The following is a 50,991-nucleotide window of genomic DNA, read 5'->3' on the forward strand; positions in this document are numbered from 1 at the left end:
GTACGGGGACATTGAGCAACAAGTCATACGTGTTACTGTTATATAAATCCAGCCCCAAAGTCAAACGGTTACTGAACAGCGACGCATCGAAACCTACATTCACCTGCGCTGTCTTTTCCCAATGCAGTTCGGGATTGGGCATGCTCTTGGGGGCCGCACCCTTTATTACTTCGGCATTGCTTCCGCCCAACACATAACTATAATAGGCAACTTCGCCTTGTGCACCATAGTTGGGAATACGGAAGTTACCCGTCAGACCGTAGCTGGCGCGAAGTTTCAAGTCGTCGATGAAAGTCAGCGACTTCATAAATTGCTCTTCCGTCAGACGCCATCCGGCAGATACCGACGGAAACCATCCCCAACGGTTCTGTTTGCCAAAACGGGAAGCACCGTCGGCACGGATTGCTCCTGTAAGCATGTACTTGCCTTTATAGTTATACTGAATTCTGGCAAGTCCTGAAAGCAAGGCCCATTCGGAAGCATGCGAATTGCCGCGGGTAACGGTACCTGCATTGAGAGTGGGCACGCTGTTCGTAATGAATCCGTTGGCAAAAGCATAAGTACTTTCGTCTCGTTGGTATTGCATGGTCCAGCCTACCAGTGCAGAAAGAGAATGCCCGTGGATTTCCTTATTATAGCTCATCGTTTGCTCAAACAGCCAGTTGTACATCTTGGCAGTCTTCGCCGTTGCTTCGGGCACCGACTCCGGATTTCCCTCCGTATTGGAAATGGGGATAGTGGACGGACGGAACGTATCTTGCGAGCTACTGTAAATATCCACACCGAAATTGGCCCGATACTTCAATTCGGGCATAAAAGCCACTTCTCCGTAAATATTGCCAAAAACACGGGATGCCTTCGTTTCGTCCTTCTGCAACATGGCTAATGCTACGGGATTCCATACTTGCGTCTGGCTGTTACCTTTCTTTATGGAACCGTTTTCGAGTACTGTCTGTGTATTGGGACTCCAGGCATTCTGAGAGAAGCAAAATGAACCGTCGGGATTATAAACCGGAAATATAGGAGCACTGTGCAGCGCCGAAGCAATGATACCGCCACCGCCCGAATTGTAAGCGCCGTCAGAATTAACCGCATTCTCTATCGTTACAGACGGATTGAGCGAAAGGCCGAACTTGAAAATACCTTCGGTTACATCGAGGTTGAAGCGCGAGCTGTAGCGCGTAAAGTCACTGTTGATAATGACACCTTCTTGTGACAAATAATCTACAGACGCATAATATCTTATCTTCGGGCTGCCGCCTGAGACAGAAACCGAATGGCTCTGCATGCCTGCCGTACGGAAGATTTCGTCCTGCCAGTCCGTGTCTACCAGTCCTTTTTCACCTCTCAGGTATGGCAAGATTTCAACGGGAACAATTGTATTATAATCATTGCTTGTATTTTGCAGACGGATGGCATTGCTGTCCGAGATGTCAAAAGACAAAGGATTCTTATTCTGCGCTATGAGCTTACGGTTGATGGACTCCATCTTGTCGGTATACGTATTGTTGCGTGCATCGTTCACCAAATCGGCATACTCGTAGGCATTCAGCATGTCTATCTTCTTTGAAACCGTCTGCCAGCCATAGTATCCGTTATAGGAAACTGTAGCACGCCCTTCCTGCCCTCTCTTGGTAGTAATCAGTACCACACCGTTCGAACCACGCGAACCGTAGATGGCAGCCGAAGAAGCATCTTTCAGCACCTCGATGGACTCTACATCGTTCATATTGAACGTATTCAGCTGCTCCTGGGCAAGAGGCACACCGTCCACAACATAGAGCGGAGAGGTTCCTGCCGTAATAGTGCCCGTTCCGCGTACCTTAATCTGCAAGGAAGAGCCCGGAGCACCCGTCGACTGAGACACCTGCACACCCGGCATCTTGCCCACCATCGCCTCGGCCATGGAAGTAACCGGTTGGCCTTTCATATCACTGGCACGAAGGCTGGCAATGGCAGTAGTCACGTCGCGCTTCTTCTGCACACCATATCCCACAACCACTACTTCGTCCAGCAACTCGTTGTCTTCCATCAAGACGATTCTGTCCAGGCCTTTGCTGCCCGCTTTTATCTCTACCGTCTGATAGCCGATATATGAAAAGGCGAGCATCGCATTCCCGGGTACATCGGCCAGGCTATAATTTCCGTCAAGATCGGTAATCACTCCATTGGCAGTGCCCTTTACCAATACACTGGCACCGATAATCGGCTCCCCGTTTGGGTCTACCACTTTTCCGTTGATTGTCTTTGTCCTCACTTTCTCAATAAGCTCTCCACTTTTCTGATTGCCTACGGATATTGTATTGTTGTCCCTATTGAAATATAATTTTGCTTGCGAGGTAATCTGCTCCAAGACCTCTTGCAAAGAAGCGTTGGAAACATGGATGGAGATGCGTGGAGCTGCATTGACTATTTCTTGGTCATAGAAGAATTTCAAACCAGTCTGCACGCCCAGTTGGTTGAACACATTCTCTACCGTTTCATTCTGAACATTCAGTGTAATGCTTCTTGTCTCTTGTGCCCGCACGTATGGGGCTGTAAACAACAAGCATACGAACAGTAAAAAAGCTAAAAATGAATCTACATTTCTACATTTCCTTTCAGTATTAGGAAGATTATTCATAAATTTGTGCGTTTTAGTAATTGAAATAAATTATTAAAAACAAAGATGTGTAATGCGCGATACGTTATTCACACGGGTCGAAACGAATGAATATCCGTCCGGATTACCGGAATAGGGGCTTCTCTTAGAGACAGCTCCTATTTTTTTGTGTAGCTCAAGTTGGTGGTTTCATACTTAATTTTATTAATGATAAAGGTTAACACTCTGGCGATTCGCTTATATATAGTACACAGTCGCCCGAAGAAGCAGGGGTCTCATTAAGATATTTTCACTATTTATGCGAAGCAGTGATTGAATTATATTCATATTTGATAAGAAAGGAACCTAAGTGATTAGCAGTACTATCTCAATTGAGGGTGTGTCGAAATAGAGACTTAGAACACAAATTACGCAAATTATACAAATCATGCTTTTTAATGACTACTGATAATCAGGGATTATCCGAGTCGCTTATTTGCGTAATTTGTGTAATTCGTGTTCCCTTATCACTTCTGACACACCTTCTACCCGTAGGGGGAGGTGGTAGGTAAAACAATAAACACCTATGAATCATAAGAATAAGGTTTTCTTTCCTCACCTACCACCCCGCCCTTTGGGCACCCCTCCTTCTTGAAGGAGGGGAATTGAGATAGTACTTTTAACTCATAAGCGTTTCTGAAACAGTTCATAACTGATAAGAAAGAAATAATCCGTGCTTGAGTAACAAGAGTTTCTTCAACTTGCCCTCACCACCCTCACCGTTTTCCTGAACCTCCCTGTTCATCGGTGTTTCGGAGGTGAGTGAGAGCAATTTCCATGGGTGAGGGCAAGTTTTGCCCTCACCCATGGAAATTGCTCTCACTCACCTTGCCGAGTATCTTTCTGCCCCGTCATTTGTAGGGAAAGCATCGGTGTTTCTTACGAAAAATGCAGTGAATTGATAGTGTGTTCACTATAGTGGTCTGTCTTCTTCACGATAGTGAACAATTCGGGCCATCTTAGTGAACATACTTGTTCACTTAAGTGGAGCGTCAACAAACTCAAAGACTTTTCAGGAGAAACGTATGTGCGAAACACAATGAATGCCTGCACAGTACACTACAAACGCCTTTCAAATACCCTTCAAACGGACAGCACCAAGCCCTTTTTTCTATATTGGCCTGAGTTCGATATAAGGCTTTGCTTATAACTGTATAATAGCGAGTCAAATTCAACTCCTGATTCACACTATTTATAGAGCAATACCTTGTTCCCATCTTTCTTATAATGAATGCCGCTGGTATATTCGATAGACTGCAACACAGCTTCCAGGCTCTTGTTGTCGTGCTCGCCCGAAATCAGATTCTTGAACACCTGCCCTTCGGCAAAAGAGATGGAGCAATTATAAACGCGTTCCAACTCTTTTGCAACATCGTTTATCGGAGTACTGCTGAATCGCAATCCGCCTTTCCGCCATACTGCCACAGTGCGTTTTTCATGCTGCTTGTTGTATTCGCCGGAAATGGTATTGATGTACACCCGCTCCTGGGCGCTTAAGCGCATCATGGCTTCTGGCAAGTCCACTTGCACCTTGCCACTCTCCACATCGACAGAAACAACCTCATCGGACAAATAAGCTTTGATATCAAAGCACGTGCCCAATACACGAACGTCGAAATGATGGGTATTGACAATGAACGGCTGCTTCTCGTTGCGATGAACCCGAAAGTAGCCCTCACCTTCGAGCTCCACCCTGCGTTCGTTGCCCGCAAAGCGGTCGGGATAGCGAATGCGGGAGCAGGAGTTCAAGACCAGTTGCGTGCCGTCAGGAAGCAACACCTGCTTGCATTCGCCATAAGAGGTCGAGGCTTCCAGATAAGAAATCTGCTGTTCGTTGATGTAATCCAGATATCCGACGCCACCCAGCACCAAACAAAGAACCGCAGCCGCAGCTGCAGCGACAGTTGCCATGCGGCGAAACCAGGTCCGTTTTTTGTGCTCGATGCGCTTCAACAATTGGCGCGCCTCTTTCTTCGACTTCTCGCGTTCGAGGTCAGTCAGCGGTTGTTGCGACGCTGATTCGTCCCAAACATCGGCAGCCAGTTCCTCAAGGATGCCTTCCGGTTCCGGCACAGCCAAGTGGTCTGCCAACTTGCTGACATCTTCAACCGTGTACAAGTCATCCAAGTAACGGCGAAGCAAAGTCTTATCTTTCTCGTTATGTTTCATAATCGTTTTTTTGCGGGGAGCTACAAAGATGTTCTTAAACTATCCCTTTTAAAAGAATAGTACACGCAAAAGCGAAGCATCTAGGGTGTATTTAACGTTTTTTATCTCATACGGAAGAAAGATGGGCTTCATTACAAATTCATACAAACAAGAAGCAGCACGAGGTCGGCAGCCGCTACCGAGTTCTTCTGCAAATATCCGCGCAGCGATTTCAATGACAAGGATATAGACTCCTGCACCGTATTGACCGATATACCCAGCGTTTCAGCAATCTCCTTGTGAGACATCTGCTGTTCACGGCTCATTTCAAAGATTTCACGCTGGCGGGGCGTCAATTGCTGCAATGCACGCAAGATTAGTTGCCGCAAGTCATTAGCTAGAATTTCATTCTTCGTTTCATCGGTATAATCCACAGCCTGCGCAAGGACATGCTCCTTGAGTTTGTTCTGGTTATCGAGGTCGCGCAGCTGATTCAGCACACGGTTGCGAACAATTGTATAAAGGTAGGAAGAGAAGGAAGCATCGGGATTGATGAAACGTCGGCTCTGCCAAATCACGGTGAAAGCGTCCTGAAAAACATCCTCGGCATGCTCGCGCGACTTCAGAAAACGCATGGCAAAGTATATCAGGCGGCCCTTATAGGCAGCGTACAGTTCACAAAAAGCATCCTCATCTCCATCTATCAGGCGGAGAACAAGTGCCTTTTCATCAATTAGAGTTTCTGCTGCATACATAGGGCTATCTTTACATTCAAGTACAAAGGTATCGCTAAGATGTTGCAAACGTATGTAAAATTCGGGAAAGAAAAAAGAAAAATGAAAAATAAAGCCGGTTCATCCCTCAAGCAATGACCGGCTTTAACACGCTTCTATCGTCTATAGGCTTTCAGTTTATTCCTATAATAAGCCTCCACATCCTTCCAATGGTAATAAGGAGCCAGTTCGCTTTCTACCGGAAGTTTCATCTCATGCTCGTTGAGCAGCACCTTTACAAGAATGTCATCACTGCCTTTCTTGCGGAAGAAAACGAATTGAACGTTGCCTGCCATCGGGAAAATCTTGTAGTTTCGCCAAGTTTCATCGAGTCTGCTTAAATCGGTAGTCTGATAAGCACAATCACCCAATTCCAGCAGGCATACCAAAGGAAGCAGGCAAGATTCATGGCCGAAACGTAAAGTTGCGCTGTTCTCTTTCTTCACGATGCAAGTGTCGGCCGTATTCAGTATATTTTCCAGCAGATTGGATTCCATATAAGGTATTTCGCTTTTGGTGAGCGGAGACGGGCCATAGGATATATACCAATTCTTGTTGCTGATTTGCCACAAATCATAGCATTCGTCTTTGGTGAAGAGAGAGTAAAGTTCCAGATTCGTGTCGAGACTCTGCATGTTGCTTGCCACATCAAACAACCGGGTCATCAATCTGCCGGCATCCACTTTCCAGTTTACATAATCCTCGTTGTTGAACAAAGCCTTCATCAAGCGTTCCGGATGTACATGCTCCTTCCGGATGGCAGCCTTCGCCTCGACCACTTCATCCGCCTTGCACAATGTCTTGACATAGGGGTCATCGTTATTCATATAGTACATGTCGGCATAGCTGGCATCGTTCTTGAACTGCAACTTCGGATTGAGAGATTGCAGCTTCAAACATTCTGCCGCCATAGAAAGAATGCAGCGGATAACCACCGTGGAGCATGCATCCACCTCGGCTTCTCCTTTAAAGACTTCCGGGAAATTCTTGTACATTCGCTCTGCAATGCCTTTGTGCTGGCGTGCACCCAGCGGAGTCAGTTCACCATATCTGCTCTTAGCCATGCGCGAGACGCTATCCAAAACACAAAGTGTCTTCTTTCCCAACTCAGTGAGCACACCATTCTCATCAGCCTCACGCATCACTGCCAACGGCTTCTCGTAATCATCCGGATTTATAAGGAACCGTGAACCATGACGGGCATAGTGGCTCAGATAAAAGGGTTTATAACCTGCAGGAGGAGCTGTCTGCTCCACAGTCGGTTCGGGATAGGCATAGTAATTGGCTGCCGAACGATGAACATCTGCAAAGATTTCTTCTTTGGCTGTCTGGGCTCTCATTCCAAGCACCAGGCAACAAAGAACGGTTAGAAAAACGAAACGCTTCATAGATACTACTCTTTTATGATTTATTCATGTGAAATCTCTTTCAGGTATTCTTCTATCTTTCCGAAGAAGGATGCCAAGTGCGAACCATCAACAAAAGAATGATCCACATAGATGGAAAGTGGAAATACCAGACGCCCTTCACGGGTCACCGTTTTTCCGGCAGTCATCAAAGGGTGGCTGCAAGCATTCCCGGCTTCGGCAAGCGTATAAGTGGTAGAGGTGAAATACATCTTAGGGACAGCGCTCAAATGCACTACATCGTAATCGCCTTGCTGCGCGAGATGCTTCTCGGCTCCATAAGGATCGCCATCTTCGGGAATATTGGTAATCAAAGCATAGGCTTCGGCATAAAAGCGGTTGAAATCTTCGTGATAAGGTATGCGTATTGTATAGAAAGTCTTACCGGGAACGGCTATCGGAGAAATGATATCCACCCGATCGTGAAAGACGACCTGTCCATTCTTGTCTTTACGGAAACGAAGTTCATCCACCTCGTTTGCCGAACGGAGCACGGCATAAAGATAGTAAAGGAAAAAAGAGCGTCCCGCTGCTCTGGCAGCCAGACTTGCCTCTGTACAATCAATCTCTGTAGTAATGGAATACCAGGAGCTAACAAAGTTGCGGAAAAAGTTGTAGTTATCCCGGCGTTCCCAAGTTTCAATGTCTATAATCTGTTTCATATACAAAAAAGGGGGTTAGAAAAAAGGATGCCACTTTACGGGCATCCTTTCTATATTCAGTTTATTTTTCTTTCTTATAATTCTCCAATCCAGTCTGCAAGAACTCGATATATTTGGGAATATCTTCGTCGTAGGAGTAAGACTTATTGAGCGGTTTGCCTTCGTTGTCAATCAACACATAGAAGGGCTGCGCATTGGCACCAAACTTGACGCGCTGCAGATAACTCCACTTGTCGCCTACGGTACGTAGCGTACGTTCCGTGCCGTTCTCCACAACCTTCACGGGAGAAGGAAGCGGTGTCTTGTTGTCGACGTAAAGCGTGATAAGTACATAGTCGTTGTTGATAATGTCACTCACCTTCGGGTTTGTCCATACGGCAAGCTCCATCTTACGGCAGTTCACGCAGCCGTAGCCGGTGAAGTCGAGCATCACGGGCTTGCCATGCTGGCGGGCATACTCCATACCGAGGTCGTAATCGTCGAACCTGGCATGCACCTCATTATTGTAAAGGTTGAAATCCTGCGTCTGCATGGGCGGCGCAAAGGCACTGACCGCCTTCAACGGCGCTCCCCACAAACCGGGAACCATATACACCGCAAACGCCAGCGAGGCCAACGCCATGAAGAAACGGGGCACGCTGACCTTCGTATCGTCATCATCGTGCGGGAACTTGATTTTGCCCAGCAGGTAGAAGCCCAGCAGCACAAAAAGCACAATCCACAAGGCGAGGAACGTCTCACGGTCGAGGATGCGCCAGCCGTAAGCCAAATCGGCCACCGAAAGGAATTTCAGGGCAAAGGCCAGCTCCAGGAAGCCGAGCGTCACCTTGATGATGTTCATCCATCCACCGGACTTGGGCATGGACTTCAGCCAGGACGGGAACAGGGCAAACAGCGTGAAAGGCAATGCCAAAGCTATGGCAAAGCCCAGCATGCCGATGGCGGGAGCCACCACGCTGCCCGTCGTGGAAACCTGCACCAGCAGGAATCCGATAATGGGTCCCGTGCAGGAGAAAGATACCAGCGACAAGGTAAATGCCATCAGGAAGATGCTGAGCAAACCGCTTGTCGCCTCGGCCTTGCTGTCTACAGCCGTACTCCACTTGGAGGGCAACGTTATCTCGAACGCTCCGAAGAAGGAAGCCGCAAACACCACCAGCATCAGGCAGAAAAGGATATTGAATACTGCATTCGTAGAGAGTGCGTTCAGTGCGCTGGCTCCGAAAACAAGCGTGATTGCCAGTCCGAGCGTCACATAAATCACCACGATGGAAGCGCCATACGTCCACGCATCGCGGATGCCCTTCTTCTTGTCCTTGCTGCGTTTCAGGAAGAAGCTGACCGTCATCGGGATGATGGGCCATACACAGGGGGTGAAGAGCGCCAGCAGTCCGCCGGCAAATCCCGTAATGAAAATATAAACCCAGGACATGTCTTCCTGCGAAGTGGTTTCGCCCAAAGAATTCAGTTCACTGATGACTGGCTTCCATAGGTCCACCTTGTCCGCCACCTTGATTTCCGTCGGCCCGTCCGCACCGCCGATGGCAGCCACGGGAGCCGTGCCGGAGACAGTCTCCTGCTTTGCGGGCTGTTCTTCGGCTTTCGTTTCAGCGGCAGCGGCGGCAGCTTCTTTGGCAGCCCCTTCTGCCTTGCCGGAGAACTTGAAAGGAACTTGTGTGGGCGGCAGGCAGTTTTCATCGTTGCAAGCGCCATATTCCAGATAGCCTTCTATCTGATAAGCGCCACCCGTCAACTTCAGCTTCTGCACAAATTGCGCCGTATTCTCAAAATAGCGCACCTTCATTTCGAACAACTTATCGAAAGTAGAGATTTCCTTGCCTACGGGCTTCAGTTTACCCACCACTTCCGCTCCGGAGATTTTCTCCACATTGAAAGTCGCCGAGATAGGCCCTCCATCGCCCAAGTCGGTGGAATAGACATGCCAGCCCTTGTCAATAGCAGCCGTAAAAACGACCTCCGCTTCATCAGCAGCCACAGTCTTCAGTTCGGACTTGAACTTGACGGGATCTTGTATCTGTGCCCGCATCGCCACCGTGAAAAGCAACAGAAATAGAGGGAACAATAATTTCTTCATGTTCTCTGATTTAATTTTTAATTTTTAATTTTCAATTATCTCGTAGTCCACGCAGGCACGGCTCTCTTTCACCGCAGCGATAAGCTTGCCGGCAGCCACATGGTCGGGATGGGCAGCATAGTATTTCACGTCATCCAACGTATCGAACTCACTGTAAAGAGCGATGCTCCAAGCCTCGGCAGGATTGATGTTCAATCCGACTTCAATCTTGCGGATAACGGATATTTTAGCCGGAAGCGCTTCGATAGCTGCCTTGAAACTGTTCATCGCAGCCAACTTTTCGTCAGCCGGTGCCTCATCTTTTAACTTAAATAATACAATGTGCTTTACCATAACTTTGCCATTTAAATGATTTATCACTATATTTGTCAGCCTAAGCGGCTGTTTTAACAACTGCAAAAATACTGGTTTTGTTTCAAATATACACTTAAACGGATGTTAATAATAGGAATTGCAGGCGGAACCGGCTCGGGAAAGACCACCGTCGTACGTAAAATTATCGAAAGCCTACCGGCTGGTGAAGTGGTATTATTGCCACAAGACTCTTACTACAAGGACAGCAGCCATGTGCCCGTGGAAGAACGGCAGAACATCAACTTCGACCATCCCGACGCTTTCGAGTGGAGCCTTCTTTCCAGGCATGTCGCCATGCTGCGCGAAGGAAGAAGCATAGAACAGCCCACCTACTCATACCTGACGTGTACCCGGCAGCCCGAAACCATCCATATCGAGCCCCGGGAAGTCATCATCATAGAAGGTATCCTTGCCTTGTGCGACAAGAAACTGCGAAGCATGATGGACCTCAAGATATTTGTAGACGCTGACCCCGACGAACGCCTAATTCGTGTAATCCAGCGCGATGTAGTGGAACGCGGACGTACGGCCGAAGCCGTTATGGAACGCTATACACGTATACTGAAACCCATGCACCAGCAATTCATAGAGCCCTGCAAACGATACGCCGACCTCATTGTGCCGGAAGGCGGAAACAACCAGGTGGCCATTGATATATTGACCATGTACATCAAGAAGCACTTGGGGAGTTAATTTGTAATGGAGAATTGATAATGGAGGATTAAGAACGCACTAAACCCTATGAGATATGAACAGCCTGTTTTCTTTCGCCAGACATAAATCATCCATTATCAATTCTCCCGTCCCAATTATCTTGCTGTTGTTGTTGTGCTGCATCGCAGGATGCCGTGGAGGACATCCTGCCGAAAAAGAAGAAGCGGATGACCTGCAACAGATAAAGGACAGCGGAGAACTGGTCGTATTGACACTGTACAGCTCCACTTCCTACTTCATCTACCGTGGCCAGGACATGGGATTCCAGTATGAGCTGAGCGAACAGTTTGCCAAGAGCCTGGGAGTGAAGCTGAGAATAGAGGTAGCCCGGAATGTGCACGAACTCATAGAGAAGTTGCAGGCAGGCAAGGGAGACCTCATTGCCTACAACCTTCCCATCACCAAGGAATGGAAAGACAGCCTGCTTTATTGCGGCGAAGAGGTCATCACGCACCAAGTCGTCGTGCAACGTAACGGCGGACGCACCAAACCACTGAAAGACGTAACGGAACTCATCGGGAAAGATGTATATGTAAAGCCGGGAAAATATTATGAACGGCTGGTCAATCTGGACGAAGAGCTCGGAGGAGGTATCCACATCCATAAAGTGACCAACGACAGTATCAGTGCAGAAGACCTCATCACCCAAGTGGCACAAGGGAAAATCCCCTATACCGTAGCAGACAATGATGTGGCACAGCTTAATACGACCTATTACCCCAACCTGAATATCGGACTCTCCATCAGCTTTGACCAGCGTGCATCGTGGGCAGTCCGGAAAGACTGTCCGCAACTGGCAGCCGCCGCCAACAAATGGCACGAGGAGAATATGACTTCACCTGCCTATACGGCAAGTATGAAACGATATTTTGAAATCGGCAAGGCCATTCCCCACTCTCCTATCCTCTCCCTGCGCGAAGGAAAAATTTCCCATTACGATGATTTGTTCAAGAAATATGCTCCCAAGATAGACTGGGACTGGCGCCTGCTGGCGTCTCTGGCATATACTGAGTCCAACTTCGACTCCACCGCCGTATCCTGGGCCGGTGCCAGGGGGCTGATGCAACTGATGCCTGCCACAGCCAGGGCTATGGGGCTACCCGAAGGAAAGGAACAGAACCCTGAAGAGAGTATAAAGGCTGCCGTGAAATACATAGGCGCCACAGCCAAAAGTTTTTCCAAGATACCCCAGGAAGAACGCATCAACTTTGTGCTGGCATCTTATAATTCCGGTATCGGCCATGTGCTGGATGCCATGGCACTGGCCGAAAAATACGGCAAAAACAAATATGTCTGGCGTGATAATGTAGAAAACTTCATTCTGCTAAAAAGCAATGAGGAATACTTCACCGACCCCGTCTGCAAAAACGGCTATTTCCGTGGCATTGAAACTTATAACTTCGTAAGGGATATTACGTCACGCTTCGAGCAATACAAGAAGAAGATAAAAAAATAGGGATTAAGGATTAATCCCTAATCCTTATTTTCCTTCCTATTTAAAACAGATTCAGTTTGTTCTTTCTCGCTTCTTCCAGGGAAACGGTTGTCACTTGTTTCTCCCGGTTCTTTTCGCACAACTGCCGATACTTCTCATGCAGTTCTTCTTCCAGCTCCTCCTTTGTCTTAGGATTCATCAGCTTGGCTGCTACTGTAGCATTCTGTGAAGCGTCCTTCAGATGGATTACGGGAGCATGATAGACCGGAGCAATTTTCAGAGCTGTGTGAAGCGGTGAAGTCGTGGCACCACCTATCAGCAGAGGAACGTCCAGACCTGCCTTTTCCAGCTCAATGGCTACATGCACCATTTCATCCAGCGAAGGGGTTATCAAGCCACTCAATCCTATCATGTCTACCTTTTCCTCTATGGCATGCTGTACAATGGTTTCGGCAGGCACCATGACGCCAAGGTCCACTATATCGTACCCGTTGCAGGCCATTACTACCGAGACTATATTTTTGCCAATGTCGTGCACATCACCTTTCACCGTAGCCAGTAGTACCTTCCCGGCAGCAGTCGCACCTTCTTCTTTCTCCGACTCGATTACGGGCTGGAGGATGGCAACCGCCCTCTTCATGGTGCGCGCCGTCTTCACTACTTGCGGCAGGAACATCTTGCCTGCCCCAAACAAGTCGCCGACATGATTCATGCCTGCCATCAACGGACCTTCAATGATGGAAACAGCCTTGGGATACAGCTTCAGCGCTTCGGCAAGGTCTTCTTCCAGATAATCGCCGATACCCTTTGTCAAGGCGTACTTCAACCGTTCTTCCACAGGAGTCCCCTCTCTCCAGGCAAGTTGGGAATGGGCGGCAGCCTGCCGCTCTCCTCCAGAAGTTTTTGCCGCCTCTGCTTCCGCTTTCAAGCGTTCGGCAGTTTCTATCAGGCGCTCGGCAGCATCGGGACGACGGTTCAAGACCACATCCTCTATGCGCTCCAATATATCAGCGGGAATATCGGTGTAAAGAACGGAGGCAGCCGGATTGACGATACCCATATCCATGCCCTCGCGGATGGCATAGTAAAGGAATACGGCATGCATCGCCTCGCGGATGTAATTATTGCCGCGGAAAGAGAAGGAAAGGTTACTCACTCCTCCACTGACATGCGCACCGGGCAGATTCTTGCGTATCCATCCGGTGGCACGGATAAAGTCTACAGCATAATTGTTGTGCTCGTCCATACCGGTTGCCACGGCAAGTACATTCGGGTCGAAAATTATATCATGGGGATTGAAACCTATCTTGTCCACCAAAAGACGGTATGCCCGTTCGCAGACCTCAATCTTACGTTCGTACGTGTCTGCCTGCCCTTTTTCATCAAAAGCCATCACCACGGTCGCCGCACCATATTGCTTTATGGTACGCGCATGCTCCAGGAATTTATCTTCCCCCTCCTTCAAGGAGATGGAGTTGACGATGGACTTGCCTTGCAAGCATTTCAATCCGGCCACAATCACTTCCCACTTAGAGGAGTCTATCATGACGGGAACACGGGCAATCTCCGGTTCCGAAGCTATCAGATGGAGGAAAGTCGTCATCTCCACTTGAGCATCCAGCAGCCCGTCGTCCATATTTATATCGATGACCTGCGCACCGTCTTCCACCTGCTGGCGGGCAATGCTGAGCGCCTCGTCATATTTCTTTTCATTAATCAGACGCAAGAATTTGCGCGAACCCGCAACATTACAGCGTTCACCCACATTCACGAAGTTATTTTCCGGCTTCACTTCCAGAAGTTCAAGCCCGGAGAGCCAAAGATTTTCCGGTCTGGGAACCGGCTGATGGGGCGTTGCACCGGCAATCAGCGAGGAGTACTCGGCAATGTAGGCATCTGTCGTTCCGCAACAACCACCGATAATATTCACCAATCCCTCATGGATATACTCTTTTACTTCATGTGCCATATCGGCAGGAGTCTGGTCGTATGTGCCCAAACTGTTGGGCAGTCCGGCGTTGGGATAAGCACTGATATAATAAGGTGCACGGGCAGCAAGCTGCTCCAGGAAAGGTTTCAGCTGGCGGGCGCCAAAGGAGCAGTTCAGCCCAACTGAAAAAATATCGGCATGTTGCACGGAGGCGAGAAAAGCATCCAAAGTTTGTCCCGACAGCGTACGCCCTCCAATATCAGAAACAGTCACAGAGAGCATCAAGGGTACATGAACTCCTACAGTTTCCATCGCCTGCCCGGCGGCAAAAATAGCAGCCTTGGCATTCAGCGTATCAAAAATGGTTTCTATCAGCAAAGCATCCACACCACCTTCGAGCAATGCTTCCATCTGCTCACGGTAGGCATCGGCCAGTTCATCGTAGCTCAAGGCACGAAAGGCCGGATTGTTCACATCGGGACTCATAGAGCAGGTCTTGTTCGTCGGTCCTACGGAGCCTGCCACAAAACGGGGTTTGTCGGGAGTAAGAGAAGTAAACTCATCTGCCACTTTGCGTGCCAGGCGCACTGCGGCAAGATTCATCTCACGCACATAGTCCTGCACATGATAATCGGCCATACTGACGCGGGTGGAACTGAATGTATTTGTTTCGATAATATCTGCACCTGCCGCCAGATACTTGCGGTGAATGTCTTGTATCACATCGGGGCGTGTCAGACAAAGCAGGTCATTGTTACCTTTCATCTGTCCGGGAATCTGCGAGAAGCGTTCACCCCGAAAATCTTCCTCTGTCAAGTTGTATTGCTGTATCATGGTGCCCATTGCACCATCCAGAATAAGGATGCGCTCACGCACCAAACTACCAAGTTTACTCATATTATCTTTTAAACATACGCGCCATATCGCGTTTGTCATCTTTTTCCTTCAGTGATTCGCGCTTATCATATTGCTTCTTACCTTTGGCAAGTGCCACCACAAGTTTGGCCAGCCCTTTTTCATTGATAAACAAGCGCACGGGAACAATGGTGAAACCCGGATCTTTCGTGCCGCGCATCAGTTTTTCAAGTTCCTTCTTATTCAACAAAAGCTTGCGCTCCCTGCGTGCATTGTGATTGTTGTACGAACCATAGAAGTATTCGGCCACATGCATGTTCTTCACCCACAATTCGCCGTTGGCAAAGTAACAGAACGTATCGACTAAGCTTGCTTTCCCCAACCGGATGGACTTGATTTCTGTGCCCGTAAGCACAATGCCGGCCGTATAGGTGTCCGTCAGTTCGTAATCAAACGTAGCACGCTTATTCTTTATATTTACAGGAGCTTGTTTCATGACATTTATCAGTTTAGCACTACCGTCAGCTTATTGAATATCCATTCAATGGCCACCGGACAAGCTATTAACAAAATAGAAGAAAGAATGGTGAAACGCAAACGGTCTTTTTCCGCTATCTGCATCACCTTTTTGCTTCCTTCCCACACAACATACACGATATAGAATTGGAGCAACAGAGCCATAATGCCGAAATCAGGCAATATGCCGATAACAATCCTCAGCATGAACACCACTACCAGTGCATAACCTGCAAACTGTTGCGCCAAAGGAATATCACTGTCCAGCATAAACATGCGGACACGCAACCCATTGATGAGATAGGCTGCCAAAAAATATCCTCCAAACAAGGATACAGCCACCGCACAGCATTGTGTCATGGCATATTGAAAGCTTTGCGGCCCGTCCCATCCCATCTTCATCAAAGAGCCGATGAAAACGGACAACCCGCATAAACCAATCATGGGATAGACAAAAGTAGTAAATACTTTTCGTCTATCCTCTAAACTAATTTCCTCCCAGGCACGAGCCGGAGAGGAAATCAGTAGTATTGCTATATGAAATAAATCTTTGTAATTCAAATCTTAGTCAGTCGTTGTTTCTACAATAGACTTACGCTCTACTACAACTGTCTTGGTTTCTGCTTTTTCCAAATCCAAGCCATTAGGATTTACAACATACTCCACCACTATTGAAGATGGATATTCAGAACTTCCCACAGCCATTGCATATCGGGTGAAGACATCACGCAAATCATATGCATAATAAAAAATGGAAGGAATGTCCGAATTTTGCAAAGAAGTAGATGAAGTGGCTTTATCATCTGCGTTATAATGACGAAGATACAACTTCAAAGTCTTATTCGTACTATTGTTTTCTGACGGGTAATAAACTAAGGTAAATTTATGTACGCCTGCTTTATAGAGATAATAATTTATTGGCAATACCAAAGTTGTTTTATCATAAAAGAACCAAGGTTTGAATAATTCTTTATTATAACTAACTTTCTCAGAATTATCAATATCTATAATCGGAGCCTTATTGACAGAATCATTAGATGCTCCACGTTCAGTAATTAAAACCTTATCATCCAAACTAACGGCATATGTCAAAGAAACCGACTTATATTCTTTTTTGTTTATCGGGTCCGGATTCAAAGTTTCATCATAAGTTCCTATTACATAAGCAATATTAGTGTTTGAATATTTAAATCCCATATTACTCTCTGCCTGTGTCAAAGATGCTGGCGTCGGACTAATTGTTGTTGCACCATCAAGCATTGTAAATGTAGTACCAAACACACCACCGCCGACCTTTACAAAGCCTCCTACGGTAGGAGCATAATCATTATCTGAATTCAGACACGAAGTAAACGAAATGCCCATCAACAATGTCAAGGCAACCATCAAGAATTTTAATTGTTTCATCTTTCCTATAAATATTAGAGTTTGCAAATTTAGACAAAAGAATTGAGTAATATAGTACTCTCCTCGTTTTTTCATTGTTTTTAAGATTAAATGAAAGATTAATCTAAATACTGCATGTCACAGTGATATTTAACATTTATATCAGTTAATCCACACTACACAATCTTGGCAAACAGCTCCAAATGCTCATCCACATAGCCGGCAACCAAAGCTGTATATTCCTCCTCCTTTTCCAAAAATTCATCTTCCAGTTCATCGAAAGCCTCATATTGCTCGTACATTGCCATAAACTCCTCGTCTGTGCGTTCACGTTCCAAGTCGCCACGATGGCTATCGTATATTTTCTTGGCAGCATAAACCAACTTACTCAAATCGCCCACTCCCCACAAACGCATCACTTTGGCAAACGGATTGTCGAAAATATAACCGCCATAACCATTTTGAATCAGTTGGCAGAAGCCCCCTTCCATCACTTCATCACGGAATATCTGATAGGCCAACAATGAATGCTGTTCACCGGTAAGCAAAGACATCGTCCCGGCAGTCATTTCTCCGCCTATTTCTTTCTTATAAGCACCGGTGAATACGCCGACGAATGCATCCATCCCTTCGCCGGCAGCCTGGCGCAATGCCACATCTGTAACTTCTATCATAGTTTGTATTTTATTTAATGTGCCACAAAGGTAAGACTTTGCAGCCATAGTCAAACACGGACTCCCCTTTATTTTCTTCGCCTTGCCAACCAGTTGGCAGGATTTTGCCTTACCATTGGCAAGACTTTGCCACCGCGTTGGCAAAACTTTGCCATAGGCATGGCAAAAGTTTGCCAAGACGCAAGCAAGGGGTTGGCAAAATTACTTCCTGATTGACAAGCACATACCTTATTGATTCACAAACCCTATCAGAGACGAGAAAAAACAGTCAACTGCAAACTCCACTTTACATTCCGCAGAAATTCAGCTTCTTATTACTTCTTTTTTTAAAAAAAGTCAAATTGAACAGTTGGCAGAAACGGGGAAAACAACTAACTTTGCACCCGACTAATAAAAGTGGACTACGTTTTTTTTAATTATATCACTTAAAAAAAGAGCTAATTATGACTTATTCACACGAAGTGGAACACATGTGTGTTGTGAAGAAAGGTCCTAATCACGGACCGGCTCCTATTCCCGAAGAAGGTAAATGGGTAAAAGCTAAAGAAATTGTTGACATCTCTGGTCTGACACACGGTATTGGCTGGTGTGCTCCTCAGCAAGGTGCATGTAAATTAACCCTCAATGTAAAGGAAGGCGTTATCCAGGAAGCTTTGGTTGAGACTATCGGTTGCTCCGGTATGACTCATTCTGCTGCTATGGCATCAGAAATCCTCCCGGGAAAGACTATCCTCGAAGCATTGAATACTGACCTCGTTTGCGATGCTATCAACACAGCTATGCGCGAACTCTTCCTGCAAATTGTTTACGGTCGTACTCAGTCTGCTTTCTCTGAAGGCGGTTTGATTATCGGTGCCGGTCTGGAAGACTTGGGTAAAGGTCTGCGCAGCCAGGTAGGTACACTGTACGGTACTTTGGCTAAAGGTCCCCGTTACCTGGAAATGGCTGAAGGTTACATCAAGAATGTATTCCTGGACAAGGACGACCAAATTTGCGGATACGAGTTTGTTCACCTGGGCAAGTTCATGGATGAAATCAAGAAGGGAACTGACGCAAACGAAGCTTTGAAGAAAGTTACCGGTACTTACGGACGCGTAACAGCAGAACAAGGAGCAGTTAAACACATTGACCCACGTCACGAATAATATAAGGAGGAAAAGAATATGATTAGAGAAGTGAAATTTGAAAGTCAAGACCGTCGTATCAAGCAGATTCTTGCTGCATTGAACGCAAACGGTATCAAAGACATCGAAGAGGCTAACGCTATCTGCGAAGCTCATGGACTTGATCCTTATATGACGTGTGAAGAAACTCAGCCTATCTGTTTTGAAAATGCAAAATGGGCCTACGTTGTAGGTTGCGCCATCGCTATCAAGAAGGGCTGCAAGAACGCTGCTGAAGCTGCCGAAGCTATCGGTATCGGCCTGCAGGCATTCTGTATCCCGGGTTCTGTAGCCGACGACCGTAAGGTTGGTATCGGTCATGGTAACCTGGCTGCCATGTTGCTGCGCGAGGAGACTAAGTGCTTCGCTTTCCTGGCAGGTCACGAGTCATTCGCTGCTGCCGAAGGTGCTATCAAAATTGCCGCTAAAGCAGACAAAGTACGTAAAGAGCCTCTGCGTTGCATCCTGAACGGTCTCGGCAAGGACGCTGCACAGATTATCTCCCGTATCAACGGCTTTACATACGTTCAGACTCAATTCGACTACTACACAGGTGAACTGAAAGTAGTTCGTGAAATTGCATACAGCGACGGTCCTCGTGCCAAAGTAAAATGCTATGGTGCAGACGATGTTCGCGAAGGTGTGGCTATTATGTGGAAAGAGGGTGTGGATGTATCCATCACTGGTAACTCTACGAACCCGACCCGCTTCCAGCACCCGGTTGCCGGTACTTATAAGAAAGAACGCGTATTGGCTGGTAAGCCGTACTTCTCAGTAGCATCCGGTGGTGGTACTGGTCGTACTCTGCACCCGGACAACATGGCTGCCGGACCGGCTTCTTACGGTATGACGGACACCATGGGTCGTATGCACTCAGACGCTCAGTTCGCTGGTTCTTCATCAGTTCCTGCTCACGTGGAAATGATGGGATTCCTGGGTATCGGTAACAACCCGATGGTAGGATGTACAGTGGCTTGTGCGGTTGACGTGGCTCAAGCTTTGAGCAAGTAAGTAGCAAGTAAATAATTACATAGAAAAAGAGGATAGCCTTCATTGGCTATCCTCTTTTTCTATCTACCCACAATCGCCACCTTTATCACCCCCTCCAGCCTATTCTCAAAAATACGGTAGGCTTCGTCAATTTCCTCCAACGAGAAACGATGTGTGATAAGCGGTGTGGTATCTATCTGTCCCGCCGCTATCAGGCGCAGTATCTCGGCACAATCGCACCCATCCACACCACCGGTCTTGAAGACAAGATTCTTGCCATACATCTCCGGCAAGGGCAATAACTGAGGCTGGTCATAAAGCGCCACAATGGTGACAATGGCATTGGGACGGGCACACTCCCATGCCAAGCGGAAAGTATCTTCCGTGCCGGCAACTTCAAGTACGACATCTGCCCCACCATGGTCGCTATGCTTCCTCACAAAGTCTTTGCAGTTTTCCGGCCCAATGACCAGCACCTCCGGATAATGCTCGCGGACAAAACGGATTCTTTCGGCCGACTGCTCGCAGACAATAATGCGACGGGGCTTCTTCAGCATGGAACAAAGTAGGGTACAAATACCCGTCGGCCCGGCACCGATGATGAGTACAGTGTCTTCCTCGGTTATTTCGGAGATACGGGCAGCCCAGAAGCCGGTGGCCAACACATCGCCTACCAAGAGCGCCTGCTCGTCGCTTACCGTATCGGGAATACGGTTCAGTCCCTGGTCGGCATAAGGCACACGTACATATTCCGCCTGGCCGCCATCGATACGGCACCCCAAAGCCCAACCGCCATTAGTGTCGGTACAGTTGTTCACATATCCGTGACGACAAAAGAAACATTTACCACAAAAAGTCTCCACATTCACAGTCACACGGTCGCCGGGCTTTACCGACTCAACTTCGGCACCCACCTGCTCTACGATGCCCACCATTTCGTGTCCTACCGTAATTCCGGGTACGGCGCGCGGTACACTTCCATGCTTTATATGCAAGTCACTGGTGCATATGCTACCCAGTGTCACCCGCACAATAGCATCACGTGCATCTTCCAATACCGGTATCGGTTTCTCAAGCAATCCGAACTTTCCGTGTTCAATATAAGTATATGCCAACATAATATATGCTTTTTTGAGTTATCACTTCTAAACGCGAAGTTGCCAGAAAGCAACAGCCGCTGCGGCCGCCACGTTCAGCGAATCTACACCGTGCGCCATGGGGATACGAACCACATAGTCGGCTCCCGCAATCGCTTCGTGCGAAAGACCATCTCCCTCAGTACCCATCACAATAGCCAACCGGGGCTCGGTCTTCAAAACGGGATTGTCTATGGAAATGGAATTGTCCGTAAGCGCCATGGCCGCCGTGCGGAAACCCAACTCACCGAGCGTATCCAGAGGACCGTCCATCCACGTCCACGGCACAAGAAAAACCGTTCCCATTGAAACCCGGACCGCACGACGGTTCAGAGGATCGCAGGAATTACGCGTCAACAGCACAGCATCCATGCCAAGAGCTGCCGCCGAACGGAAGATGGCCCCAATATTGGTGGTATCCACCACCCCGTCGATAACCACAATACGCCGGGCTCCCCGGCAGACGTCCTCCATACTCTTCGGAACCGGACGGCGCATGGCACAAAGAACACCACGCGTCAAAACGTAGCCGGTCAGCTCGGCAAGCAATTCCCTACCGCTTGTGTAGACGGGTATATCGCCACAACGCTCAATGATTTCAGCAGCATCCCCATAGATGTGCTTGTGCTCACACAAAAAGGCCAAAGGCTCGTAGCCGGCATCCAGAGCCACCTTGATAACCTTAGGACTCTCAGCTATAAACAGCCCTTTGTCCGGCTCAAGGCGATTGCGTAACTGGGCTTCGGTAAGGGTACTGAATATCTCCACACCGGGATGGGTTAAAGATGATATTTCGATAACAGGCATCGGATGATTTACTATTTGACGATTACTATTTACAATTCATGGCAGAAAGCCCTATAACCCCTTTATTGTCCTCATCAGTTGTTCTCCCAGTCCGATGGTATATCCTTGCGATACAAAGACCACCCGATTGAAAGTATCGGCTATGATGAATATCGGCAGGCTCTCTTTGTGCTTCAACTTCATGCTTTCTGCAATCTGCGCAGCGATACCGTCCGTATCTATACCATAAATAATGGTAGAGGGCAAATCGGGGAATGACTCGCGGGCGAACTTGCCGGCTTTGGCCTCATCAAGGAACAGCAACACCATCTTACGCCCCCACTTCTCCAAATCAGCCTTGAATGAAGCGATGTCGCGCAACGCATGATTGGTTGGCTCTTGGTTGACACCCAGAATGCCTACGACAAAGTAACCGCGCCCACAAGCCTGCAGCAGACTCTGCCGGGCTGCGGAGCCGGCGTCCGGCAGCGGAGTGAAGAGAGACTCCGAATTAAAGTTCCCGATAACCTGCACCTCATCCTCGCTCTCGCGCATCACCAATTCAATTTCCGTTGTCTTCTCCGGCAGAATATTGAAAAAGGTGGTTTTAGAAAGTACCGCACCGCTGGCAAGGCGTGTACCGGTCACCAAAACATAATCTCCGGCCTCCAGAGCTGTTCCTTCCTTCAGCAGATTGCTCCATGTAGTACCGCCGCCCATATCTGCATCGCCTTCGTCATAGGAAAGCAATTGCAAACTGCCCTGCGGGGTCTGTTTGGAAAGAGTGAAATGAGAATAGTATTTCGGGTTATCCAACGAACGGATAGGCTTATAGGAAGCCACCAACTTTCCCTTCGAAGCAATTCCTTCTGCCATAAAGACCGGCTCTTCCGAATGATGGTTCAAGTCCACATCCATCGCACCATCATCCCCTATCAACTGTACTTTGCCGGTCACTCCGTTGATACGGGCAGGGATTGCCATGCTGCGTGCCATGGAGACGAAGAAAATGTCACGGCTATGGGCATCAGCCACACGGGCCTTCCAGACCCCTTCCGGAGAAATGGGAGCCCCTCCCAAATTACAGTCATTGTCTACCCGGATATTTTGGGCCACCCATGCCACCAGTTTCATCGGTTCTGCCTTGTATGCCTCAGCATCTTCCTTTGAGACGGCTTTCTTGAAAAATCCTTTATAGGGGGTCAGTATCTCGTTGCTTACGCGTGGATTGCGCACATATCTGCGGAAATGGTCGGCATTCTTGCACATACGGGATTGCATGTGGTCCATCAGAACTTCCAGTGTAACGTCGCGGAGGTCTTTTGCCGAAATCCGTTGGAGCAGGTCCAGACCTCCTCTTTTGGACTTTTCAGAGCGCAACCGTGCCATGAAGTCGGCAATGACCCGATGGTTTCCTCTGGAAGCGACCAGTATCCGTGAAACGGCATCTTCGTCGAGCTTGTACTGCCGGGCAAAATAACGCGCCGTCTCATCCGTCATGAACATAGACACATAAGCGTTGCGGATGGAATCTTCATGGACCATGCGGCGGTCATTCGCCGCACGCTGTTCGGGCGTAACCGCCGGCAACTCCGCATTTTCGGGGGGCGGCACAAGTTCAAAATCTACCGCATGGCCGTCGCCGGCAGTCTTATCCATCTTCACAACCAGTTCATGGTCCTTACCGAAAGACAGTTTGGCATAGCCGAATTTTCCGTCTTTGGAAGCCCATACCAGCATGTCACCCTTACCGGCCGTCAAAAAAGCCTTTCCCTCTGCATCAGTCTGCTTCCGGGCTACAGTATAGAACTCCGCATAATTATAGAGCTTGAACTCCACACAAGCATCAGACACCGGATTTCCATGTCCGTCCATGACCGTAACTGTGGCCTTAGCCGTCGGTGCATAGTTACCGATTACATTGATTTCCGTATAAGTAGGAGTGACAGACATCACTTCCTCCGCTCCTTCATAACGTCCGAAGACCTTGGTATGCATCAGCATACCGCGACTGGCCGGAGCATTGAACCAACCAAGGTTGAGTACCGGTTCGGGTTCGCAGGCTCCAAGAAAATACCATTTCCCGTCTGCCCATGCTTCTACCCACGCATGATTGTCGTCGGTATGCGCCCACCGGGGTGTGTAGACCTGACGGGCAGGGATACCCACCGAACGCAAGGCGGCAACCAGCAAGGTAGATTCCTCGCCACAACGCCCGTATGCCGTGCGTACCGTTGCCAAAGGCGAACTGGTACGGGCATCGGAGGGAGTATAGATAGCCTTCTCGTGGCACCAGTGGTTCACCTCCAGAATGGCATCATAGAGGGACAGAGACTTGACACGATTCTTCAGTTCTTCGTAAAACACTACCCGTGCACTGTCCAGATGCTCATTGTTGACCCGCACCGGAAGTACAAAATGACGAAACAAATCCTCAGGAATAACTTTTCCCCAAGGCATCTCATCGGCAGCCTTTTGGGAGGCGCGCACGTTCATCAGATGAAATTCTCCGGAATAATCGGCAATGTCTGCCAAAGGCATATAGGCATAAAGGAACTCCAAAGCTTCGCGTTCGTACGACGTCAAGTCCGTATCGAATATGGCAAACAAATCGCCCTGCGGCAACCTTTCTTTTTTTTGATTGAAGTCTTGCTCCACACGTTGGCGGTAAGAAGTGTCTGTAATGAAAGAACGTTTGCCGCAAGAGGCAAGCAAACATACCAGTCCGAGAAATCCCAGAAGTCGTGCAACTCGTTTCATAACGCAATTATTAAGGTTGAGCCACAAAAATAGTGTAAATCGTCCGCAAAAGAAAATTAATTCCCGTTTTACTTACATAATCACTCTACTTCAGATGTATCACCAAAGTCGTGTCTCCGGAAAAAGTGAAGCTGCATTTGTCATAAGACGGCGGACCCATAACGCCTTGAGCATCATTGCTGAACCCGTACTTCTCTGTAGGAATGCCGAAAACGGCAGTATCCAGTTTCCCGTTTCCGTTCTCGTCTTGAAACAACGAAATGGCATACGTACCCGTAGGTAACCCCTGGCAAGGAATGGAGAGCGACGTATCTTTCACATCTATCCGGAAGGCGGTCAAGGGTTTCTTCATGAATGTTTCTTCCGAATTGTAGATGGCGACATAGAGATGCCCCTCCACCTTTTCAATGTCACACACTTCAATAGTCAGGTTCTGGGCAAAGAGCAGCTGGGCGGCACTTTGCATTACAAATACTAAAAAAATAATCATTGCTTTCATCTTTGTTTATTTAAAAAGGGTTATTGTCTAAAAATTGGATACATCGTAGGCGGCCTTCTTGCCTAAAGTCACATATACTCCTACATAGAAAAAATGGTCGCTGGAAGCCAGGACAGCCTTGTTATCCACCTTACCGAACTCATTCTTCCGGCAAAGGATATTGCTGGCGGAAGCATGGATAATTACCTTCTTGCTTGCCAGGAAGGTCACACCCAAATCCAGACTGTTATAAGGCTTCACTTCATCGTTCATCAGACCCAGCAGCATGGGGTTATGATAAGGACGTCCGCTACTGAAACGGTCGGTCACGCTGACAATGGAACGCAGGCGAGGCAAGGAATACTTCACCACCCAGGCTGCATTATGCCGTGTAGCATACTGAGGAGTAGTCAGTTCCAGATACTCCCGATATTTACGTTTGGCTATATTATAGGTATAGGATAACTGGTATTCCAGATTCTTGAAGGACGCTCTATCACGGAAGAACAAGTCTATGCCTTTGCTGTGTCCATAACCGTTGGAGGTCAAGAATACAGCTTTCGTATCGGCATCCGTTTCCTCCAATGCCAGACGGTCATAATCCTTATAATAAAGTTCAGCTTTACAGAAACGCCCTTCATAGTCGTACTGAACGCCTAAATTGTACTGCATACATACTTCCGACATCAACTGCGGCCGACGCACCAGACAGTTGTTCTCGGGCAACTGTGTGTATCGCCCTACAATCCCCGACAGCATCATGTTTCCCCAATAATAGTTCGCCGCCAGCCGGGGAGAGAAATTCATCTTACGGTTCGGAGAAGTGTATTCCGTGCGAAAAGAAAACTCCATCTTCAATTGTTCCATCGGATAATAAGCCATCGAAAAGAAACCCGCACCAATGGTAGGCGACATGCGATTGCTGTCATCCGTCCCGCACAACAGATAATGATTCCTGTAATTGCGGATATAGCTCTCTATCCCCATATCCAGGCGGAATACCGATGACAGCCGTTTGGAAACTTTAGCCTTCAGATGCGTCTCTTGCTGATGTTCCAGCCAGTTATCACCCGAAACAACTGCTCCTCCCATTCTCCGGTTATAGTAAGAATAGGCCGCCCCTGCAAACCAACTCCACTCTCTGGAAGTATGCCTGCGAAAGGTTGCATTTACATAGATATTGTCTTCACCCAGCCCGAACAATCTGCGGTTATCCCCTTCGTAAGTGGAAAAGTCCGTCCGGTCGTATTGTGCGTAAACCTTCCATACCACTCTTTCATCAAGAGTATAACGGAACTGGACAGCTCCGGAAAACATCCGGTAAGGCTTCTCGAAATCCCTCCTGCCCGAATAAACCTTGTCATACAAACCCAGGTTCTGATAATTCAAGTCAACAGACAAGGATCCTCTGTCAAAAGTCTTTGTGCCCCCTCCACCAACACCGACAACGGAAGCGTTCACTCCGACTTTATCGACCTTGCTGTAATCTTTTGTTTCCAATGGCAAGACTGCCGAAAGCGCTTCTCCATATTCTTGTGAAGCGCCTCCCGAAGCAAGGTTTACCCCACTGAACATAAATGTAGAGTAACGGCTGCGAGCAGGGGTATTTATTCCGTTCGAAGTATAGGGATTCAGTACATGCATTCCATCAATAAAAGTCTGCGTCTCGTAACTGCCTCCACCACGTACCAGCAATTCACCGGTTTCACCCTGCACTTGCGTACCGGGCAAAGTCTGCAATGCCTTGTATAAATCACCGTTCGCACCGCCCACCGTAACCAGTTCCACCGGATGCATATCGCTCCAACGGCTGTTGGCAGCAGGAGTTCTGGCTCCTTTTACCACTACTTCTTCCAAAGCGACACTGTCTATATTAAAATTCAGACGTACTGTATCGGTCACTGATTTCTGCACTACGGAAGGCTGTGTATAAAGTAATACGCCCAATATCCCAAAGACTGTTTCCCGTTTCATATCTTTACATTCGTTGTGTTTCCTGCCGCAAACATAAAGGAAGGGTATAAGACAAAAAAATATCCGGGACAGACAGCCCGGATATGTGACAACCAACAAACTCTTTGTGACGAACAACGTATTTCTGTGACGAGTGACTAACTCTTTGTCCGGTTTTCAATCAATGCTTTCACCTCTTTGGCGTATGCGCGTGAAACCGGAACCTCTTCTTCGCAACCCTCCAGATTCAGCTTATATCCCTGAGAGTTTCCATCTACTTTCACCACCATCCGGATGTTTACAAGAAAGGCCCTATGGCAACGGATAATAAAAGGGCAAGCAGAGACAGCTTCCTCTGCCTGCTTCATGGTGGCACGCAACAATCTCCATGTAATTTTCTTTTCTTTATCCGAATCTGAACGGTAACCTACTTTTACGTAATTCCCCTTTGCCTCTGCATAAAGGAAATCTCCGGCCTTTACTTCCAGCATTTCTTTGGTGCCACCGGCAAACACCAACGCTTCTTCCGAGGAAAACACCTTGTCTTCCAAGCTCGCTATCCCAACTTCCGGGGATATTCTCCTTGAAAGGTGACCGTTCATCTCCATAGCTTCTTTCAGATTGCGGGTCAGTTGCAAATTGCGGTTCCACATCAGAAAAAATATGGTAGGAAAAGGTGCCAGCACCATTACCCAAGACAAAGCCAGAAAGAACAACCGCTTGTCCAACCACATTCCCATCAACCATGATTGATAGGCCCAAATCCCCACTGCTATCAGCAACAACATCAGCAGCAAATTCAACACATGCTTACCCAATGTCCAGTTCTGCTCCTTGTAATAAGCAGGAAATAATGCCGGAAGCAAATAGGTGAAAACTCCCGAAGCACCTGCCGCAATCAATGCAGAACCGGCAACCACCCCAAACACACTTCCCTTTATCCGGGAAATACCGAACGGCTGAAGTATATATAATATCAGAAAAATAATGGCCGAAAGTATCACTACTGCCTTCCAGCGTTGATAAAACGTAGGATAAGGACTCCGCCAAAGTTCCACCAATTTCCCCATAAGTATATAGTCTCTCTTGTTTACATGGTAATATATGCAAAGATAATACATTTACTCAACACATGCTCATACAGATACTATATTATCAATCTGTTTTATCACACGACAAGGATTTCCCACTGCCACACAATTCGCAGGAATAGAACGGGTAACCACACTCCCCGCCCCGATAACGCTGTTCCTCCCGATGGTGACACCAGGCAAAATGACAACCCCTCCACCAATCCATACTCCATCCTCTATTCGTACAGGTAAGGCATACGTACGGCAGATTTCTTGTCCTTCCGGACAGTCCTGCACCATACGTTCATCTACTTTGGTAGAATGGGTTGCCGTATATATCTGTACATTAGAGGCTATCAGGACGTTGCTACCTATGTCAATACGATTGTTGTCCACAAAGGTACAATTCATGTTGACAATTACCTTGTCGCCCATAAAAATATGCTTGCCACATTCACAATGGAAGTCAATATCCACATGCACATTCTTGCCTACATGTCCCAACATCTCACACAACAACTCCCTCCTGCGCTTGCTATCGGCATAATCTGTGGCATTGAACTGTGCCAGGAGACGTTTTGTACGCAAAATCATCTCTACTATTTTCGGGTCCCTGCTTCCTATAAAAGGTTCGCCAGCCATGCACTTTTCATATTCTGTTTTCATACGCATCCTTTTTTTGCGGACAAAAATACAAAACTCTAATGTATAGGAATTTATCCTATGTTAAAAAATACCCCTTTGCCCTGATACGACTCAATGATTGTTGTGTAATGCCAAGGAAAGAAGCGATATGTCCCAAAGTCACTCTATGAAAAAGGGCCGGACACTCACTCATTAATTTTTCATAACGCTCATACGCAGACAAGTTGAGGCGAGATATATGAATATCTTGTAAGCGAAGAAAATTTTCCTGTTGTAACACCCTCATCCAATTTGCAATATCTATATCTGACTTATACAACTCATTAAGCGTTTCAATGGAAATAGAATAGACCAGTGTTTCTTCCAATGTTTCCACGTATTCAAAGCCTGCTTTGTTCCTATATAAATCCCACGAGCCACAAGCTACATCACCTTCCATAGAGAACCATGTCGTTATTTCTTTTCCATCGTGCAAGGTGTACGAGCGTGTCATTCCCTTCTCTATGAAGTGGACTTGCCTATCAAATTGTCCTGCACGGATAATAAGTGTTTTGACAGGAAACACTTGCTTTTCAAAACCATGTGCCAATGTCGCCAATGCTTCATCTGAAACCGGATAATAAACTCTTATTGTTCTGACAATATTCTCCATACTAAAATATCCCTTTTTACAAAGGTATAAAACAAGGAAGAGTTTGCGAAACTTGCGTAACATATTTGTCATATATAGATTGCAAAATCTAGTATTTCTAAAGAAAATAAAGGATGAATGGCTATTTTTTATGTTATAAAACACATTTCTCGCAAACATTTCGTATCTTTGCAACGTTATAAGATAAAAGAAAAGATGTAAAAACCCGCTTTCCGAAACGCGGAGAGCACAAAAAGATGAGAATTATGAAAAAGAATGCAAATGAAATTTTTATGTTACAGTACCAAATCAAACGCTATCAGGCAATGGGTAATGGAACAATGTGTCAAACACTGAACGGTAAACTACAAAAGCTGCTTGCAAAGCAGTCACTCGTAACCATGTAAAAAAACACCTTTAAATACAATGAATAAAGGGCAGGGAACTTTTCAGTTCTCTGCCCTTTTTCTTTTTTATCCATCTATACTAATGGTTAGCACCAACAACAAACTCACTTTGCATCCTTATCTCCCTACCGTCAACCGAAATTCCTTGTAGGGTAATTATATATATTCCGTTCATATCCGAAGTATAAAAGTTGAGTGTACCCATAGCGGAAGTTATCTCCGGATTCCAATAAAGTGTATGCCGAAAATCCGGTAAGCGAGAACCGGCTTGTTTCTCTGAATTGTATGATGGAGCAACAAATGCGATTCTCTTTTGTGGAAACTCATAAGAAAACATCTGTGAATTCTTATCCAAACGTATATCAGGCAATGTTCCCCGATGGGTTATAAACGAAACAATTCCATCATACAACTCCCCGCCAAAAGTATATTTGCCAGTATAACGATGTATATAGTGTATCAAACGGGCATCATAGTTCAGAATGGTTTCATGGTCATCAAACGGAATCCCGTCTAACAACACCAGTGTTTTCATATTACTGAATCTCCTTATATCCGGTTGCAGTATCCGGATGACATCTTTACCTTCCAGCTGACTGATACGTATTCCCTTGACAAATTCCACAAAAACATCCCTCACAGTCCTGAAACGAACATACTCATCCAGATTATAAGTGGAAGCGGGAACAAAATCATAAAGTTGTTGCAATATACTCTTGCTATACGAAGAATCTACCGGCAAAAGAGAATGTAATTGCGCGCTGAAACCACGCTCTATCAAGTCTTCTTTCCGAAATGACACACAGACTTTAGGAAGTTTTTCCGCCAACACCCCGACAAAAGGAGAAATAAGCTCCAATCGGCAGGGACTTTCCTCCTCCGGTAATGCAGTTAATACAATCTCCTGCATATCCGTTATTCCGGTCGTATAAAAAGCATAAATAGCGTCAGCCTTAGGCTGTCCGCCAAAGACACGAATATCCTTGCCCACACATGCCAGACGTGCATTTACATTGTCAGCAGGCGCTCCCATCAGCCTGCCGGTTACAATATGCCCTTCACACTCTGCAGCAAATGACCGTTCCGGAACACTTGTATAGTTCTTCTGCCCGTCGGCTGATATTGGAAACCCCTTTAGCACATAGTCTTTTCGTACTACGGACAAAGTAAGCTCCTTGACATCAGCAGGCAGATTGGGTAATGTCAAGGCTACTTTACTCCGGTTCCCATAGACCGATTTATCTGTCCATAAGTCCGCTCCGGAAAGCTGATTGCCGGAAGCTTGTGAAACGGTAATGGAATCCGTAAAAAGTTCCACATTATCCTCCTCTGTTGTCTGAACAGTATTAAGCAAGGCTATATACTTCTTTGGGAAACAAGCCATAGGATAGTTCCTCATATAACGCGTATATGCCGTCAGTTGGTAAGCTCCGGTATGCATGACTTGCGGAAGTCTGATACGTCCCCATCCATTCCCGTTCTGCAAGTCGATTTTACCTTGTGCGTATACCAGCTTCGTGTCACTTATCTCTACATAAGCTACTTTGCTTAATACGCTTCCACGAGACAAGGAATCCGTCACACAAACTTTTATCCACAAATCTTCTCCAGCCACATAGCAGTCCTTGTCTGTATAAATACGCATATTCTCAACAATTTGAGCGTGTAATCCCAATACAAGAACCCAACCTATAATACAAAATATCACTCTCTTCATATCATTTCAATATTAATTCATTTCATCCGGCCAGAAGGAAGGCTTTTCCAAGCTGGCACCTAAATAGCGTACGTCTGTACAACCTCCGGAAACCCATGCATAACCTACCATCAATGGATAAGCAATAGCATATCCCATCACATATAAATCCATGTACGAATCTGCCCAACCTCTAAATTCTTGGCAATAACCGTCAGGAAACCTATAATATATATCATCGGCAGAAATGAAAATACGATATTTTGCCACATTCATGCTAACTCCCACATAACCAACTACATTTTTGCCTGAATTGTTGCAAATAATATTCGTAGGAAGTTCTGAAGGCTGAGGAATAAACAATCCACCCATTTCTTCATTGATTTTTATTTTCTCCTGATAATATTCGTACTCGCCCCTCGAAATCTTACGCTGTTTCACCAAAGTGCTATAATGATGAAAGACACGGTTATTATCCGCCTTTATAGAATAGAGCCACTTATCCTTCAATTGAGTATCCTTATTTGTTCCTATATTACCTACTATGATTTTAGCCGACTTATCATGACACCATCCCCGTGCATATGGTGTAGCATCAAAATCAACCACCTCATCAGTGGTAGGGTCATAACGGAACTTGGGATTATATACTGCCCTCACTTCCCAATCTTCCTCGTAACTCCAGAAATAACATCCGCCATCTTCACTCCGCATAGAAAAGCGGATAGAGATGTCACCGTATTTTTCCGGTTGCTCGTAGGTAACGTCATTTATTGTTTCTGTCTCCAATGGATATTGAGGCTCCGAAGTATAAATATCCCCTTCATACACAATTTTCAGACTATAGCTGGCATCTTTATTCAAAGAGCCAATTACAACTTGGTATTTTCCATCTCCCAAAGAAGTGCCATTAAAACAAGAACCATCACTTCCTACTACACTGACTTCTGCATCTATCTTGTTATAATCCTGAGGAATTCCTTCTACATTCAAAGGAAAGGAACAGCTCAAGGAAAAAACAACTGTACTATCTGATATGATGTTACCTTCAACTATAAGCACCCTCGTACTACTCTCCGGCAAGTGCGCATTGAATTTATCCACACAACTGCCAATAGTGAGCCACAACAAGCATATCCATGTTACTATATATTTTGCATTATTCATCGCTTTTTCTTATTAAAACAGATTGATTTCAACTGGCCAGAAGGAAGGCTTTTCCAAGCTGGCACCTAAATAGCGTACGTCTGTACAACCTCCAGAAACCCATGCATAACCTTTGAATCCCGTACGTGGGTCCGGGTCCGGATATACAATGGTATACCCCATCAAGTATAAATCTAAAAATGTATACTCTTCTTTCAGCCCTTTCGCTCCCTGACAATACCCCTCAGGAAGCCTATATTGTATATCATCTGTAGAAATGAAAATGCGATATTCCGCCACATTCAAACTGACACCAACATATCCAATGGCCTGTTTATTTGAGCTTTCACATCTAATGTTCGACGGCAATTCCGAAGGCTGGGGAACAAACAACCCGCCCATCTCCTCATTAAGCTTTATTTTCTCCTGATAATATTCATATTCACCCTTCGAAATCTTACGTTGTTTCACTATAGTACTGTAATAGCAAGAAAAACGAATATCGTCTGCTTCAATGGAATAGAGACACTTATCCTTTACACGATTATCCTTGTTTATTTCCATATTACCTATTATTATCTCGGACGATTCACTATGACACCATCCGCGTGAGTATGGTCTAGCATCATAATCAACGATCTTATCTGTTTCGGGGTCATAAGCACACATAGGATTGTATACGGCCCTCACCTCCCAATCTTCTTCATAACTCCAAGAATAACATGCAGCATCTTTGCTTTGCATAGAGAAACGGATACTGACATCACCATACTCCCCTTGCTGTTCGTAGGTGACATCGTCTATGCTTTCCGTTCCTATCGGATATTGAGGTTCGGAAGTATAGATATCTCCCTCATAGACAATCTTCAAGCTATAGCGGACATCCCTATGCAATGTTCCGACAGCAACCCGGTACTTTCCATTACCCAACGCAACACCCCTAAAACTGGAGCCATCCTCACCGGTTACACAAACTTCAGCATCCACCTTATTGAAATCAGGAGGAACCCCTTCCACATCCAAGGAAAAGGAACGGCTCAAAGAAAACACGACAGCACTATCCGATATTATACTACCTTCAACTATGAGAAGGCCGATACTACTTTCCGGCAAGTGGGCATTGAACTTATCCACACAATTACTAAGGAACAACCATAACGGACATATACATATCACCCAATATACTTTATTCTTCATACCCTTTCAGAATTTAATATTATAAGTAACAAAAGGAATGGGAGCACCGAATATGGACATCTTGTATCCTTGAATCCTACCCTCCTCGGACACAAAATAGACAGAGTACACATTCTTCCTTCCGGTCAGGTTATAGATACCGAAAGAAAGGGAACTGTGGGTCAACAATGTCAGGTGGTGACTGGGTTCAATATTGAACGACAAATCCATACGGAAATAGTCGGGAACACGATAACTGTTACGGTCGGTATAGTAAACCTGCATTTTCTTCAAACCCTGGTCGTAGTATTGCCCGGCAGGAATTGTGGTGGGACGGCCCGTACTGTAATCCATATTGAAAGACATGCTGTAACGGCGGGTAAACTTGTAATTGCCTACAAGCTTGAAGTCATGCGGCTTGTCATACTCGGTCGGATACCATTCTCCACCATTGATGGGACGGGCTATGCGCGGATCATTCTGACGCAAGAAAGTGCGCGAATAAGTATAGCTCATCCACCCGTTCAGTTTTCCAGCCGGTTTTTTCACCTGGAATTCCACGCCGTAAGCATATCCCTCCGTATTGATGACATCCGTCTCCAGATGGTGGTTCATCAGGATTTGGGCGGAACTGCGATAATCCAGATAATCAATCAGCTTTTTGTAATATCCTTCTACAGATAATTCCAGAAGTTGCCCCGGCGTATTATAGTAGGCGCCTGCCGCCACCTGCCAGCCACGTTGAGGCTTGATATTGGGGTCGCTCAGCTTCCAGGTATCTGTAGGAGACATAACGGCAGTATTCGATACCTTATGGATATACTGCCTCATCGTATTGAAACCGGCCTTTACGGAAAAATCATCTGTAAAGGCATAACGTGCCGACACTCTGAATTCCGGTCCGTGATAGGTCTTGATGACCTTTCCATTCCCCGCCGTGATAGAATCCGCCACCGAAGACATGGAGGGCAGTATACCTTCCTGATATGTATAGTAAGTGCACGGTCCCAAAGCATTGAGCATGGAATAGCGTATACCCGCATTGATGGAGAGCCTGGAAGTTATATCCCATTCATCCCCTATATAAACGGCACTTTCCAGTGCTTTATCCTTTTGCAGTTCATCATATCTTACCAGCGAATTAGGCCCCACCGGCTCGTAGGTCCCGGAATTCACATTATACAGCTGGCTCATCAAACCGAAGTTCACCGCATGGCTATTGCCGGCTTGATAAAGAAAGTCCGCTTTTCCAAACCATTGGTTAATGGCAAAAGACAGCCGTGCGGCAGACGCTTCCTCCACCGTTTCATCATTTCGGTAATCGTAGTGGTCATAACCGAAAGAGAAGTTTCCGGTCAGCTTTTCTGCAAAGACAGTCCTCCAGTTTGCCGAGAAATTCATATTGTTGTAGGCATACTTCTCATTGTCATTAAAGGCAAAACGGTCGTGACTATAATAGCCATAGACATTCAGCTTGTTGCGCTCGTTCAGCGTATGCGAGAAGACAGTCCCCAAATCATAGAAACCGGCTTTCCCATCACGATACCCGCTTTTGTTGGGCAATGTCTTCATTATCCAGTCCGAATAGGTCGTACGTCCACTCAGCAGAAGGGAAGTCTTTTCCTTAATGATGGGAATCTCGAGATTCAACTTACTGGTCACAAGCCCGATACCTGCAGAACCGGTAAACTTTTCCTTGTTCGCCTCCTTGCTGGTGATGTTCAGTACGGAAGCGATACGCCCGCCATACTGGCTGGGGATACTGCTCTTATAAAGTTCCGCATCCTTTATCATGTCCGAATTAAAAGCCGTGAAAAAACCGAAAAGATGATTGGGGTTATAAATCGTTCCGTTATTGAAAAGAAGCAGGTTCTGGTCAGCGGCACTCCCACGCACATTGTAACCGCTTGATGCCTCCCCCACTGTCTTGATGCCGGGAAGTGTCTGTATCATCTTCAGCACATCCACCTCACCCATAGCCGTAGGAATGTTTTTCAGCAGGGCAGGCTGCAGCTTCTCCATTCCCAACTGCACACTTTTCACGTTCTGTATACGCCCCGAAACAATAAGCACCTCATCCAGCATATGGTCTTCCTCTTCCAACTCGATATGGACAATGCCTTCACCATAAAGCATAAATTGCCGATGGGTCACTTTGATATTCATCCCACTGATTTCAAGAATATTATAGCCTGCAGGCAGGTCAATGGTAAATTCCCCCTGACGGTTGGTCGTCGTAGCTACCCACGGCTCTCGATGAATGATGTTGATACCATCCAGATTCTGGCCGGTCTTAAAGTCAGAAACTCTTCCGGTCAAAGTTATCATATCTCCGGGGGCAGGCTTGTACTTGTTTCCTATCTCATAGACCTTGTTTTCTGAAGAAGACTTCACAATAGGAATGTATGAAGGCAATAGTTCCTCATCCGTCTCCAACTTTTCCCCCATCAATACCGGTGGCAGCGAGGTGGCCAGAAAAACCTCCGGCAAGACAAATATTCTGTCACCATAAACCGTCACCTTATAGATAGTAGCTGCCAAAGCCTCTCTCAAGTACTCGGCAGTGGGGTTCTTCACCTCTGCCCGCTTCACTTTAAAAGGAACCGTTATCGTTGTATAAATACGGCAAGACGTGCCCTTTTCTACTGCATCCATCAATTCGAATATGGAAATGCTGTCCATAGCCATCTGTTGCTGTGCAAACATGCCGAAAGGCGACAATAGGAGGAAAAAGGCTACTGTATATTTAAGATTATGTGCTTTCATATTATTTTCCATGAATTAAGGAATCAATATATTCCGTTAACCGAGTCATTGCCCGGACACCGCCATCTTCCTTGAAGTCCAGCCGCTCTTTCCGGCAATAAGCCTTCAACTGCTTCTTGTATGTAGGAAAAAGTTTCAAGAAACCCGAACGGGAAGTTATCACATAATCGGTTCCGCCACTGCGAAGACTGAAATAGCTCTTTTTCTTGAACCGGCTGTAATAAAGATCGTTTTTCTTCACCTGAGACTCCATTGTGGATACGATATACTGTGTCAGGCACATTTGCGGACTATCATATAGCAACGCAGCGAAACAGTCACCCTGCGGTACAAACTTCTGTCCTTCTATGACAAAATAATCCACTTTCCGCATATCTACCTGCAAGGTTATCCGTTTCTCCGGAGTAACCACAATCAGACTCTTTTTATAGGTATCATAACGGAGCTGCAAATCCGAGTAAAGCCATCTGCCATAACAGACAGCCCCCTCGCGAAATTCATCCGTATTCCAATAGGGATGGTTAAGATACTTCTGCTGGTTATAATTTTCCTCTGCCTTACCGGAGTAAAGAGCAGCATAATCTCCTGCCGCTTTTCTGAATTCATCAAAAACGGCTTGTTGTGCACAAACCAAAGATGGAAAACATAGGACGCATAGTAGCGTGTAAAGGTGTGTTTTTCGCATATATGTGAAGTGTTATAAATGAGGATGGGACAAATATAACATTTCACTTTTAAAAATAAAATTATTATTATATATAATTCAAATAAAAACAAAAAATAGAACCATAATCGGATGCTAAACACAAAGCTAAATATTTAGCATGCAAGCAGAAGCACATTACAATAAGATTAAAGCACCATTCATCCTCCGCCATCAATTATACTTACATATATTTATAAAAAAACGATACAGCACAATCGCTCAAGCCGCAACAATATCCTTCCCGAAAGGAGTCAATGCCAGCCCTGCCAGCTTAAAATGTTGGATACCGAACGGAATGCCTATAATGGTGATGCACAGCAATAACCCGAATCCCAAGTGCGAAAGGCAAATCCAAATGCCGCCCAAGAATATCCAAAGAATATTCATCAGCACATAGAGGCAACCGTTGGAACGTTCCCCGCTACGAACCTCTTTGCCGAAAGGCCACAAGGCAAGGCTTGCCATTTTCAAGGTCTGCATGCCGAAAGGGATGCCAATAATGGTGAACATCATCAATAAACTTGCAATAAGATACTCCACAGCAGTGATGATACCTCCAAACATCAACCACAAGATATTCATAAAACAGCCCATAACTTTCCTTTTTTTGATACTGAACACAAATATAGCATTATTTATTTGAATGTTCCGTCTCCCAGTCACTAAATTCAAAACTCAGCTGTTCCCAGACTCCTTTCTCCTCCCCCTCTTCACGGGGGTTGGAAACGGAAAGCCCAATCAAACGGATAGGATGATGTTCATAATCCACTTCCTGCAGCAATTGCTTTGCCAAAGGCAGAATCACGTCAAGGGCAACCAGCTCCTTTGCTTGGGTCATACTGCGGGTAATCTGGCTAAAATCATGAAACTTGATTTTCAGCGTCAGCGTATTCCCGCGGAAATTGGCGTGCTCCAGTCGCCCCACCAGCTCCACTGCCGCATGGTACAGCTCTATAATGACGGATGAACGCTTGCTGATGTCCTTCTCCAACGTATGTTCGCAACCCACAGACTTGCGGATGCGGACAGCCTCTACCGGACGGGTATCGATGCCACGGGCAAAATCATAATAAATTGTCCCCACTTTGCCAAATTCGCGGGTCAGCATCTCCAAAGACTGCATACGCAGCTGTTCCCCGTTGTGAATCCCCAAAGTGTGCATCTTCTTCGCCGTTACCGGTCCCACTCCCCAGAAACTTTCAATGGGCAGCCGGGCAACAAAGTCCAGTGCCTGGGCAGGATGTATGGTGCAAAGCCCGTCCGGCTTGCGGTAGTCCGAGGCTATCTTGGCAAGAAACTTATTATAGGATATGCCGGCGGAAGCCACCAGATTCAACCTCTCCCGCACCTTCCGCTTTATCTCCTTCGCGATGTCTACAGCCAATGGAATGCCCGGTTTATTCTCCGTCACATCCAGAAAAGCCTCGTCCAGCGAAATGGGCTCGATGACATCCGTATATTCATGAAAGATTTCGTGTATCTGGCGGGAAACGGATTTGTAGACTTCCATCCGTCCCGGGATAAAGATAAGTTGGGGGCACAGCCGCTTTGCCTTCAGTGACGACATGGCAGAACGCACCCCGAAACGCCGTGCCTCGTAACTGGCTGCCGCCACCACTCCCCGCTCCTCCGCATGGCCCACGGCAATGGGCTTGCCCCGCAATGCAGGGTTATCACGCTGTTCTACGGAGGCGTAGAATGCGTCCATATCGATGTGTATAATTTTTCGTCCGGTCATTCTTCTTTCAACTCCCCGATACAAAGATACACTAATTTTTCTTCATCCGAAGTATCCGCCGATAGACATAAATGAAGGCTGGTATTAAAAAGGCATCTGCAAAAATCCATGCAGTAGGGTCACCAAAACACACGGCCAGATAGCCGAAAGCCGGAACAGCCAGCAGGCTGACCAGTATCCGGGCAATCATCTCCGAGACACCGGAAAGCATGGCAAGATTGGTATATCCCACCCCCTGGATAGTGTATTGCAGGATGCAGAGCAGTCCCAAAACCGGGAAAAAGGAAACGGAAATGTGCAGGAACAACTCCGTATTCTTTAAAATCTCCAACTCAGAGGCATCTACAAAGAGCAGGGCAAAAGTCCTGGCACCGAACATCAGTACACAGAAAGTGAACGCCCAATAAACAATCATCATCAAGGCGCTCGCCTTGACTCCCATCCAGATACGTTCCGGCTTGCCCGCACCGTAGTTTTGCCCGCTATAGGTGGCCATTGCCATGCCCAGACTCTCGAAAGGACACATGAAAAACATCTTGATACGCATGGCTGCCGTGAATGCAGCCACACAAGCCGTACCCAAAGCATTATTGGCGCTTTGCAGCATAATGCTGCCAATGGCAGTAATGGAAAATTGCAGTCCCATGGGTACGCCGATGTACATCAGTGTGCGTGCCAAAGCACCGTCGAATTTCCGCTCGGCTGGCGTTGTCTTCAGAATGTCGAAACGACGCATCATATAGATGTAGCACAATATGGCCGAGACGCCTTGTGAAAATACGGTAGCGATGGCAGCTCCTGCCACTCCCCAACCCAGTACCAGAATGCAGAACAAATCGAGCAGGATATTCAGTACCGTAGAGAGAAGTAGAAACCAAAACGGCGTCTTGCTGTCACCCAATGCACGGATAATACTGGACAGCAGATTATAGAAGAAAGTAAAGGGAACCCCGATAAACGTGACAAGCAGGTAATAATAGGCTCCCGTGAATATGTTCTCCGGCGTACTCATCATGTGCAGAATATCTGCACAGTAAATGCTGGTAACCACGGCAATGACAACAGACATCACCGCAGCCAGCTGCAGGCTGACAGCCACATAACGGCGCATCGTGACATAATCCCGCGCACCGAACTTTTGCGCCACGGGAATGCCGAAACCTCCGCAACAGCCATTGCAGAATCCCAGAATAAGAAAAACGACCGAAGTGCTTGCCCCGACTGAAGCCAAGGCGTTGATACCCAGAAAGCGCCCCACGATAGCTGCATCTACCAATGAATAGGTCTGTTGCAGCAGATTGCCGAGCAGTAAAGGCAAAGTAAAGTTGAAAATCAACGGAAGAGCCCGTCCTTCCGTCATTTCTCTGGATGTTGCCATAAATCTGATACCTCCGAAATTGGGTGCAAAAATACGAAAAGATAGCGTTTACAGACTTGACGAAGGTCAAATTTAATAGGGAAGCTTAAGAAGAAGGAAGGCGAAGGACAAATCATTCCATCATGGGGAAAATATTATTCCACCACTAGGAAAAAATCGTTCCACCATGGTGGAACGATTTTTCCTCCACGATGGAACGATTAAATCTATGCAGATTCGGAGCTTAGTATTTACACTCGCGAATTATCTCTATCAGCTGCCGGAAATCTTCGGGATGAACATCTCCGATATTGCCGATACGGAAAGTGTCGGCTTGCGAAATCTTTCCCGGATAGATGACAAATCCACGTTCTTTCAGTTGTGTGTAGAAAGTTTTGAAGTTGAAATCGGCATGAGGATAGAGGAAAGAAGTAATAACGGGCGATTGAATCTCGTCCGGCAGCAACGTTTGGAAACCGAGGGAACGCATGCCGTCCACCAGCACGCGGTGGTTCTCGCAATATCTGTTGTGACGGGCCTCCACACCGCCCTCCTCTGCCAGTTCGTCCATGGCTTGCTTGAAGGCGCGGACCACGTGTGTAGGAGAAGTAAAACGCCATTTGCCATGTCCTTTCTCCATGGCTTCCCATTGGTCGTAAATGTTGAGAGAGAGTGACTTGGAGACGCCCTTGCAGTGCAACAGCTCGGAACGGCGAGCGATGATGAAGCCAAATCCCGGAACGCCCTGGATGCACTTGTTGGCACTGCTGATGAGGAAGTCTATGCCCAGTTCGTGTACATCGAGGGGAACACCGCCGAAGCTGCTCATGGCGTCTACAATCAGTTTCTTGCCGTACATCTTGACGAGGTGGGCTATCTCCTTGAGGGGATTGAGCACGCCGGTAGTGGTTTCGCAATGCACCACGGCAACGTGGGTGATTTCGGCATTGTGCGAAAGATAGTCGTCGACGTAGCTGACGGAGACTTGCTCTGTTTCGTCAAAAGCAAGCATGTCGTACGAGATGCCGTGATACTCGGCGATGTTGCCCATGCGGTCGCCGTAGGCGCCGTTGCTCAGTATGAGAAGTTTGTCGCCAGGCTTGATGACGCTACCGATGACGGCTTCCACACAGTACGTGCCGCTACCTTGCAGGAGGATGGAAGTATAGTCGCCGGTATGCTGGGTGGCGAGGGAGACGAGGGACTTGCGGATTTCTTCCACAATGTGGAGGTTGTAGTCTTCGTCCCAGGTACACCAGTCGGTCAGCATGGCTTCCTTGACGGTTTGTGAGGTGGTAAGGGGGCCGGGGGTAAGGAGAATGTAGGGTTTCATATGCATTGAGCTTTTAAGTTTATACGTTTATAAGGGTTACAAAATCTCAAGTTTACGGTTTATCTCGGCGATGACTGCGGGGAGCTCGGCAATGGTATCGACCACATAGTGGGCACCGGCGGCAAGCATGCGGCGGCGGACATCGGCCTTACGGGCTTCGAGCTCATCGGCAGGCAAGGAGGAGACTTCCTCTTGTGTCAGTCCCAGTTCGTTACTGCCGAGGACTACGCCGACGGTCCATGCTTTGGCATTGATACCCTCCTTGATGTCGGCGATGGTATCGCCATACTTCAACACACAATCTACGGAGGGGATGGCGAGGTCTGCCATATTCTTATATATCATGTAGGGAGCAGGACGGCCTGCAGGCAACCCGTCGGGAGTGACGCAATTATCTACCGCATAGCCTTTGGCTGTGGCGGCAGGCAGCACAACATCCATCATAGAACGGGTATAGCCGGTGGTGGAGCCAATGCGGATGCCTTGCGCACGCAGTGCGGAAATCGTTTCCACCACACCGGGAATAGGGTCGGTATAATCTTCGAGCGAGGCAAACAACACCCGTTGGAATTCGGCATAACGTGCCTGCACGTCTTCCTCACCGGCGGGACGGCCGAATTTCCGTTCAAATTCCGCACGGACACGCTCTATATCGAACAGCGCACGGATTTCTTCTACTTTGGTCAGCCCCATGTGCGCACGTGTTTCGGCAGCAGTGACGGGAACGCCGATGGCCCGAAAGCTCTCGACAAAGGCGGCGACGGGAGCAAAGCAACCGTAATCGACGGCAGTTCCTGCCCAGTCCATAATGATACATTCAATTCTTTTCATACGATATATTATTATTATTCAGTCTCAAGAAGCAAGGAATTGCCCGGCCGGGACCAACGGCGCAAACGGAAAAGGGAAGAGCCCAACGGTCCCGAAGCATTCTCCTTGCGATAGCGCTGCACCAGGTAGACAGCCGAGCATAGGAAAGCCACGCTGCACACAATGCCGACATAGCCCGACATCAGGTTATAGAAATCCAGCCAGTTGATGTCCGGATTGAAGAATTCCTTGAATACCAATACCACCACCGTACCGGTATACCCGATAAAATCGAGTGTGACAATAAAGAACCCCACATTCCCCTTGATGCGGAAGCAGGCGATGAAACGCTCGAAGAACAACGTCTGGAAGCTGAGGTAAACAGTATAGAGCGACAAACTCTGGAGGAACAGCCACGTCATGGGTGGCAGTTGCAACCCATCGTAATTGAAGGCCACGAATCCCAAGGTCGCTGTGCCGCACGTCACAAGCACCAGCAGCAGGCACAGCACCTTTATATTACTCCTCACCGCGGACATCAGCCCGAAAAGCAACAAGATAATCAGTGTCACCACCGCATCTACCTTGGCAAATGCCCACGACGACAGCCCCGCCGCCTCCACATCCAGAATCTTCACCAGGAAGTCCTCCTTGATGTCCTGCAAGACGGTGATGAACAAGTTTGCCGCAAACAGCATCAGCAATACCGGCATGAAGCTCTTGAAGAGGTCCGCACGCGCCCTGCCGTCCAGCGTCACCCGTTCCGAGCGCAGTGCCCGGTCTGCCGCGGTAGGTTGCGGCATTCTCGTCATCAGCCAGCCCAGCAACGACAGCAGCGGGAAGGCAAAGGCACCGATAAAGGCAGGCATCCAGAACTCACTGATGTGGAGATGTTCCATCACAAACAGCCCGACGGACTTTGCCGTGCCCGAACTGATGGCAATGCTCAGCCCCATTAGGCTCGCCAGCAGGTCCGTCACCCGCCGCCCCTTGAGGAAACTGAAAATCACTCCCCACATGCATCCCAACGAAAGCCCGTTGAAGAACAGCGCAAAGACATTCAGCGGCCGGGGCAACGCTCCGAACAGCACCAGCGAAAGCTCGGCCACCGCCACCGAGAGGATGATGAACTTCAGACGGTTCTCCTTCTTCAGTTCCGAAATTACCTTGATGCCAATCAGCTTGGAAATAAAATAGCCGGAAATCTGCACGATGCTGGTTGCCGTCTTGTAATCCATCCCGAAGAAGTCGAGCCCGTCGAAGCCCGCAGCCGTAAACGGCTTGCGCAGCGCATAGACCAGTGAATAGGAGAGCAAAGCCGCTCCACCCGCCCAAAGGATGAACAAGGCATCAGCCAGTCTCTTGCTCTGTATTATCTATTTTTTCTCACCGTTGAACATAGTGTGTCGTTTAAGTTCGTTCTTGATTTCGGCGGCAAAGATAGAGGCGGGTGCTGACAGCAAAAATGAATTTCCATTATTAATAAACTTCATGAGATGCTCCACTCGGCGCAGGAAGTGTACAATTACAGCGGCATCTACATCAGTTACAGCCTCTCTTCCTCCTCCAATGCCTTAAAAGTGGAGCCTTACCTGATAACCCCTGCCGACAGCAACGACCACGTCAAAGTGGTGCACATGAGCGCCTACAACACCACCCACTTCGGCACTGCTGTCTTCAACAACCACCAGAATGCCTATATCTTCTTCAACGAACGCGAGGCGCCCCAACTGGCCTTGTTCACCATCTACCTGCAACTGCCCATGTACGACTTTCCCCACCTGCTCAAAGGGCTCTACCTCTGTCTGGACTACAACCGCAACCCCATAGCCCGCCGCATCCTCTTCATCAAACACTCGGACAGCACCTCCATGGACGACTTCCTGGAACTGAAAGGCCAGCTCATCCCCCAAGACCAGCTGACCGACGAGCAACGCCCCTACTACAACTACACCTGCCAGCCGGGCGACTTCATCAAAACCTGCTCCGTCCCCTCTCCCCTGCTGAACGAGAAAGACCTGGAACGGGAGAAGCGGATGCTGGAAATCTAAGACAGCCCGGACAGTCCGGGAATTTTCACTTTGCAACCAAGTTGCATCTCCTTTCCGCTACCTTTGCTGCAGAAAATAGAAAATAGGAGGAAACAATATGAGTTGCAAATGCTGCTGCACACACGGACATACAGCGATACAAGAAAAAAGAAACAGTCTGCTGAAAGATTATTGGAGAATCATCCTCTCCGCCCTATTGCTCTTCGGAGGGCTCATCCTGAATGCTACTGACACCACCTTCTTCAAGGGAGAGTATGTACCTTTTATATGGTACTTGCTTGCCTATCTCCCCGTAGGCCTCCCGGTGATGAGGGAAGCCTGGGAAAGCATCCTGCAAAAGGACGTGTTCAGCGAATTCACCCTTATGTCCATCGCCACCCTCGGCGCCTTCTATATAGGCGAATATCCCGAAGGCGTTGCCGTCATGCTCTTCTACTCCTTGGGAGAGCTCTTTCAGGACAAAGCCGTAGACAAAGCCAAGCGTAACATCAGCGCCCTGCTCGACGTACGTCCCGAAACGGCAACGGTCATCAGAAACGGCAGTACACTTGTCGAAGCTCCCCAACGTGTGCAGGTAGGCGAAACCATCGAAGTAAAAGCCGGAGAGCGCGTCCCCCTGGACGGAACGATGCTGGACGAAGTTGCCGCCTTCAACACCTCCGCACTGACGGGAGAAAGTGTTCCCCGCAACATCCGCCAGGGCGGGGAAGTGCTTGCCGGAATGATTGCGACCGACAAAGTCGTACGCATCCAAGTCACCAAACCCTTCGAGAAAAGTGCTCTTTCCCGTATATTGGAACTGGTGCAGAATGCCTCCGAGCGCAAAGCGCCGGCAGAACTTTTCATCCGTAAGTTTGCCCGTATCTATACGCCCACCGTCACCGGACTGGCGGCATTGATTGTACTGCTCCCCTTCCTCTATTCGCTGGCAGATGCACAATTCTCGTTCATCTTCAATGACTGGCTATACAGGGCATTGGTCTTTCTGGTTATCTCCTGCCCGTGCGCCCTCGTCGTAAGCATTCCGTTAGGCTACTTCGGAGGCATCGGCGCCGCCTCCCGCCTGGGTGTCCTCTTCAAAGGTAGCAACTACCTCGATGCCATCACCCAAGTCGACACGGTGGTATTCGACAAGACGGGTACGCTGACCAAAGGCACCTTCGATGTACAATCCTGCCAGGCACAACCGGGAGTTACGGAAGAGAAGTTGATACAGCTTGCCGCCTCGGCAGAGCGAAACAGTACGCACCCCATAGCCAAAGCCATCGTAAGCTATGCCAAACAAAGAGATATAGAGCTGATTGCCACAACGGACGTTACGGAGATTGCCGGCCACGGACTGCAAGCCACTATGGATGGAACGCGTGTCCTGGTGGGCAACACCCGCCTGCTGACTAAGTTCGGGATAGAATATCCCGATGAATTGTCATCAATTGTCGATACGATTGTGGCCTGCGCCATCGGAACAAAATATGCCGGTTATCTGTTGCTATCAGACACATTAAAGGAAGATGCCGTCAACGCCGTCAAAGAATTAAAAGCTTTAAATATCAATAATATTCAGATATTATCGGGAGACAAACAAGCCATTGTTACTAACTTTGCAGAAAAGCTAGGCATCACCCAGGCATACGGAGACCTGCTGCCGGACGGAAAGGTGAAGCACATCGAGGCACTCCGCAGCAACCCTGCCAACCGAATAGCCTTTGTGGGCGACGGCATCAATGATGCCCCGGTTCTTGCCCTTAGCCATGTGGGCATCGCCATGGGCGGACTTGGCAGCGATGCCGCCATCGAAACCGCCGATGTAGTGATACAGACAGACCAGCCTTCGAGAGTGGCCACCGCCATTCATGCGGGCAGGCAAACCCGCCGGATTGTCTGGCAGAACATCTCGCTGGCTTTCGGAGTGAAGCTGCTTGTCCTCATCCTCGGTGCCGGTGGAATCGCCACACTTTGGGAAGCTGTCTTTGCCGACGTAGGCGTCGCCCTCATTGCGATAGTGAACGCCATACGCATACAGAAACTTATTAAATAGAAAAAATGGAAGAAAAGAAATATTTGGACCTATTGGCCAAAAGGGACATACAGCCCACTGCCATCCGCATCCTGGTATTGCGCACCATGATGCAGGCAGGCCGTTCCGTCTCATTGCTCGACCTTGAAACCATGCTGGATACGGTGGACAAATCCACCATCTTCCGTACCCTTACCCTATTCCTCTCCCATCATCTGATACACAGTATAGATGACGGGACGGGTTCCTTCAAGTATGCCGTGTGCAGCGACAGTTGCTCTTGCGACGTAAGCGACCTGCACACCCATTTCCATTGCGAGAAATGCAACAAAACCTTCTGCTTCACCAACATTCCCACTCCGGTGGTGAAGCTGCCTCAAGGATTTACACTGAACAGCATCAACTATGTACTGAAAGGCATTTGTCCGGACTGTGCAGCAGAAGTCAACCGGGAGGCTTAGTTAAAAAATAAAAATCCATGCAGTCATTCATGTTCTTCTCTATCCTTAAGAAATAACATTGAGACAAACACATGGATACAAAAGCTCTTGTCACTTTATGCCAGAAGGGAAACGGGCAGGCCTTGAGCCTGCTCTACGAAAACTATTCAGAGAAAATGCTGAAAGTATGCCTACGCTATATTCCCGACCCAACGATAGCCCAAGATCTTCTTCACGACGGTTTTGTCATCATATTCACTTCCATTCATTCGCTGCGCAACCCGGAGAAACTGGAATACTGGATGAAAAAGATTATGAGAAACCTGGCACTGCAATACCTCAACCATGCCAATGCCAACCCCACCATCCCATTGACAGATATTCCGGAAGAGGAAGAGCCTGCTGAAAATCCTTTTTGTCCGGATTTCATTTCGTACGATAAGATGCTGGATATAGTGGAGAGCCTTCCGGAGGGCTACTGCAAGGTATTTAAACTGGCAGTACTGGAAGGATTGTCCCACAAAGAAATCGGAGATTTACTGGGTATAGCGCCACACTCCTCTTCCTCCCAATTGTTCCGGGCGAAAATTTTACTTAAAAAGATGCTGGCAGGATACCGTGTATTCATTGTTTTGACAGTATTGCTTCTCTTTCCAACGCTGTATGACTATCTGTACAGAGAGAAAAAGAGTATCAGGGAAAACCGTTTGTCCAAAGTTTCTTCCAGGCAAGCCGGGAGTACGCAACAAACAAAGAAAACCGATACTCCCCGAACCGGCGAACAATGCCATACTAAAGAAAATCTGAACAAAAGGGAACGAATCATCCCTCCCGTTCCAGTTTCCACAGAATGGCCCCTTGCCATACCCACAATGAAAGATAGTATCCACAAATATCCCATACCTTCTCCATTCACCGGACAGACCATCACCAACCGGCAGATGGCTTTCGCCTCCTCCCCTTCCCTGATGCCGCCAACCCGCAAGAAGAAATCCGGAAAATGGAAGTTGATGCTGGCTGGTTCACTCGGACCGCAACTGGCACAGAACTTATATAAGCTGATTGCCACTCCACATACCGACGGCATTTCAAGTGACTTCCCTCAACAAGTCAGCACGTGGGAAGAGTATTATTCTTATCTGCACACCCGCTATCAGCAGGGTACTCTGGGAAAAGATTCCATCGGACTCATGCAGATTGCCCAGAATAACAGCGGCAGGATTGTTGAGAACCAGCAACATCATGCCCCCATCGTCGTGGGACTCTCTCTCAGCAAGAAATTGAATGAGCGTTGGAGTCTGGAAACCGGATTGCAATATACGCTTCTCAGGTCGGAGTTCACTACCGGCGAAGCATTCCGCATTCAAGACAACCAGAAGTTGCATTATATCGGCATTCCTCTCCGGCTTTCCTACCGTTTCTGGCATTACAAACGTTTCTCCAGTTATGCCACGGCAGGCATGCAGGTGGATATCCCCATAAAAGGGACACTCCAAAGCTTCCATGTCACGGACAGTATTCCACACAAGCTCGACAGCCAGCCGGTAAGTGCTCCCTGGCAGTGGTCGGTCAACACAAGTATAGGCATACAATATCGCCTCACACCCCAGGCAGGTATCTATCTGGAGCCGACTGTAAACTATTATATCCCCGACGGCAGCCAACTGCGCACCATCCGAAAGGAACACCCGTTCACATTCACCCTCCCGGTAGGCCTCCGCATTTCCTGGTAAAAAAACGATGCGCCACGCAGTCTTTTACCCGACTGATTATCTATTTATATGGATAATTAAACTCAAGAAGGAACAAAGAACATGCAGAAACGACATACCGACCGGGAAAGCTACTTTGATGAACAGTCACAGACCAGCAAGAACTATTATATCCCCTACATAAAGGAAGTCATCGGACACATCCCCGATAAAGTGCTGGAAGTGGGCTGTGGAGAGGGAGGCAATCTGCTTCCCTTTGCCAAAGCCGGTTGCCGGGTGATGGGCGTAGACATTGATGCCATGCGAATAGAGCAAGCCAGGGCCTTCTTCGCCCAAAGGCATCAGCAGGGACAGTTCATTGCCACCGACATTTTCCAGCTTGAGGACAAGGCTACGAATTTTCCCCTGATTCTTCTACACGATGTGATAGAGCATATCAGAGACAAAGAACGGTTCCTCTCCGGCCTACAAAAACATTTGTCTGCCGACGGAGCTGTATTTGTAGGGTTTCCCGCCTGGCAAATGCCATTCGGAGGCCACCAGCAGATAGCACACAGCCACATTGTTTCACATTTCCCTTTTCTCCACCTCCTTCCCCGCACTTTATACAGATGGATATTAAGACTATGCGGTGAGCAGGAACGCGTAATCACGGAGCTACTGGATATAAAGAGCACCGGATGCACCATCGAACTGTTCAATCGCATCGCCCGGCAAGCCAACTATCAAATCATTGACCGGAGACTGTACCTTATAAACCCACATTATAAAATCAAATTCGGCTTGTCCCCACGAAGGCTCAACGGAGTTATTGCTGCTATCCCGTACATAAGAAACTTCTTTTGTACAAGTTGCTTTTACATATTAAAGAAAGGGACTAAAACTGTTAATCACTACTGATTTCCCAGCTTTAGAATTGATTCCGAACCATCAATTTAAGATTATATATTCAGAAGAAACCATTAAATTTCTGAATAGCCCTGATGAAAGAGGGTGTGTAGAAACCCTCATAAACTAAAAAATCACCCTCGCTGCAGATGGTTGTAGCGAAGGTGATTTCAATAAAAGGGGAACTTGCACTTCCTCCCTTTTAATGTTTTTACATCGTTACTTGGTTCATTACAGCCTCGTCAGGTGTCGTTCCTATTTCATCGGCAAATAATATGTGGGTGATAGACCCTCTCGGGGTCGGAGTTTCGATTTTAATTCTTTGACCTTGGTACATCTCCGGAATATCCACCAGCTTACATCTATGGGCTTCGTTATTGCCAAAACTGACATAATAATCTTCCCCTATTACCAGCTTTACAGGTTTACGTTGAGAGAAATGAGTCGGACAAACAGAGCTATCCACTTTTATATCTATCACAAAACCAAGAGCGGATGTTACCTTAGATAGTATATCAATGCTCACATTATAAGCCCCTTTCTCTATCTTGGCTATATTAACACGATTAACACCACAAAGATTAGCCAATTCCTCTTGGGTCATATTTCTCTTCTTGCGAAGAATGGCTAACCGGTTACCAATCCGTTCACGTTCTTTCAAAATCTTCTCTGTACATTTTCCTTCGTGAATTTTCATAAATCTGTTGCAGAATTTAAAGTGTTGCCCCCACTTCTAATAGTTATTGATTTTTGAACAGACAAAAGTAGATATTAATTTTGAATTGTAGCACATTTACTACAACTGTTTTCTAAATGAATATAAAAGGTAGGGGGAGTAGAAGAAAAGAAAAAGCCCCTGAATTACTGGAATTCAAGGACTTACAAACTTCTTTTTACTATTTCCGTGGAGCTGGAGGGAATCGAACCCTCGTCCAAACGAGGAAATCATAAGCTTTCTACATGCTTATCTTTGCCTAAATTTTCGTGCAGCGGCAGAACCAAAGCCATCAACCGTTGCCTTATCCTCTAAATTTTCACCCGCGCCACGAGGCTGACACGAACTATCCCCGATTTGACTGCACCACTTTATCGGAATGCTTCGGAGCAACAGCTTCCGAGTGATGTCACGTCCCAGCACCTGGTGCCGGGATTAAGCTTCAATCTACTATACTTCGATTAAGCAGCGAGAGCGTAACGAGTTTCGCCAGATAAAATTTTGAGGACTGAGATTAAAGTGCAAATCAACGACGCACTGCATGCTTACTTACCATTTCTGCCCGCTGTCAAATCCAGTCAACCCCATGACTTTGTAACGGTCTGAAATTTAAAAGATTGCGTAACTCATTGCTAAGTAGGGAGGGTGAAAAAGGGATAAATGCTACTTTATTTTTCATCCTCTACCGCTTTCTTTGGCCCAAAGATACATATTCTTTTATTAGCAATCACCATATATTTACAAATATTAGCTAATACTGACTTTTCGTGATAAACCTTAATTCCGCAACACTATTATAAAATATTTTTTTTAAGTACCTGAGCAACAA

At 47.3% G+C, this 50,991-nt stretch carries 41 protein-coding genes, 1 other RNA gene and 1 pseudogene (1 of these 43 running past the window's edge); 10 read left to right on the plus strand and 33 right to left on the minus strand.

Annotated elements, in window-relative coordinates; translation table 11 throughout:
• The 7 genes from DXD65_RS12250 to DXD65_RS12280 form a co-directional block, all read right to left on the minus strand.
• Positions 1–2,623 carry the 5' portion of a TonB-dependent receptor gene (locus tag DXD65_RS12250; RefSeq protein ID WP_117887681.1) on the minus strand. The gene continues 935 nt to the left of window position 1, outside the view, so only the first 2,623 of its 3,558 coding nucleotides appear in the window; it begins with the start codon at positions 2,621–2,623; the stop codon falls past the left edge of the window.
• Between the two features lie 1,206 nt (positions 2,624–3,829).
• Positions 3,830–4,810, minus strand: a complete 981-nt coding sequence (locus DXD65_RS12255; RefSeq protein ID WP_057281682.1) for a FecR family protein — start codon at positions 4,808–4,810, stop codon at positions 3,830–3,832.
• Positions 4,811–4,941: 131 nt separating this feature from the next.
• Positions 4,942–5,544, minus strand: coding sequence for an RNA polymerase sigma-70 factor (locus tag DXD65_RS12260; protein ID WP_005832757.1), 603 nt, complete (start codon positions 5,542–5,544; stop codon positions 4,942–4,944).
• 134 nt (positions 5,545–5,678) lie between these two features.
• A complete protein-coding gene (locus tag DXD65_RS12265) occupies positions 5,679–6,950 on the minus strand; it encodes a histidine-type phosphatase (RefSeq protein WP_057089560.1) in 1,272 nt (423 codons plus the stop codon).
• A gap of 20 nt (positions 6,951–6,970) precedes the next feature.
• Positions 6,971–7,630 (minus strand): CatA-like O-acetyltransferase, encoded by a 660-nt coding sequence (locus DXD65_RS12270; protein ID WP_005832761.1) that lies wholly within the window; start codon positions 7,628–7,630, stop codon positions 6,971–6,973.
• A gap of 61 nt (positions 7,631–7,691) precedes the next feature.
• Positions 7,692–9,725 (minus strand): protein-disulfide reductase DsbD family protein, encoded by a 2,034-nt coding sequence (locus DXD65_RS12275; RefSeq protein ID WP_117887682.1) that lies wholly within the window; start codon positions 9,723–9,725, stop codon positions 7,692–7,694.
• 24 nt (positions 9,726–9,749) lie between these two features.
• Positions 9,750–10,058, minus strand: a complete 309-nt coding sequence (locus DXD65_RS12280) for a Dabb family protein (protein WP_117703231.1) — start codon at positions 10,056–10,058, stop codon at positions 9,750–9,752.
• A 102-nt stretch (positions 10,059–10,160) separates the two neighbouring features.
• On the opposite strand from DXD65_RS12280, the gene udk reads away from it, so the two are divergent.
• Both udk and DXD65_RS12290 read left to right on the plus strand, forming a co-directional pair.
• Complete coding sequence (gene udk / locus DXD65_RS12285; protein ID WP_005831829.1) at positions 10,161–10,772, plus strand: uridine kinase; 612 nt, start codon at positions 10,161–10,163, stop codon at positions 10,770–10,772.
• Between the two features lie 55 nt (positions 10,773–10,827).
• Positions 10,828–12,249 carry a transglycosylase SLT domain-containing protein gene (locus DXD65_RS12290; protein ID WP_199670737.1) on the plus strand — a complete coding sequence of 474 codons (1,422 nt, stop codon included), beginning with the start codon at positions 10,828–10,830 and terminating at the stop codon, positions 12,247–12,249.
• A gap of 40 nt (positions 12,250–12,289) precedes the next feature.
• Here DXD65_RS12290 and metH read toward each other — a convergent pair whose 3' ends face one another.
• The 5 genes from metH to DXD65_RS12315 form a co-directional block, all read right to left on the minus strand.
• Positions 12,290–15,055, minus strand: coding sequence for a methionine synthase (gene metH, locus DXD65_RS12295; protein ID WP_117887683.1), 2,766 nt, complete (start codon positions 15,053–15,055; stop codon positions 12,290–12,292).
• Between the two features lies 1 nt (position 15,056).
• Positions 15,057–15,509, minus strand: a complete 453-nt coding sequence (smpB, locus tag DXD65_RS12300) for an SsrA-binding protein (RefSeq protein ID WP_005831836.1) — start codon at positions 15,507–15,509, stop codon at positions 15,057–15,059.
• An 8-nt stretch (positions 15,510–15,517) separates the two neighbouring features.
• Positions 15,518–16,090, minus strand: coding sequence for a Yip1 family protein (locus DXD65_RS12305; RefSeq protein WP_008665379.1), 573 nt, complete (start codon positions 16,088–16,090; stop codon positions 15,518–15,520).
• A 3-nt stretch (positions 16,091–16,093) separates the two neighbouring features.
• Positions 16,094–17,011: a hypothetical protein gene (locus tag DXD65_RS12310; protein ID WP_233556136.1), complete on the minus strand. Its 918-nt coding sequence runs from the start codon at positions 17,009–17,011 to the stop codon at positions 16,094–16,096.
• An 80-nt stretch (positions 17,012–17,091) separates the two neighbouring features.
• Positions 17,092–17,589 carry a DMP19 family protein gene (locus DXD65_RS12315; RefSeq protein ID WP_117887684.1) on the minus strand — a complete coding sequence of 166 codons (498 nt, stop codon included), beginning with the start codon at positions 17,587–17,589 and terminating at the stop codon, positions 17,092–17,094.
• 443 nt (positions 17,590–18,032) lie between these two features.
• Here DXD65_RS12315 and DXD65_RS12320 point away from each other — a divergent pair, with 443 nt between their 5' ends.
• Together DXD65_RS12320 and DXD65_RS12325 are read left to right on the plus strand one after the other, a co-directional pair.
• Positions 18,033–18,734, plus strand: coding sequence for an iron-sulfur cluster assembly scaffold protein (locus tag DXD65_RS12320; RefSeq protein ID WP_005832778.1), 702 nt, complete (start codon positions 18,033–18,035; stop codon positions 18,732–18,734).
• Between the two features lie 18 nt (positions 18,735–18,752).
• Positions 18,753–19,763 carry a GGGtGRT protein gene (locus tag DXD65_RS12325; protein ID WP_117887685.1) on the plus strand — a complete coding sequence of 337 codons (1,011 nt, stop codon included), beginning with the start codon at positions 18,753–18,755 and terminating at the stop codon, positions 19,761–19,763.
• Between the two features lie 59 nt (positions 19,764–19,822).
• Here the strand turns inward: DXD65_RS12325 and DXD65_RS12330 are convergent, their stop codons facing one another.
• From DXD65_RS12330 to DXD65_RS12365, 8 genes are all read right to left on the minus strand, one after another.
• Positions 19,823–20,860, minus strand: a complete 1,038-nt coding sequence (locus DXD65_RS12330; RefSeq protein WP_005832802.1) for an alcohol dehydrogenase — start codon at positions 20,858–20,860, stop codon at positions 19,823–19,825.
• Between the two features lie 27 nt (positions 20,861–20,887).
• Entirely contained in the window at positions 20,888–21,685 is a 798-nt protein-coding gene (locus tag DXD65_RS12335) for a TrmH family RNA methyltransferase (protein WP_008665308.1), read from the minus strand.
• A 51-nt stretch (positions 21,686–21,736) separates the two neighbouring features.
• Positions 21,737–24,424 (minus strand): transglutaminase domain-containing protein, encoded by a 2,688-nt coding sequence (locus tag DXD65_RS12340; RefSeq protein ID WP_117887686.1) that lies wholly within the window; start codon positions 24,422–24,424, stop codon positions 21,737–21,739.
• Between the two features lie 85 nt (positions 24,425–24,509).
• Positions 24,510–24,923, minus strand: a complete 414-nt coding sequence (locus DXD65_RS12345) for a DUF2141 domain-containing protein (protein ID WP_005832808.1) — start codon at positions 24,921–24,923, stop codon at positions 24,510–24,512.
• 27 nt (positions 24,924–24,950) lie between these two features.
• The gene (locus DXD65_RS12350) at positions 24,951–26,876 is read right to left on the minus strand and encodes a TonB-dependent receptor plug domain-containing protein (protein WP_117887687.1); all 1,926 of its coding nucleotides are present in this window, start codon (positions 26,874–26,876) and stop codon (positions 24,951–24,953) included.
• 137 nt (positions 26,877–27,013) lie between these two features.
• Positions 27,014–27,925 (minus strand): LytTR family DNA-binding domain-containing protein, encoded by a 912-nt coding sequence (locus DXD65_RS12355; RefSeq protein WP_117887688.1) that lies wholly within the window; start codon positions 27,923–27,925, stop codon positions 27,014–27,016.
• A 66-nt stretch (positions 27,926–27,991) separates the two neighbouring features.
• Entirely contained in the window at positions 27,992–28,594 is a 603-nt protein-coding gene (locus tag DXD65_RS12360) for a sugar O-acetyltransferase (RefSeq protein ID WP_016272870.1), read from the minus strand.
• A 55-nt stretch (positions 28,595–28,649) separates the two neighbouring features.
• Positions 28,650–29,225 carry a Crp/Fnr family transcriptional regulator gene (locus DXD65_RS12365; RefSeq protein WP_005832816.1) on the minus strand — a complete coding sequence of 192 codons (576 nt, stop codon included), beginning with the start codon at positions 29,223–29,225 and terminating at the stop codon, positions 28,650–28,652.
• A 245-nt stretch (positions 29,226–29,470) separates the two neighbouring features.
• Between DXD65_RS12365 and DXD65_RS21140 the strand changes: the two genes are divergently transcribed.
• Positions 29,471–29,611 (plus strand): hypothetical protein, encoded by a 141-nt coding sequence (locus DXD65_RS21140; RefSeq protein ID WP_005832819.1) that lies wholly within the window; start codon positions 29,471–29,473, stop codon positions 29,609–29,611.
• Positions 29,612–29,690: 79 nt separating this feature from the next.
• Here DXD65_RS21140 and DXD65_RS12370 read toward each other — a convergent pair whose 3' ends face one another.
• The 11 genes from DXD65_RS12370 to DXD65_RS12425 form a co-directional block, all read right to left on the minus strand.
• On the minus strand, positions 29,691–31,256 hold the full coding sequence (locus DXD65_RS12370) for a hypothetical protein (protein WP_227212788.1): 1,566 nt from the start codon (positions 31,254–31,256) through the stop codon (positions 29,691–29,693).
• A gap of 84 nt (positions 31,257–31,340) precedes the next feature.
• Positions 31,341–32,474 carry a DUF4249 domain-containing protein gene (locus DXD65_RS12375; protein ID WP_009038101.1) on the minus strand — a complete coding sequence of 378 codons (1,134 nt, stop codon included), beginning with the start codon at positions 32,472–32,474 and terminating at the stop codon, positions 31,341–31,343.
• A gap of 12 nt (positions 32,475–32,486) precedes the next feature.
• Positions 32,487–33,650 (minus strand): DUF4249 domain-containing protein, encoded by a 1,164-nt coding sequence (locus DXD65_RS12380; protein WP_117887689.1) that lies wholly within the window; start codon positions 33,648–33,650, stop codon positions 32,487–32,489.
• A gap of 6 nt (positions 33,651–33,656) precedes the next feature.
• Positions 33,657–36,395: a TonB-dependent receptor domain-containing protein gene (locus DXD65_RS12385; protein WP_117887690.1), complete on the minus strand. Its 2,739-nt coding sequence runs from the start codon at positions 36,393–36,395 to the stop codon at positions 33,657–33,659.
• Position 36,396: 1 nt separating this feature from the next.
• Positions 36,397–37,080 carry a hypothetical protein gene (locus DXD65_RS12390; protein ID WP_005832827.1) on the minus strand — a complete coding sequence of 228 codons (684 nt, stop codon included), beginning with the start codon at positions 37,078–37,080 and terminating at the stop codon, positions 36,397–36,399.
• Positions 37,081–37,320: 240 nt separating this feature from the next.
• Positions 37,321–37,695: a YccF domain-containing protein gene (locus DXD65_RS12395; protein ID WP_005832831.1), complete on the minus strand. Its 375-nt coding sequence runs from the start codon at positions 37,693–37,695 to the stop codon at positions 37,321–37,323.
• A gap of 37 nt (positions 37,696–37,732) precedes the next feature.
• The gene (gene dinB, locus DXD65_RS12400; protein ID WP_044469011.1) at positions 37,733–38,839 is read right to left on the minus strand and encodes a DNA polymerase IV; all 1,107 of its coding nucleotides are present in this window, start codon (positions 38,837–38,839) and stop codon (positions 37,733–37,735) included.
• 31 nt (positions 38,840–38,870) lie between these two features.
• Entirely contained in the window at positions 38,871–40,217 is a 1,347-nt protein-coding gene (locus DXD65_RS12405; protein ID WP_057252340.1) for an MATE family efflux transporter, read from the minus strand.
• 223 nt (positions 40,218–40,440) lie between these two features.
• Positions 40,441–41,529 carry a 2-aminoethylphosphonate--pyruvate transaminase gene (locus DXD65_RS12415; RefSeq protein ID WP_008665284.1) on the minus strand — a complete coding sequence of 363 codons (1,089 nt, stop codon included), beginning with the start codon at positions 41,527–41,529 and terminating at the stop codon, positions 40,441–40,443.
• Positions 41,530–41,565: 36 nt separating this feature from the next.
• Positions 41,566–42,360: a phosphonoacetaldehyde hydrolase gene (gene phnX / locus DXD65_RS12420; RefSeq protein ID WP_008665282.1), complete on the minus strand. Its 795-nt coding sequence runs from the start codon at positions 42,358–42,360 to the stop codon at positions 41,566–41,568.
• 14 nt (positions 42,361–42,374) lie between these two features.
• Positions 42,375–43,715: a DUF5690 family protein gene (locus DXD65_RS12425; protein WP_317125006.1), complete on the minus strand. Its 1,341-nt coding sequence runs from the start codon at positions 43,713–43,715 to the stop codon at positions 42,375–42,377.
• A 117-nt stretch (positions 43,716–43,832) separates the two neighbouring features.
• Between DXD65_RS12425 and DXD65_RS12430 the strand changes: the two are divergent.
• The 5 genes and pseudogenes from DXD65_RS12430 to DXD65_RS12450 form a co-directional block, all read left to right on the plus strand.
• Positions 43,833–44,390 (plus strand): annotated as a pseudogene (locus tag DXD65_RS12430) (hypothetical protein); the annotation flags it as partial.
• A gap of 97 nt (positions 44,391–44,487) precedes the next feature.
• A complete protein-coding gene (locus DXD65_RS12435) occupies positions 44,488–46,428 on the plus strand; it encodes a heavy metal translocating P-type ATPase (RefSeq protein WP_005831907.1) in 1,941 nt (646 codons plus the stop codon).
• A 5-nt stretch (positions 46,429–46,433) separates the two neighbouring features.
• Complete coding sequence (locus DXD65_RS12440; protein WP_005831909.1) at positions 46,434–46,868, plus strand: Fur family transcriptional regulator; 435 nt, start codon at positions 46,434–46,436, stop codon at positions 46,866–46,868.
• 71 nt (positions 46,869–46,939) lie between these two features.
• On the plus strand, positions 46,940–48,580 hold the full coding sequence (locus DXD65_RS12445) for a sigma-70 family RNA polymerase sigma factor (protein ID WP_117878403.1): 1,641 nt from the start codon (positions 46,940–46,942) through the stop codon (positions 48,578–48,580).
• A gap of 81 nt (positions 48,581–48,661) precedes the next feature.
• Entirely contained in the window at positions 48,662–49,459 is a 798-nt protein-coding gene (locus DXD65_RS12450; protein WP_117878401.1) for a class I SAM-dependent methyltransferase, read from the plus strand.
• 199 nt (positions 49,460–49,658) lie between these two features.
• Here DXD65_RS12450 and DXD65_RS12455 read toward each other — a convergent pair whose 3' ends face one another.
• Positions 49,659–50,144: a helix-turn-helix domain-containing protein gene (locus tag DXD65_RS12455; RefSeq protein WP_005831917.1), complete on the minus strand. Its 486-nt coding sequence runs from the start codon at positions 50,142–50,144 to the stop codon at positions 49,659–49,661.
• 205 nt (positions 50,145–50,349) lie between these two features.
• Positions 50,350–50,748: a transfer-messenger RNA gene (gene ssrA, locus DXD65_RS12460) on the minus strand.
• Between the last annotated feature and the right edge of the window lie 243 nt (positions 50,749–50,991).

It is taken from the genome of Bacteroides sp. 4_1_36, assembly GCF_003466325.1.
GTDB classification, from domain to species: Bacteria; Bacteroidota; Bacteroidia; order Bacteroidales; family Bacteroidaceae; genus Bacteroides; species Bacteroides uniformis.

Bases quoted from the DNA above. Each gene is read 5' to 3' on its own strand.
- DXD65_RS12255 (WP_057281682.1), bottom strand. From the start codon at position 4,810: ATGAAACATAACGAGAAAGATAAGACTTTGCTTCGCCGTTACTTGGAT.
- DXD65_RS12260 (WP_005832757.1), bottom strand. From the start codon at position 5,544: ATGTATGCAGCAGAAACTCTAATTGATGAAAAGGCACTTGTTCTCCGC.
- DXD65_RS12265 (WP_057089560.1), bottom strand. From the start codon at position 6,950: ATGAAGCGTTTCGTTTTTCTAACCGTTCTTTGTTGCCTGGTGCTTGGA.
- DXD65_RS12270 (WP_005832761.1), bottom strand. From the start codon at position 7,630: ATGAAACAGATTATAGACATTGAAACTTGGGAACGCCGGGATAACTAC.
- DXD65_RS12275 (WP_117887682.1), bottom strand. From the start codon at position 9,725: ATGAAGAAATTATTGTTCCCTCTATTTCTGTTGCTTTTCACGGTGGCG.
- DXD65_RS12280 (WP_117703231.1), bottom strand. From the start codon at position 10,058: ATGGTAAAGCACATTGTATTATTTAAGTTAAAAGATGAGGCACCGGCT.
- udk (WP_005831829.1), top strand. From the start codon at position 10,161: ATGTTAATAATAGGAATTGCAGGCGGAACCGGCTCGGGAAAGACCACC.
- DXD65_RS12290 (WP_199670737.1), top strand. From the start codon at position 10,828: ATGAACAGCCTGTTTTCTTTCGCCAGACATAAATCATCCATTATCAAT.
- metH (WP_117887683.1), bottom strand. From the start codon at position 15,055: ATGAGTAAACTTGGTAGTTTGGTGCGTGAGCGCATCCTTATTCTGGAT.
- smpB (WP_005831836.1), bottom strand. From the start codon at position 15,509: ATGAAACAAGCTCCTGTAAATATAAAGAATAAGCGTGCTACGTTTGAT.
- DXD65_RS12310 (WP_233556136.1), bottom strand. From the start codon at position 17,011: ATGAAAAAACGAGGAGAGTACTATATTACTCAATTCTTTTGTCTAAAT.
- DXD65_RS12315 (WP_117887684.1), bottom strand. From the start codon at position 17,589: ATGATAGAAGTTACAGATGTGGCATTGCGCCAGGCTGCCGGCGAAGGG.
- DXD65_RS12320 (WP_005832778.1), top strand. From the start codon at position 18,033: ATGACTTATTCACACGAAGTGGAACACATGTGTGTTGTGAAGAAAGGT.
- DXD65_RS12325 (WP_117887685.1), top strand. From the start codon at position 18,753: ATGATTAGAGAAGTGAAATTTGAAAGTCAAGACCGTCGTATCAAGCAG.
- DXD65_RS12330 (WP_005832802.1), bottom strand. From the start codon at position 20,860: ATGTTGGCATATACTTATATTGAACACGGAAAGTTCGGATTGCTTGAG.
- DXD65_RS12335 (WP_008665308.1), bottom strand. From the start codon at position 21,685: ATGCCTGTTATCGAAATATCATCTTTAACCCATCCCGGTGTGGAGATA.
- DXD65_RS12340 (WP_117887686.1), bottom strand. From the start codon at position 24,424: ATGAAACGAGTTGCACGACTTCTGGGATTTCTCGGACTGGTATGTTTG.
- DXD65_RS12345 (WP_005832808.1), bottom strand. From the start codon at position 24,923: ATGAAAGCAATGATTATTTTTTTAGTATTTGTAATGCAAAGTGCCGCC.
- DXD65_RS12350 (WP_117887687.1), bottom strand. From the start codon at position 26,876: ATGAAACGGGAAACAGTCTTTGGGATATTGGGCGTATTACTTTATACA.
- DXD65_RS12355 (WP_117887688.1), bottom strand. From the start codon at position 27,925: ATGGGGAAATTGGTGGAACTTTGGCGGAGTCCTTATCCTACGTTTTAT.
- DXD65_RS12360 (WP_016272870.1), bottom strand. From the start codon at position 28,594: ATGAAAACAGAATATGAAAAGTGCATGGCTGGCGAACCTTTTATAGGA.
- DXD65_RS12365 (WP_005832816.1), bottom strand. From the start codon at position 29,225: ATGGAGAATATTGTCAGAACAATAAGAGTTTATTATCCGGTTTCAGAT.
- DXD65_RS21140 (WP_005832819.1), top strand. From the start codon at position 29,471: ATGAAAAAGAATGCAAATGAAATTTTTATGTTACAGTACCAAATCAAA.
- DXD65_RS12370 (WP_227212788.1), bottom strand. From the start codon at position 31,256: ATGCGTATTTATACAGACAAGGACTGCTATGTGGCTGGAGAAGATTTG.
- DXD65_RS12375 (WP_009038101.1), bottom strand. From the start codon at position 32,474: ATGAATAATGCAAAATATATAGTAACATGGATATGCTTGTTGTGGCTC.
- DXD65_RS12380 (WP_117887689.1), bottom strand. From the start codon at position 33,650: ATGAAGAATAAAGTATATTGGGTGATATGTATATGTCCGTTATGGTTG.
- DXD65_RS12385 (WP_117887690.1), bottom strand. From the start codon at position 36,395: ATGAAAGCACATAATCTTAAATATACAGTAGCCTTTTTCCTCCTATTG.
- DXD65_RS12390 (WP_005832827.1), bottom strand. From the start codon at position 37,080: ATGCGAAAAACACACCTTTACACGCTACTATGCGTCCTATGTTTTCCA.
- DXD65_RS12395 (WP_005832831.1), bottom strand. From the start codon at position 37,695: ATGGGCTGTTTTATGAATATCTTGTGGTTGATGTTTGGAGGTATCATC.
- dinB (WP_044469011.1), bottom strand. From the start codon at position 38,839: ATGACCGGACGAAAAATTATACACATCGATATGGACGCATTCTACGCC.
- DXD65_RS12405 (WP_057252340.1), bottom strand. From the start codon at position 40,217: ATGGCAACATCCAGAGAAATGACGGAAGGACGGGCTCTTCCGTTGATT.
- DXD65_RS12415 (WP_008665284.1), bottom strand. From the start codon at position 41,529: ATGAAACCCTACATTCTCCTTACCCCCGGCCCCCTTACCACCTCACAA.
- phnX (WP_008665282.1), bottom strand. From the start codon at position 42,360: ATGAAAAGAATTGAATGTATCATTATGGACTGGGCAGGAACTGCCGTC.
- DXD65_RS12435 (WP_005831907.1), top strand. From the start codon at position 44,488: ATGAGTTGCAAATGCTGCTGCACACACGGACATACAGCGATACAAGAA.
- DXD65_RS12440 (WP_005831909.1), top strand. From the start codon at position 46,434: ATGGAAGAAAAGAAATATTTGGACCTATTGGCCAAAAGGGACATACAG.
- DXD65_RS12445 (WP_117878403.1), top strand. From the start codon at position 46,940: ATGGATACAAAAGCTCTTGTCACTTTATGCCAGAAGGGAAACGGGCAG.
- DXD65_RS12450 (WP_117878401.1), top strand. From the start codon at position 48,662: ATGCAGAAACGACATACCGACCGGGAAAGCTACTTTGATGAACAGTCA.
- DXD65_RS12455 (WP_005831917.1), bottom strand. From the start codon at position 50,144: ATGAAAATTCACGAAGGAAAATGTACAGAGAAGATTTTGAAAGAACGT.